The 57,671-nt window shown below is 63.3% G+C and carries 50 protein-coding genes (1 of these 50 running past the window's edge); 18 read left to right on the forward strand and 32 right to left on the reverse strand.

The window, feature by feature from the left end; all coding sequences use genetic code 11:
• Positions 1-1,041, forward strand: a 1,041-nt coding sequence (locus tag DT069_RS22360; RefSeq protein ID WP_425450474.1) for a dimethyl sulfoxide reductase anchor subunit family protein, incomplete at its 5' end; no start/stop codon positions are given.
• A gap of 269 nt (positions 1,042-1,310) precedes the next feature.
• Positions 1,311-2,471 (forward strand): extracellular solute-binding protein, encoded by a 1,161-nt coding sequence (locus tag DT069_RS22365; RefSeq protein ID WP_119462568.1) that lies wholly within the window; start codon positions 1,311-1,313, stop codon positions 2,469-2,471.
• A 187-nt stretch (positions 2,472-2,658) separates the two neighbouring features.
• On the opposite strand, the gene aptA is transcribed toward DT069_RS22365, so the two are convergent.
• The 4 genes from aptA to DT069_RS22385 all read right to left on the reverse strand — a co-directional run bounded on the left by aptA (position 2,659) and on the right by DT069_RS22385 (position 7,388).
• Complete coding sequence (aptA, locus tag DT069_RS22370; protein WP_119462569.1) at positions 2,659-3,969, reverse strand: omega-aminotransferase AptA; 1,311 nt, start codon at positions 3,967-3,969, stop codon at positions 2,659-2,661.
• Positions 3,970-4,371: 402 nt separating this feature from the next.
• Positions 4,372-5,271 carry an ABC transporter permease gene (locus DT069_RS22375; RefSeq protein WP_119462570.1) on the reverse strand — a complete coding sequence of 300 codons (900 nt, stop codon included), beginning with the start codon at positions 5,269-5,271 and terminating at the stop codon, positions 4,372-4,374.
• The gene (locus DT069_RS22380; protein ID WP_119462571.1) at positions 5,268-6,176 is read right to left on the reverse strand and encodes an ABC transporter permease; all 909 of its coding nucleotides are present in this window, start codon (positions 6,174-6,176) and stop codon (positions 5,268-5,270) included. Before DT069_RS22380 ends, DT069_RS22375 begins: the two co-directional genes overlap by 4 nt.
• Positions 6,177-6,293: 117 nt before the next feature.
• Entirely contained in the window at positions 6,294-7,388 is a 1,095-nt protein-coding gene (locus DT069_RS22385; RefSeq protein ID WP_119462572.1) for an ABC transporter ATP-binding protein, read from the reverse strand.
• Between the two features lie 230 nt (positions 7,389-7,618).
• Here DT069_RS22385 and pdxR point away from each other — a divergent pair, with 230 nt between their 5' ends.
• The 3 genes from pdxR to DT069_RS22400 all read left to right on the forward strand — a co-directional run bounded on the left by pdxR (position 7,619) and on the right by DT069_RS22400 (position 12,273).
• Entirely contained in the window at positions 7,619-9,088 is a 1,470-nt protein-coding gene (gene pdxR, locus DT069_RS22390) for a MocR-like pyridoxine biosynthesis transcription factor PdxR (protein ID WP_119462573.1), read from the forward strand.
• Positions 9,089-9,212: 124 nt separating this feature from the next.
• A complete protein-coding gene (gene xsc / locus DT069_RS22395; protein ID WP_119462574.1) occupies positions 9,213-10,931 on the forward strand; it encodes a sulfoacetaldehyde acetyltransferase in 1,719 nt (572 codons plus the stop codon).
• 160 nt (positions 10,932-11,091) lie between these two features.
• Entirely contained in the window at positions 11,092-12,273 is a 1,182-nt protein-coding gene (locus DT069_RS22400; RefSeq protein WP_119462575.1) for an acetate/propionate family kinase, read from the forward strand.
• Between the two features lie 24 nt (positions 12,274-12,297).
• On the opposite strand, the gene DT069_RS22405 is transcribed toward DT069_RS22400, so the two are convergent.
• A complete protein-coding gene (locus DT069_RS22405) occupies positions 12,298-12,543 on the reverse strand; it encodes a DUF3126 family protein (RefSeq protein ID WP_119462576.1) in 246 nt (81 codons plus the stop codon).
• A gap of 430 nt (positions 12,544-12,973) precedes the next feature.
• Here DT069_RS22405 and DT069_RS22410 point away from each other — a divergent pair, with 430 nt between their 5' ends.
• The 6 genes from DT069_RS22410 (at position 12,974) to DT069_RS22430 (ending at position 15,862) form a co-directional block, all read left to right on the forward strand.
• Entirely contained in the window at positions 12,974-13,297 is a 324-nt protein-coding gene (locus DT069_RS22410; protein ID WP_162913374.1) for a hypothetical protein, read from the forward strand.
• Between the two features lie 710 nt (positions 13,298-14,007).
• Positions 14,008-14,403, forward strand: a complete 396-nt coding sequence (locus DT069_RS22415; RefSeq protein WP_162913375.1) for a tetratricopeptide repeat protein — start codon at positions 14,008-14,010, stop codon at positions 14,401-14,403.
• 33 nt (positions 14,404-14,436) lie between these two features.
• Positions 14,437-14,640: a 30S ribosomal protein S21 gene (gene rpsU, locus DT069_RS22420; RefSeq protein ID WP_119462579.1), complete on the forward strand. Its 204-nt coding sequence runs from the start codon at positions 14,437-14,439 to the stop codon at positions 14,638-14,640.
• Between the two features lie 86 nt (positions 14,641-14,726).
• Positions 14,727-14,957 carry a hypothetical protein gene (locus tag DT069_RS22425; RefSeq protein WP_119462580.1) on the forward strand — a complete coding sequence of 77 codons (231 nt, stop codon included), beginning with the start codon at positions 14,727-14,729 and terminating at the stop codon, positions 14,955-14,957.
• 108 nt (positions 14,958-15,065) lie between these two features.
• The gene (locus tag DT069_RS24775; RefSeq protein WP_162913376.1) at positions 15,066-15,224 is read left to right on the forward strand and encodes a hypothetical protein; all 159 of its coding nucleotides are present in this window, start codon (positions 15,066-15,068) and stop codon (positions 15,222-15,224) included.
• Entirely contained in the window at positions 15,221-15,862 is a 642-nt protein-coding gene (locus DT069_RS22430) for a cold-shock protein (RefSeq protein WP_425450475.1), read from the forward strand. Before DT069_RS24775 ends, DT069_RS22430 begins: the two co-directional genes overlap by 4 nt.
• Positions 15,863-16,007: 145 nt before the next feature.
• Here the strand turns inward: DT069_RS22430 and DT069_RS22435 are convergent, their stop codons facing one another.
• From DT069_RS22435 to DT069_RS25095, 7 genes are all read right to left on the reverse strand, one after another.
• Entirely contained in the window at positions 16,008-16,997 is a 990-nt protein-coding gene (locus DT069_RS22435) for a fatty acid desaturase (RefSeq protein ID WP_425450476.1), read from the reverse strand.
• Between the two features lie 567 nt (positions 16,998-17,564).
• On the reverse strand, positions 17,565-18,866 hold the full coding sequence (locus tag DT069_RS22440) for an extracellular catalytic domain type 1 short-chain-length polyhydroxyalkanoate depolymerase (RefSeq protein ID WP_119462583.1): 1,302 nt from the start codon (positions 18,864-18,866) through the stop codon (positions 17,565-17,567).
• Positions 18,867-18,976: 110 nt separating this feature from the next.
• Positions 18,977-19,396 carry a CopG family transcriptional regulator gene (locus DT069_RS22445; protein WP_119462649.1) on the reverse strand — a complete coding sequence of 140 codons (420 nt, stop codon included), beginning with the start codon at positions 19,394-19,396 and terminating at the stop codon, positions 18,977-18,979.
• A 160-nt stretch (positions 19,397-19,556) separates the two neighbouring features.
• Positions 19,557-20,198: a DUF7689 domain-containing protein gene (locus tag DT069_RS22450; protein ID WP_162913377.1), complete on the reverse strand. Its 642-nt coding sequence runs from the start codon at positions 20,196-20,198 to the stop codon at positions 19,557-19,559.
• Positions 20,199-20,327: 129 nt separating this feature from the next.
• On the reverse strand, positions 20,328-20,585 hold the full coding sequence (locus tag DT069_RS22455; RefSeq protein ID WP_119462585.1) for a hypothetical protein: 258 nt from the start codon (positions 20,583-20,585) through the stop codon (positions 20,328-20,330).
• A gap of 64 nt (positions 20,586-20,649) precedes the next feature.
• Entirely contained in the window at positions 20,650-20,967 is a 318-nt protein-coding gene (locus DT069_RS22460) for a hypothetical protein (RefSeq protein ID WP_119462586.1), read from the reverse strand.
• 68 nt (positions 20,968-21,035) lie between these two features.
• Positions 21,036-21,170, reverse strand: coding sequence for a hypothetical protein (locus DT069_RS25095; protein WP_425450477.1), 135 nt, complete (start codon positions 21,168-21,170; stop codon positions 21,036-21,038).
• Positions 21,171-21,366: 196 nt separating this feature from the next.
• Here DT069_RS25095 and DT069_RS24780 point away from each other — a divergent pair, with 196 nt between their 5' ends.
• Positions 21,367-21,630, forward strand: coding sequence for a hypothetical protein (locus DT069_RS24780; RefSeq protein WP_162913378.1), 264 nt, complete (start codon positions 21,367-21,369; stop codon positions 21,628-21,630).
• Positions 21,631-21,694: 64 nt separating this feature from the next.
• Here DT069_RS24780 and DT069_RS24785 read toward each other — a convergent pair whose 3' ends face one another.
• Positions 21,695-21,952, reverse strand: coding sequence for a hypothetical protein (locus DT069_RS24785; protein ID WP_162913379.1), 258 nt, complete (start codon positions 21,950-21,952; stop codon positions 21,695-21,697).
• A 493-nt stretch (positions 21,953-22,445) separates the two neighbouring features.
• On the opposite strand from DT069_RS24785, the gene DT069_RS22470 reads away from it, so the two are divergent.
• A complete protein-coding gene (locus DT069_RS22470; protein WP_119462588.1) occupies positions 22,446-22,715 on the forward strand; it encodes a ParB N-terminal domain-containing protein in 270 nt (89 codons plus the stop codon).
• A gap of 424 nt (positions 22,716-23,139) precedes the next feature.
• On the opposite strand, the gene DT069_RS22475 is transcribed toward DT069_RS22470, so the two are convergent.
• Positions 23,140-23,319: a hypothetical protein gene (locus DT069_RS22475; protein WP_119462589.1), complete on the reverse strand. Its 180-nt coding sequence runs from the start codon at positions 23,317-23,319 to the stop codon at positions 23,140-23,142.
• A 36-nt stretch (positions 23,320-23,355) separates the two neighbouring features.
• Complete coding sequence (otsA, locus tag DT069_RS22480) at positions 23,356-24,741, reverse strand: alpha,alpha-trehalose-phosphate synthase (UDP-forming) (RefSeq protein ID WP_119462650.1); 1,386 nt, start codon at positions 24,739-24,741, stop codon at positions 23,356-23,358.
• Positions 24,742-24,979: 238 nt separating this feature from the next.
• On the opposite strand from otsA, the gene trhA reads away from it, so the two are divergent.
• Both trhA and DT069_RS22490 read left to right on the forward strand, forming a co-directional pair.
• The gene (trhA, locus tag DT069_RS22485; RefSeq protein WP_119462590.1) at positions 24,980-25,621 is read left to right on the forward strand and encodes a PAQR family membrane homeostasis protein TrhA; all 642 of its coding nucleotides are present in this window, start codon (positions 24,980-24,982) and stop codon (positions 25,619-25,621) included.
• Between the two features lie 281 nt (positions 25,622-25,902).
• Complete coding sequence (locus tag DT069_RS22490; protein ID WP_119462591.1) at positions 25,903-26,106, forward strand: cold-shock protein; 204 nt, start codon at positions 25,903-25,905, stop codon at positions 26,104-26,106.
• 417 nt (positions 26,107-26,523) lie between these two features.
• Here DT069_RS22490 and DT069_RS22495 read toward each other — a convergent pair whose 3' ends face one another.
• The 4 genes from DT069_RS22495 to DT069_RS22510 form a co-directional block, all read right to left on the reverse strand.
• Positions 26,524-27,906 carry an HlyD family type I secretion periplasmic adaptor subunit gene (locus DT069_RS22495; RefSeq protein WP_425450478.1) on the reverse strand — a complete coding sequence of 461 codons (1,383 nt, stop codon included), beginning with the start codon at positions 27,904-27,906 and terminating at the stop codon, positions 26,524-26,526.
• Between the two features lie 10 nt (positions 27,907-27,916).
• Positions 27,917-29,626, reverse strand: a complete 1,710-nt coding sequence (locus tag DT069_RS22500; RefSeq protein ID WP_119462593.1) for a type I secretion system permease/ATPase — start codon at positions 29,624-29,626, stop codon at positions 27,917-27,919.
• Positions 29,627-29,641: 15 nt separating this feature from the next.
• Positions 29,642-35,131: a metallophosphoesterase gene (locus tag DT069_RS22505; protein WP_119462594.1), complete on the reverse strand. Its 5,490-nt coding sequence runs from the start codon at positions 35,129-35,131 to the stop codon at positions 29,642-29,644.
• A 241-nt stretch (positions 35,132-35,372) separates the two neighbouring features.
• Positions 35,373-38,891 (reverse strand): calcium-binding protein, encoded by a 3,519-nt coding sequence (locus tag DT069_RS22510; protein WP_119462595.1) that lies wholly within the window; start codon positions 38,889-38,891, stop codon positions 35,373-35,375.
• A gap of 1,038 nt (positions 38,892-39,929) precedes the next feature.
• Here DT069_RS22510 and DT069_RS22515 point away from each other — a divergent pair.
• Positions 39,930-40,313 carry a transposase domain-containing protein gene (locus DT069_RS22515; protein WP_119462596.1) on the forward strand — a complete coding sequence of 128 codons (384 nt, stop codon included), beginning with the start codon at positions 39,930-39,932 and terminating at the stop codon, positions 40,311-40,313.
• A 243-nt stretch (positions 40,314-40,556) separates the two neighbouring features.
• Positions 40,557-41,387, forward strand: coding sequence for an alpha/beta fold hydrolase (locus DT069_RS22520; RefSeq protein ID WP_119462597.1), 831 nt, complete (start codon positions 40,557-40,559; stop codon positions 41,385-41,387).
• A 2-nt stretch (positions 41,388-41,389) separates the two neighbouring features.
• On the opposite strand, the gene DT069_RS22525 is transcribed toward DT069_RS22520, so the two are convergent.
• The 9 genes from DT069_RS22525 to DT069_RS22565 form a co-directional block, all read right to left on the reverse strand.
• Complete coding sequence (locus DT069_RS22525; protein ID WP_119462598.1) at positions 41,390-43,906, reverse strand: N,N-dimethylformamidase beta subunit family domain-containing protein; 2,517 nt, start codon at positions 43,904-43,906, stop codon at positions 41,390-41,392.
• A 30-nt stretch (positions 43,907-43,936) separates the two neighbouring features.
• Positions 43,937-44,971 (reverse strand): 2,5-dihydroxypyridine 5,6-dioxygenase NicX family protein, encoded by a 1,035-nt coding sequence (locus DT069_RS22530; RefSeq protein WP_162913380.1) that lies wholly within the window; start codon positions 44,969-44,971, stop codon positions 43,937-43,939.
• Positions 44,972-45,000: 29 nt separating this feature from the next.
• Positions 45,001-45,717: an ABC transporter ATP-binding protein gene (locus DT069_RS22535; protein WP_119462600.1), complete on the reverse strand. Its 717-nt coding sequence runs from the start codon at positions 45,715-45,717 to the stop codon at positions 45,001-45,003.
• Entirely contained in the window at positions 45,714-46,433 is a 720-nt protein-coding gene (locus DT069_RS22540; protein ID WP_119462651.1) for an ABC transporter ATP-binding protein, read from the reverse strand. The genes DT069_RS22535 and DT069_RS22540 overlap by 4 nt, the downstream gene beginning before the upstream one ends.
• Positions 46,430-47,422, reverse strand: a complete 993-nt coding sequence (locus tag DT069_RS22545) for a branched-chain amino acid ABC transporter permease (RefSeq protein ID WP_119462601.1) — start codon at positions 47,420-47,422, stop codon at positions 46,430-46,432. Before DT069_RS22545 ends, DT069_RS22540 begins: the two co-directional genes overlap by 4 nt.
• Positions 47,422-48,306, reverse strand: a complete 885-nt coding sequence (locus DT069_RS22550) for a branched-chain amino acid ABC transporter permease (protein ID WP_119462602.1) — start codon at positions 48,304-48,306, stop codon at positions 47,422-47,424. Before DT069_RS22550 ends, DT069_RS22545 begins: the two co-directional genes overlap by 1 nt.
• A 46-nt stretch (positions 48,307-48,352) precedes the next feature.
• Positions 48,353-49,546, reverse strand: coding sequence for an amino acid ABC transporter substrate-binding protein (locus DT069_RS22555; RefSeq protein WP_162913381.1), 1,194 nt, complete (start codon positions 49,544-49,546; stop codon positions 48,353-48,355).
• Between the two features lie 87 nt (positions 49,547-49,633).
• Positions 49,634-50,611 carry a PDR/VanB family oxidoreductase gene (locus tag DT069_RS22560; RefSeq protein ID WP_119462604.1) on the reverse strand — a complete coding sequence of 326 codons (978 nt, stop codon included), beginning with the start codon at positions 50,609-50,611 and terminating at the stop codon, positions 49,634-49,636.
• Positions 50,608-51,858, reverse strand: coding sequence for an aromatic ring-hydroxylating oxygenase subunit alpha (locus DT069_RS22565; RefSeq protein WP_162913382.1), 1,251 nt, complete (start codon positions 51,856-51,858; stop codon positions 50,608-50,610). The genes DT069_RS22560 and DT069_RS22565 overlap by 4 nt, the downstream gene beginning before the upstream one ends.
• 132 nt (positions 51,859-51,990) lie before the next feature.
• Here DT069_RS22565 and DT069_RS22570 point away from each other — a divergent pair, with 132 nt between their 5' ends.
• Positions 51,991-52,710: a TetR family transcriptional regulator C-terminal domain-containing protein gene (locus DT069_RS22570; protein ID WP_119462606.1), complete on the forward strand. Its 720-nt coding sequence runs from the start codon at positions 51,991-51,993 to the stop codon at positions 52,708-52,710.
• 41 nt (positions 52,711-52,751) lie between these two features.
• Here DT069_RS22570 and DT069_RS22575 read toward each other — a convergent pair whose 3' ends face one another.
• The 4 genes from DT069_RS22575 to DT069_RS22590 form a co-directional block, all read right to left on the reverse strand.
• Positions 52,752-53,987, reverse strand: a complete 1,236-nt coding sequence (locus DT069_RS22575) for a CaiB/BaiF CoA transferase family protein (protein ID WP_119462607.1) — start codon at positions 53,985-53,987, stop codon at positions 52,752-52,754.
• Between the two features lie 54 nt (positions 53,988-54,041).
• Positions 54,042-54,194, reverse strand: coding sequence for a hypothetical protein (locus tag DT069_RS24790; RefSeq protein WP_162913383.1), 153 nt, complete (start codon positions 54,192-54,194; stop codon positions 54,042-54,044).
• 271 nt (positions 54,195-54,465) lie between these two features.
• Positions 54,466-55,416 (reverse strand): hydroxymethylglutaryl-CoA lyase, encoded by a 951-nt coding sequence (locus DT069_RS22585; RefSeq protein ID WP_119462609.1) that lies wholly within the window; start codon positions 55,414-55,416, stop codon positions 54,466-54,468.
• Positions 55,417-55,597: 181 nt separating this feature from the next.
• A protein-coding gene (locus DT069_RS22590; RefSeq protein ID WP_119462610.1) for a transketolase-like TK C-terminal-containing protein crosses the window boundary here: on the reverse strand, positions 55,598-57,671 show its 3' portion. It continues 278 nt past the right edge of the window; only the last 2,074 of its 2,352 coding nucleotides appear in the window; its start codon lies beyond the right edge, outside the window; its stop codon occupies positions 55,598-55,600.

Genomic DNA, 57,671 nt, shown 5'->3' on the forward strand with positions numbered 1-57,671 from the left:
GGAGATCCCCGCCGCCGAGCTCGCCGCCGCCGGGCCGCTCTGGCGCTGGCTCGACCGCCTGCTGGCGCGCTAGGGAGCCCGCCGCCGCCGCCCATGCATCCCGCCGCCTCGGTCATCCTGTTCACCACCCTCTCGGGCGCCGGCGCCGGCCTGCTCGCGCTGCTCGGCCTGCTCGGCCCGCTCGGGCTGCTGCCGGCGGCGCGCGGCTTCGGCCTCGCCGCCTTCGGCCTGGCGCTCGGCGCGATCAGCGCCGGCCTGCTCGCCTCGACCTTCCATCTCGGCCATCCCGAGCGCGCCTGGCGGGCCTTTTCGCAGTGGCGCTCGTCCTGGCTCTCGCGCGAGGGGGTGGCGGCGCTCGCGACCTACCCGCCGGCCGGGCTCTACGCGCTCGGCTGGGTCGGGCTGGAGCGCAATTCGGGGCCGTGGGCGCTGCTCGGCCTGCTCACCGCGGCGCTGGCCGTCCTGACCGTCTACTGCACGGCGATGATCTATGTCTCGCTCAAGCCGATCCAGCGCTGGGCCAACCGCTGGGTCGCGCCGAACTACCTCGCGCTGGCGCTGATGACGGGGGCGCTCTGGCTCCACCTCCTGGTCCGGCTCTTCGCCCTGCCGCAGCCGGCCGTGCCCGGGCTCGCCGTCGCCGCGCTCCTGCTCGCCGCCCCGCTGAAGCTGGCCTACTGGCGGTTCATCGACCGGACGCGGAGCGCCGCCACGCCGGAGAGCGCGACCGGGCTCAAGGGGCTCGGCCCGGTGCGGCTGTTCGAGGCGCCGCACACGCAGGAGAACTACCTGCTGCGCGAGATGGGCTACCGGATCGCCCGCAAGCATGCCGCGCGGCTGCGCCGCATCGCCGCGCTTCTTGCCTTCGCCCTGCCGCTGGCGCTGACCCTGGCCACCCTGGCGCTGCCGCCCTGGGCCGCAAGCCTCGCCGCGCTCGCCGCCGCGCTCAGCGCCACCGCCGGCGTCCTGATCGAGCGCTGGCTGTTCTTCGCCGAGGCCAAGCACACCGTCACCCTCTATTACGGACAGAACGCCGCGTAGGCGCGCTTGGCCCTAACGAAAGCCGAGGATTGGGCCTAGTCTGTGGCGGGGGCGCCGCTTATGGTATTCTGGGGACGGCAGAAATAAACTCGTCTGCCTGATTGGCAGCGCGACAACAAAGGCAGCCGAACGGCGACCATGCCGAACAGGAAGCTGCCACGACCACATTCGATGACTGCCGACCCTCGGGATCAGGCCTGCTGCGGGTACCGGACGAAGCCCTGCCCGCCGCAGGCAGGAATGAGCTTTCATCGCTATGGGAGGCGTAGATGAGCAAGACAAAGATTAGCCGGCGGACGACACCGAAGCGGGCGGGATCAGTGTCCCGCCGGACCCTGCTGAAGACCGCCGCGGCGGCCGGCAGCGTCGCCGCGATCGGCCCATGGTTCATCAAGGATGCCCGATCGTCGTCCGGCAGCCTCGACATCATGATGTGGTCGGACTACCTGCCGCAAGCCTTCACCTCGAAGTTCAAGGAGGCGACCGGCATCACCATCAATCACACGCCCTACGGCTCGAACGAGGAACTGATCCAGAAGATGCGCGCCACGAAGGGCCGCGGCTTCGACCTGATCAGCCCGACGAACGACCGCACCGGCCAGTGGCAGGATCTCGACCTGCTGCAGACCTTCGACATGAACCGCGTTCCGACGGACGCCATCCTGCCGTCCATGCTGAAGATCTCCGAAGGGTTCGCCTGGGATGGCAAGCCGCGGCACCTGCCCTATGTCTGGGGCACCGAGGCGCTGGCCTGGCGGACCGACAAATGGGAGAGCGATTACCAGAACCTGAGCTATGGCGATTTGTGGTCGGATGAGATGAAAGGCCGGATCATGGGCCGCGCGCATTCGATGATGTCCGGCATCGGGCTCTATCTCGACGCGTCTGGCAAGCTGCCGACGAACCGCCTGCACGACGCCTATAAGGACGAGGAGAACATGCGGCGGATCTGGACGGAGATCACCAAGTTCGCCGTCGAGCACAAGCCGTGGGTCAAGCAGTTCTGGAACGACGCCGACGGTCAGATCAACGGTCTGATGCAGAACAACGTCGTCCTCGGCCAGACCTGGGACGGCCCGCCGCTCCGCCTCAAGGCCGACGGCGAGCCGGTGACTTTCATGGCCCCGCAGGAAGGCGCCTTCACTTGGCTCGACGGGCTCTCCATTCCCGTCGGGGCCAAGAACATCGATGAGATCTACGAATTCATCAAGTTCATCTACACGCCGGAGACGGGCGGCCTGCTGGCGAATGAAACCGGCTATAACGCCACCGCGAAGGGCGCCGACGAATATCTCACGGAGACAGCCAAGAAGAACTTTAAGGAGGCCTATCCGGGTGACGCGCTCGACCGTCTGTGGCCGTGGCCGCCGACGCCGTCCTGGTACGCGGAAATCCGCAACGAATATGTCGACAAGTTCGTCGCCGCGTAAGCGGTCCCTTCCCTCCCTCTAGCGCGGGTCCCTCCCCCAGCCCGGCTGGGGGAGGGCCGCGGCGGGAGCCCCCGCTAGAGCGCGATCCGATCAGGTTGGATCAACCTGTTCGGTGAATCGCCCTCTATTTCAAATAGCGAGAGACTGATTCACCGATCACATCGGTCCGATGTGATCGGATCAGGCTCTAATATTCGCTCAGCACCTGTCGCAGCGTCGCGCACATCTCGTCGATATGCTTCTTTTCGGCGATCATGGCGGGCGCGAAGATTCCGGCATCGCCGGTGAATTTGATGTGCAGCCCGGCGGCGAACAGCCGCTTCTGGGCATCATAGCCGCGCGCGCCGGGCTTGTCCGCAGGCGCGAGATCGAAGCCGGCGAGCAGGCCGTAGCCCCGGATATCGGTGATGACCGGCAGGTCGCTCAGCGCGAACACTGACTCCAGCATATAGGACGATAGTTCCTCGGCCCTCTCGAAGAGCCCTTCCCGCTGATAGATCTCCAGGGTCGCGAGGCCCGCGGCACAGGCCGCCGGATGGGCCGAATAGGTGTAGCCGTGGAAGAACTCGACGGCGTGCTCGGGCGCGCTGTCGACGATGGTGTTGTAGATCTTGTCGCTGACCGCCACCGCGCCCATCGGCTGCGCGCCGTTGGTCAGCGCCTTCGCCATGGTGATGATGTCCGGCGTGACGCCGAAGCTCTGCGCCGCGAACGCCTTCCCGGTTCGGCCGAAGCCTGAGATCACCTCGTCGAAGACGAGAAGGATGCCGTTCTGGTCGCAGATTTCCCGCAGTCGCTCGAGATAGCCTTTGGGCGGCACCAGGACGCCGGTCGAGCCGGCGATCGGCTCGACGAAGCAGGCGGCGATGGTGCTGGCGCCGTACAGATCGACGAAGCGCTGTAGGTCGTCGGCCAGCTCCGCACCGGCCGCGGGCTGTCCTTTCGTGAACCGATTCTCCGGCAGCCAGGTGTGGCGCATATGGGCGATGCCGGGCATCACCGCGCCGAAGGTCTCGCGGTTCCGCATCATGCCGCTGAGCGAGACGCCGCCGATATTGACGCCGTGATAGGCGCGCTCGCGCGAGACGAACCGGACCCGCTGGCCCTCGCCGCGAGCCCGGTGATACGCCAGCGCGATCTTGATCGCCGTGTCAACGGATTCGGAACCCGAATTGGTGAAGAAGATGTAGTTCAAATCGTCGGGCGTGATCGAAGCGACCCGGCGGGCGAGTTCGAACGAAGAGGGGTGCGCGACCTGGAAGTGCGGCGCGTAGTCGAGCTCCGTCAGCTGATTCGCAACAGCCTCCGCGATCTCGGGCCGTCCATGGCCCGCCGCGCAGCAGAACAGGCCGGAACTCGCATCGATGATCTGGTCTCCCCGCTCGTTCCAATAATAAAGGCCCTCTCCTTTGACGAGCAACCGGGGCGCCGACTTGAAATCGCGATTGCTCGTGAACGGCATCCAATGATGTTCGAGACTGTTCGCAGCATACCGCATGGGAAACCCTCCAAAGCCAAACGAACGGCGCGACACCGCGCGCTCCGGGCGACCGGCAGTATCGAGGCTATGCGGGAACCATCGGGTGACGTAGGGCCAGTTCGCGTTTTCTTACGGGCCAGGCGGCCGCTCCAAGAGTGTCTAACAGAACTTATTCACGGTCTGCGCCGTTCTCCGGTCGCCGTGGGCTAGGAGGGCGGTGCGACGCGATGCTGGTGCATCGCGAGCGCCGGCCGACACCGTCCCGCGGCGATCGGAGAACGGCCCGTCGGGTTGGCCTGGGCTTGACGCGGGGCCGCGTCGCCGGACCTTGCCGATGCGCCCGGCATCGCCGGCGGCCCGGCTCCTAACCCGCGTCAAGCCCAGGCCAACGCAGACTATGAATAAGTTCTGTTAGACACTCTAAGCCTGGGGCGCCTGCGCGGCGGCTTGCGGCTCGCGGAAGCGCTTCTTGAGCTTGACGGCATCGGCTCCCGGCGCCTGCCTCCTGCTCTCGCGGCGCCGCAGGAGTTCATAGGAGACAGCCCCGACAAGCGTGACGCCGATGATGATGACCGCAAGCGCGCTGAGCGCCGGCGTCGTGCCCATGCGGACCCGGCCGGCCAGCACGGTGGTCAGGGTGCTTTCCGCCTGAATCGTGAAGACCGTCGTGTTGTAGTTCTCGAACGAGGTCAGGAAGGCGAGGACGGCGGCGGAGAAGATCGCCGGCCGCAGGAAGGGAATCAGAATCTGCCAGAAGACCTGGACATTGGTTGCGCCCAGATCGAGCGCCGCCTCCTCCTGCGAGTAGTCGAAGCGCTGCAGCCGCGCCAGAAAGACCAGCATGCAATAGGCGGAGATGAAGGTGGATTGGCCGATGATCGTGAGAAAGATCCCGTCATAGAAGAGCGATTCGTAGTCTGCGTCGAAAGCCGTTCCCATCCTGTCCCAGAAGACCAGGGTCGAGATCCCGAGGATCACCCCCGGCGTCAGAACCGGCGAAACGATGATCGTGTAATAGATCGGGCGCGCACGGCGGTGAATCTGCGTCATGATGATCGCGCCGGCCAGCCCGATCGGCACCGACAGGCAGATTACGCCCAACCCGATCCACAGACTGTTGCCGATGCCCTCCAGCAGTTGGTCGTCCTTGGCCAGTTCGGCGAACCACTGCAGCGTGGTGCCCTCCCACGGGGTCACCTGCGGGTAGGAATTCGCGTTGAAGGCGGTGATTCCCATCAGCACCAGGGGGCCGAACAGATAGGCGAAGAACAGGAGGATGTAGAATCCGACCATCAGCCGGAGGACCGTCTGCGACGTCATCTGGCGATCTCTCCCAGCCCGACCTTGAACAGGCGCATCACGAGCAGGACGAAGAGGATGCAGGCGATGAGCAGGACGAACGCATAAGCCGACCCCTGAGGCCAGTTTCCACCCTGGTAGAACCAGTCATAGATGACCTGCGTGAACCAGAGGCTGCTCGGCCCCCCGAGGATCTGCGGGACGGCGAGCGCGCCCGCCGAGAGCATGAACACCATCGTGCAGCCGGCAGCGATGCCGGGCTTGGCGAACGGCATGACGACGAAGAGGTGAATGTGCCACCAGGGCGCGCCGAGATCGCGCGCGGCTTCGACCTGATTGTGATCGAGGCTCTCGACCGCGTTGTAGATTGGAAACATCATCAGAAGGATGTAGGCGTAGCTCAGGCCGGCATAGAGCGCGACGTCCGCCCGCAGAAAGTCGATCGGCTGTTCGATCAGGCCCAATCCCAAGAGCGCCGTGTTGATCATGCCGCCCGAGGCGAACAGAAGGCGGAAGGCGAAGGCCCGCAGAATCTCGTTGACCCAGAATGGCAGAATGAGCAGCAGCAGCAGAAGCCGCGTCCGGCCGCCACGCGCCACCTGCGCCATGTAGTAGGCCAGCGGATAGCAGAGGCAGAAGTCCAGCAGCGTCACGCAGATGCTGGCGATGATCGTCCGGAAGAAGACTTCGAGGTGAAGCCAGTTCAGCAGCGCCTCGTCGGTCGGCCGGCCGAAGACTAGGTAGCGATAGTTCTCGAGCGTGTATTTGTCGTCGGGACCGCCGATCTCGTTCAGCGGCAGATTCGGCCGAAAGGAGAAATCGACCATATAGAGCTGCGGCAGCACGATCATGAAGACGATCCAGACCGTGACGGCGACCAGCAGATAGCCGGAAAGAAAAAGGCCGTTGCGCCGAACGAACCGCATTCGCGTCAGCTCCCGTCGGTTGCGCCGCCGCGACCCGGGACAAAAGTGTCTAACAACACCCGGCCACGGTCTGCGTTGGCCTGGGTCTTGTTAGACACTCCAAGCGGGAGACGCCGACTACTCACCGGCGAGCGCCCCCTCCGGCAGAACGACGGCGCGTTGCGGGTCGAAGGAGACCACGGCTTCCTCCCCAATCGCGAGGGAGGGAGCACCACCGCTATGCGGCATGAGCAGCATCACCTCCCGGCCGCCCTCGACACGGAGATAGAGGTTGACCGTTGGCCCCTCGAACTCCGCGTTCGTCACCATGCCTCGTATGACGTTAGCCTGCCCGTTAGCCGCCCCGTTGCCGACGACCAGCGCCTCGGGCCGGACGAAGACGATGGCCTTCTCTCCCTCCCGAAGCCCCTGCGGGTTGCGCCCGACCAGGGCCCCCGAGGCGGTATCGGCCACGGCAAATCCCGTTTCGGTCCGACTGACCCGGCCGAAGAAGGGATTGTTTTCGCCCACGAAGGACGCCACGAAGCTGGTCGCCGGATTGTCGTAAACGGTGGCGCCCTGGTCGATCTGCTGCACGACGCCGTCGCTCATCACGGCGATCCGATCCGACATGGTCAGCGCCTCGCCCTGGTCGTGCGTGATATAGATGAAGGTGATGCCGACGCGCTGCTGTATGGTGCGCAGCTCGGTGCGCATATGCTGCCGCAGCTTCAGGTCCAGGGCCGACAGAGGCTCGTCGAGGAGGAGGACATCGGGTTCGACGGCCAAGGCCCGCGCGATCGCCACGCGCTGCCGCTGTCCGCCGGACAGCTCGCCGACTTTCTTGTCGCCCTGGCCGCGCAACGCGATCAACTCGAGAAGCTCGTCCGCCTTCCGCCGCCGCTCGGCGCCGGAGACGCCCCTGACCCTCAAGCCATAGGTGATGTTGTCGGCGACGGACATTAGGGGGAAAAGCGCCAGATTCTGGAAAATCAGCGCCGTTGGGCGCCTGTTCGGCCCGATTCCCCTCATGTCGCGGCCGCCAATCCGGACGCCGCCCTCCGACGGCTCCAGGAAACCGGAAATCGTCCGCAGAATGGTGGTTTTGCCGCATCCCGAGGGGCCTAGAAAGCTGAAGAACTCTCCGTCCTCGACCCGCAGATCCGCGTCGTCGACCGCAACATAGTCGCCGAATCGGACAGTGATGTGATCGAGCTCGACGTCGGCGCTCATCGCGACAAGATCCCCTCGCTTCCCTGTCGGCCCAGGTTCAAAGCCGGGCTCTTGCTTGGATGCTACGATAGAACGGTCGCCGTGGCACCCGCTTATGTCTATTGGATTTTACCATAAGACGAGGTGTCGTCGACTCGGGAACCCTCTATCGCCGCTCCATCCTTTCGATGCTAGACTTTCCTTTCCTACGAGATGTAGTGCCAGTTGAGGAGGTTTGAGCGGGCCAACGGATGCGCGACGAGCTCTTCCACCTTCGGCATGACGGTGAGTCCACGCTTCAGGCGCAGCTCCGCCAGATGCTGGTTTCGGCGATCCTTCAGGGCCAGATCCCAAAGGGCGAGCCGCTGCCGTCCTGTCGGCGGCTGGCGCAGATCCTGTCGGTCGCACGTAATACGGTGACGCTTGCCTATCAGGATCTGGCCGCCGACGGGTTTCTGATCGCGCGGGAGCGGCGCGGCTATTTCGTCAATGAGGAGATCCTGGAAGGTCGCGCCAGCGGCATAACAGCGGCGCCGGCCCATGATACCGGCGCGCCGGACTGGGACTCCCGGTTCCAGGTCACGCCGTCGCGGCAGCGCAACATCGTCAAGCCACAGAATTGGCAGAGCTACCCCTATCCCTTCATCTACGGCCAATTCGATCCCGCATTGTTCCCGATCGCGGATTGGCGGCAATGCTCGCGGCAGGCGCTGAGCGTGGAAGCCGTGCGGGATTGGGCGAGCGACAGTTTCACCGAAGACGATCCTCTCCTGGTCGAACAGATTCGGACTCGGCTTCTGCCGCGCCGAGGCATCCGCGTTTCCCCGGACGAGATCCTCGTGACCGTAGGCGCGCAGCACGCCCTGTATCTGCTGGCGAGTCTGCTGATGGGCGCCGAGACGACGATCGGTTTCGAGGATCCGGGCTATGTCGATGCGCGGAACATCTTCGCGCTCAAGACCGACCGCATTCGCCCGTTGCCCGTCGACGCGCAGGGTATGGTCGCCGACGATGCGCTCGATGGCTGCGATTACGTCTATGTGACGCCGAGCCACCAGTTTCCGACGACAGCGACTATGACGCTCGAACGCCGCATGGCCTTGCTTGATCGCGCGCGACGCGCGGACTTCATCGTGATCGAGGACGATTACGACAGCGAGATCAATCATGTCGGATCCCCGACCGCCGCGCTCAAGTCGATCGATGCGAGCGGCCGCGTCATCTTCCTGGCGAGCCTGTCGAAGACCTTGGCGCCAGGCCTGCGCCTCGGCTACATGGTCGGCCCCAAGGCGCTGATCGCCGAGATGCGGGCACTCCGCCGCCTGATGCTGCGGCACCCGCCGACGAACAACCAGCGGACGCTCGCGACATTTCTGGCCCTCGGACATCACGACTCGCTGATACGCCGCCTCAGCCATGCCTATCGGGATCGTTGGGAGGTGATGCGGACGGCGTTGGAACGCCACCTGCCGACCTGCTCGTTCCATCGGGTCACCGGCGGCACGGCCTATTGGGTCGCCGGACCGCCGGGGCTCGATACCGCGCTCGTTGCCCAGGAGGCGGCGAAACGGGGCGTGCTGATCGAACCCGGTGCGGTCCACTTCATGTCCAAGGCCCCGTCGCACTATTTTCGGCTCGGCTTCTCCTCGATCCCGGTGAACCGGATCGAATCCGGTCTGAGCATCCTCGGCGAGATCATCGACGCCTGCTCCAAACCCTGACCGCGCGCCCTGGCATAGGCGAAAATCGCGAACTGGCCCTACAAGGCGGACCCTCGCCGCAGTGTCATAGGAAGAGCACTGGTCGATGGGAAAGTGCGATTCGGTTTAAGGAAAGGGAACGGTCATGACCCGCATGACGCCGAGCGAAGCATTCGTCGAGACGCTGGTCGCGCATAACGTCAAACATATCTTCGGCATCGTCGGCTCGGCTTATATGGATGCGCTCGACCTATTCGAGCCCGCCGGCATCCGCTTCATTTCCGTTGCCCATGAACAGGGTGCCGGCCATATGGCCGACGGCTATTCGCGGGTCAGCAATCAGCCGGGCGTCTGCATCGCCCAGAACGGCCCCGGCATCACCAACTTCGTCACCGCGGTCGCCGCCGCCTACTGGGCGCATTCGCCGGTCGTGGTGATCACGCCGGAGACCGGGACCAGCACCATTGGGCTCGGCGGCTTCCAGGAAACGGAGCAGCTGCCGATCTTCTCCAAGATCACGAAGTACCAGGCCCATGTCAGCCGCCAGGATCGTCTGGCCGAGCTGACGAGCCGCTGCTTCGACCTGGCGCTGACCGAGCGCGGGCCGACGCAGCTCAACATCCCGCGCGACCTGTTCTACGGCGACGTCGATGTCGAGATCCCGAAGCCGAACCGGGTCGAGCGCTCGGGCGGCGGGCCGAAGAGCCTCGACGAGGCGGCGCAGATGCTCGCCCAGGCCAAGTTCCCGGTGATCGTGGCCGGCGGCGGCATCATCATGTCGGATGGCCAGGACGAGGCGGTCGCGCTGGCCGAATATCTGTCCGCCCCGGTCGTTGCCAGCTATCTGCACAATGATTCGTTCCCCGCCAGCCATCCGCTGATGTGCGGCCCGCTGGGGTATCAGGGGTCGAAGGCGGCGATGAAGATCATCGCACAGGCCGACGTCGTGCTGGCGCTGGGCACCCGGCTTGGCCCGTTCGGCACACTGCCGCAGCACGACCTGGACTACTGGCCGAAGAATGCGAAGATCATTCAGGTCGATTCCGACCACCGCATGCTTGGCCTGGTGAAGCAGATCAGCGTCGGCGTCTGCGGCGACGCCAGGGCGGCGGCGGTCGAGATCCTGAACCGCCTGCAGACGATGAACGAGACGATCGCCGCCCGCGGCAACAAGGACGCCCGCATGGCGGAGATCACCAAGCAGAAATCGGCCTGGGAGACGGAACTCGACGCATGGTCGCTGAAGGACGGCGCGCCGATCGCGCCGCGCCGTGCCCTGCGCGAGCTCGAGAAGGCGATGCCGAAGACCGCCATGGTAACGACCGATATCGGCAACATCTGCTCGGTCGCCAACAGCTATCTCCGGTTCGAGACACCGCGGAGCTTCTTCGCCGCGATGAGCTTCGGCAATTGCGGCTATGCCTTCCCGACCGCGATCGGTGCCAAGGTCGCGGCGCCCGACCGGCCGGCGGTCGCCTATGTCGGCGACGGGGCTTGGGGTATGAGCCTGCAGGAGACGCTGACCTGCGTGCGCGAGAACATCCCCGTGACCGCGGTGGTGTTCAACAACGGCCAGTGGGGCGCCGAGAAGAAGAACCAGATCGACTTCTATGCCGACCGCTATGTCGGGACCAATCTCGAGAATCCGAGCTTCGCCGGCATCGCCCGATCCATGGGGGCCGACGGCATCAAGGTCGAGCATCCCGACCAGATCGGCGATGCGCTGCGCGAGGCGACCGCCTCGAACCGACCGACAATCGTCGAGATCATGGTGACGCAGGAGCTGGGCGACCCGTTCCGGCGCGACGCGCTGAAGAAGCCGAGGCGGATGCTCGACAAGTACAAGGGGTACACCGTCGCGTAGGCTGGCGTGTAGGTTCGGCGTCCGCATGACGGACGAGACGGGAACCGGAGGCCTTCATGCTTCGACAGGCTCAGCATGAGGGCCTCGTCCTGAGCTTGTCGAAGGACGAGGCTTGCAAAAACAGGCTGACCGGTCGCGCCGCAGAGTCGGAGCAGCGGCAATGACCGACCGTCTGCTGGTTCTGAATGCAGGCTCCTCCAGCCTGAAGTTCGCCCTTTACGAACCATCGCCGGGAAATGCCGATCCCGCTCTGACGCTTCGGGGGCAGATCGCCGGCATCGGCGTCTCGCCCCGCCTTCAGGCAGCCGACAGCAGCGGCCGTCCGCTGCCCTTCGAGACTGCCGAAGGGACGGTCCGCAATCATTGCGACGCCTTAGCGCTGCTGCTCGACTGGCTGGGACGGGATCGCGGTGGCGGGCTTGCCGGCGTGGGTCACCGGGTCGTCCATGGTGGCGCGCTCTTCTCGGCACCGATCCGGATCACCCCGGAGGTTGTCGAACAGCTCGCGGCGCTTGAGCCTCTGGCACCGCACCATCAGCCGCATAATGTCGCGGCCATCCGGGCGCTGGTCGAGCGTCTGCCGGATCTGCCGCAGGTCGCCTGCTTCGACACTGCGTTTCACGCGACGCAGCCGGCGGAGGCGAAGCATCTCGGCCTGCCGCGCGGCTATGCCGATCGCGGACTGCGGCGCTATGGGTTCCACGGACTCTCCTACGAATCCGTTGTATCCGGTCTGCCGCACGTCACCCGCGCACCGCTGCCGCGCCGTCTCGTCATCGCCCATCTCGGGAACGGCGCCAGCATGTGCGCCGTCGAGGACGGCCGCAGTGTCGCGACCACCATGGGGTTCTCCACGCTTGACGGGCTGGTCATGGGAACGCGCAGCGGCAGTCTCGATCCCGGCGCCCTCCTCCATTTGATGCGCACCGAGGGCATGAGCCTCGCTGAGGTCGAGGACCTGCTCTACAACCGCTCCGGCCTGCTCGGGCTCTCAGGGCTCAGTTCCGACATGAAGAGCCTGCTTGCCAGCGACGATCCGTCGGCGAGAGCGGCGGTCGCGCAATATTGCTATCAGATCCACCGCCATCTGGGCTCGCTGGCCGCTGCGCTGAACGGATTGGATGCGCTCGTCTTCACCGGCGGCATCGGCGAGAATGCGGCGCCGGTGCGGGCCGCCGTCTGCCGCGACGCGGACTGGCTCGGCATCATCCTCGACGAGGCCGCGAACCAAGCCGGCAGCCCGCTGATCACCGCTCCGGAGAGCCGCGTGCCCGTCTGGGTCATCGCGACGGACGAGGAAATGACCATCGCGCGTCACTGCCGCGCGGCGCTGAAGGGGTGACGGCCCGGAACCCGGTAGTTGTCACTACTTCCGCTTGGTTCCCGCCCGTACGGGGCTGGCGGGCGGCAGGTCCTCTTCGAGAATCGTGATGTGCAGCGCGTAAGAGACTTCGCCTTCCTCCTCGTCGCGATGTAGGACGCCGATGAATTCGTCGCCGACCCGAACTTCGACGGGCGCACCGCGCTTTATCGGCGGATCGATCGCGATACGGTCGTTGGCGAAGGTTCGGCGGAGGTAATCCTGAATTCTGGCAATCTCATTCGTCGTCATCTCGTCCTCTCCTGTGCATAGTCATTGAATCGGAGGACGACTCATCGATCCGGCTGAACCAACCCGATCGGATCGTGCTCTCGTAAACTCAATCTCGTCTGAGCGGCGAAGATAGCCCCACGGCTCCGAAGACGAAAGCCCAGCGGAGCCATTAACTTCCATCTCCGAACGAGGCGCAGCGGCCTGGCACAGATCCCTATCGCAATGGCTCCCGGCGCCGCATCCGACGCGTTGGCCACCTTCAATAGACCAGCCCTCCTTCATTCCATCGGAATCCGGCTGTACTCAACCAGCTCTCCAACGATCAGGTCGATGCGAACGCAAATACTTGGCACTGAAACCGAGTTAACTCATTTTCTTAGCAATGTTAACCAATACACCTGACCTCCTCTGTGCTATGCTTTCTAAAATATGAATGCAGGAGGCGCTGGTGACGGCCACGATCATTCCTCTGAACTTGTCTCGGTTCACTGCGGCCGACGAACGTCTGATGAGCCGCGTGGCGTCGCATCTCGAGCGTCTCGGCTTTGCCATGACGCGGGAGACGGCCGAGGCGTATGACAGTTTTCTGCTGTATTCGGCGTACAGCTGCTGCACGCCGCGGGACGGGTCGATGGTTCCGGCCTGGGTTCTCGTGCGCGACAAGCATGGGCGCTACCAGATTCAGGACGGTTTCGGCAGCGTGTTGTATCGCGGCGTGCGCCTCGACCAGGTCCTGCTTCCCGGCTGGCGGCCGCGGCGGCCTGCGGCGTAGGCAGCGGGCCGAACGGACCCGGCCCGCGGCGCATCCGGACACGCAGAAAGCCCACCCGATCAGCCGATCGGGTGGGCTTTTATCTCGGTTGCGGGCCCCCGATACCACCGACAATCGTCTCCGTTACGGCAATCTTGAATCGAAATGCTGTAGCCGTCCTTACCGCCGTGGCGTCCACCGGCCTCCAATCATTCAGGCTTGGCGGCGGTATTCACATAATGAGCGTTGCCGGGACGTGAGTTCGAGTGGAAGGCCAAATCCGAGCACTACATTGGTGCGTGTCCGATACGCACTCTCGCCGCGACCTCATCAAAGCTTATGCCAGGAGCGTCTTTCGTCCGTGGGTGACCTCAAATGGCCCTTTATGGCTACATATCGCCCTCCTCGGCGCCACGCCGGACCTCACCTTCATTCGATTTCCATTGGTTTCGGCCGCGGCACACCCCATTTATCCTTAATGCTTCCCGAGACATGGTCGCCAAGTCCCCGATCAGCGGCGTTGTCCGCCGACGTAGAGCGGAGCGAACCGGCTCGCTGGATGGATGTAATCCGTTCAGATCCCCACTTCGCCGGCTTGGGAGATGCGACCTGATCGCGCCCGGTCGGCATCTGCGCTGGCCCGGAACGGAGCCTCGGAATCGTGCGATGCCGACGGACAAGGTTCGCCTGGGCCGTAATGTTTCGAGCTTTTCAATTTCCGGAGAACCGTGGTGAAACAGATCACTCTCGCTGCCGAGCAGGGTAATGCCCATGCCCAAAACAATCTCGGCATAATCTTCAGAAACGGTCGCGGCACTCTCAATGCCACGCCGAACGATTACACCGAGGCGGTTAAGTGGTTCCAGAGAGCCGCTGAACAGGGCCATCCCGACGCACAGCACAGCCTCGGTGTCATGTGCAGTACCGGCGAGGGTACCCGCCAGAGCGTGGTGCAGGCTCATATGTGGCTGAGTCTTGCAATGACAGGTCGCCAGGGCGCCAATCGAGAGCTGTCGATCGAAGCACGTGAGCTCGTTGCCCTGAGCATGACGCCCGGGCAAATCACCAAAGCAAAGCGTTTGGCGCGAGCGTGGCAAGCAAAAGCCGAGATCACAGTAGAGGCCTAGGCGCCACTCTGCGAGGAAAGGTTGGCAACCCGCATGCAGGTCTTCGTTCGAGACAATGACGTCAATTCAGCCCTTCGCGTTCTCAAGAAGAAGATGCAGCGGGACGGTACGTTCCGTGAGATGAAGCGCAGGCGGGCCTATGAGAAGCCCTCAGAGCGCAGGGTGCGTGAGAAGACGCAAGCGGTGCGGCGTCACCGCAAGGCCATGCGGAAGCGATTGGAGCGCGAAGGGTACTGAGAACGGCGACGGACAGCGATACGCCCCCTTCGCGGGTGCGGGCAGCGATGTTCGTAAGCGTCCCGTTGAACTCGAGGAGAGTGAGGATGAGCAAGGCAGAGCAACGAAACGGAGACCTCCGACGCGCGGCGGAGGCACTCTGGAGCAAGAACAAGAAACGCAATGAGGAAGTCTTGACGGCGAAAGAGAACGAACGGCGAACGGACGCGCTGAAAACGGCACGGCTGCGCGAGCAGCGCCTGGAGAAGGAAGCCGCGGACAAGAAAGCGGCCGTAAAGGGAATTGGCACCTCTCGACGGAAGCCAGCGACGCCATAACCGGCGAGAAACGCCCCCGCTCCTGTCGAAATCTTGCCTCAGGATATGCGACGGCGCGGGAAATATAGTCCCCGCGGTGCTACAGTGCGGCCGTCAGAAGGAGGATCGATGGCATTCAAACCGAATTACAATCAGCAACGGGCGGAGCGCAATCGCGCCAAACAAGCGAAGAAGGAAGAGAAACTGAAACAGCAACAAGAACGGACGGCTCAGCGCAAGACCGCGAGTGCAGAACCGTCGATCAGTGACGACGCCGAGCACGGATGATGGGCAGAGGCAAAGATTTCCGCAGGCCGCGGCGGCACGGATTCGACGACGACGCGTTTTCGCTGCACGATCTCCCTGAAGTCCGATCGCGGCGTCCGTTCAGCGGCTTTGCAAGCGAGCCCCTGCCGGCCGACGGCCCACCCGTCGCCGCGGTCGTGAAATGGTTCAACGCCGAGAAGGGCTTCGGCTTTGTCGAACTGGGTGACGGTTCCGGCGACGCCTTTCTGCACATCGCGGTGTTGCAGGCGGTAGGGCACCAATCGGTGCCGCCCGGGGCGACGTTGCGTGTCCATGCCGGCCAAGGCGCCAAGGGGCGGCAGGTCACTCAGGTGCTCGAAGTCGACGAAAGCGCCGCCGTTCCTGTTCCCCGCAGGACACCCGCCAGCGCCGAGGCCCGTGGGCGGGAGGCTCCAGACCTGTCGACCGCGATCGAGACGACCGGGACGGTGAAGTGGTTCAATGGCAGCAAGGGCTTTGGCTTCGTCGCTGCCGAGGATGGCGGCAAGGACGTTTTCGTTCATATTTCCGTTCTTGAGCGAGCCGGACTGACCGGCCTCGCTGAGGGCCAACGGGTTTCGATGCGTATCGTCGAAGCGCCGAAAGGACGTGAGGCCGTTTCGATTGCCACGGCCGAATGAGCGCGCGAGCCCTCATCGTCCGTAGCGGGGTCGTGGTGTTGCCTCCGCATCTGCTCACGGCGGTTCAACCAGATTTCCCGCAGTAGCGAGCCAGAGCGCTCCCGGCAGTCGAGCACATGGGCGCGTCCGCACAGGTCCAAGCCCGCTATGCCTGGCGGAGGCTGCGGAACGGCACCAGCTTGCGTCGCTCCTCGTCCCAGAGGGCCAGTCGCGGGCACTTCAGGCTGTCCCAGAGGGTCAGGCGCTTAGCCTCCTGGAACTCCGGGTTCTGCTCGAAGCACTCGCGCAGCCGGTAATTCGGGATCTTGCTGGACAGATGATGGATGTGGTGGAAGCCGATGTGGCCGGTTATCCAGTGCAGCGCCCGGGGCAGGTCATAGAACGAGCAGCCCTCAAGCGCCGCGGCCTGGAAATTCCAGCGGGGCCGGCTTTCCCAGTAGGCGTCCTCGAATTGATGTTGGACATAGAACAGCCACACGCCGATCGAAGCGGCGAGCAGGATCACCGGTAGATAGCCGAGCAGAAGCGGCTTCAGCCCGACGGTCACCGCCGCCAGGACCACAAGCGCGGCGATCGCGCCATTGGTGCCGAGAACGCTGGACCACTCCTGCCAGTGCCGAAGCGGATGGCCCGTCGGAACGCGGTGGCGGATCACGAACTGATAGGCCGGCCCGACACCGAACATGACGAGCGGGTGCCGATACAACCGGTAGAGGAGCCGCCGCCGAGCCGGAAAGGACAGGTACTCGCGCAGCGTGACCGTGGTGACGTCGCCAACACCGCGCTGGTCCAGATTGCCCGAGGTCGCATGGTGGACGGCATGCCTTCGGCGCCAGAATGCGTAAGGCGTCAGCGTGAAGACGCCGAGAACCCGGCCGAGCAGGTTGTTCGCCCAGCGCGAGGCAAAGAACGAGCCGTGCCCGCAATCATGTTGGATCGCGAACAATCGGACCAGCAGCGCCGCCGCGACGGGAGCCAGCAAGAGCGCCGCCTCAATGCCGCGATCAAGCCCATAGAGCATTACGCCCATAGTGGCCAGGAACGGCAGCCCGGTATTCAGGAGTTGGATGATGCCGCGCCTCGTGTCGGGTTTGGCGTAAGGGACGACGATCTGCCGCCAAGAGCGACCGGCCACCGGCGTATCGAAGTCGGAAGTAGTTGCGCGAGCATTCGCGCGGATATCCAGCATGTTTCAATAATCTCTGAGGGAGGTTGTACAAGGCGAAATGGAACCTGAACCGCCGGGGGAGCCGTGGGGAAGCCGCTGGGAAATCGTTCCGCAGTATCTCACGCTGCCCGCCCCACCACGGCGGGTCGAAAGTCGATGATGGATGGAGTCGAATTTGGCGCGCAACGGCGAAACAAACAAGCGGGCCAACCCGAAGCAGATTGACTTCACATAAATGAGAAGCCGGCGACCGTTCCGCAATAGCTGGTCGTCGTGAAGACCGGCTGGTCGCCGCTTCCATGTCACGGCATCTATCAGCGACCGAGAACCGCTTCAAATATCGGCGCCCCCCTTCTTGCGCATTCGGGCACTGCCAATAGGATTCGCTCCAATATCCTGCGTGGAAGACATTCAATCCTGTCAGGACAAACTGGACGGACGCTCCGCACACCTCAAAACTGACACTCACCGCAACCAGCGCCGCCTATCGAGCGCCCCCGATCAACCTGAGACAGCGTCGCCACCGGCGCGCTTTCATTCCTGATCGAGGAAGAAACGGAGCATCTCCCGCGCGGCGTCGGGTCCCCGTGGATCCGTATAGGAACCGATGGCGTTGCCGCCCGACCAGGCATGGCCGCCCCCGTGAATGAGCCAGTGCTCGAGAATCGCCCGCCCGCGCGTGTCGGCATGGAGAATCCGGCTGTAGGCGTGCCCGCCGGGCACCTGACCGCGCTCGACGCGTGTCTGCAGCTCCATGGCCGTGCCTGCCCTCGCCTGCGCGATGACTTGATCGCCGTTGCTGGGATGCACGGTCCTGTCCTGATCCCCGTGGAACACGATCGTTGGGACGATCCGCCGACGCCCCTCGGCGCTGAATGCGCTGCCGGATCGGCCCCCGACGGCCCCACCCTGTCGCATCGCAGCGAACGCAGAGGGAACGTCGGTGGCGGCGCCGGATGCGAGGCCCGAATGTACACCGACCGCAGCGTAAAGGTCGGGGTAGGTCATCCCCATGGTGACGGCGGCGGCCGCACCAGCCGAGAGCCCGGCGACATAGACGCGTTGCGGGTCAACCGCGTAGTCGTCCATGATCTGGCGTGTGATGCCTGCGACCAGCGAGGGCTCGCCCTCGTCGCGCCGCTGGTCGCCCGGCCTGAACCAGTTCCAGCACTTCGAAGAATTGGCGGATGCAGCCTGTGCGGGATAGGCGACAAGGCAGGTGCGCTCTTCGGCGAGCGCGTTCATGCACGTGCCGGCGGCGAAGTCGTCGGGCGACTGGGTGCAGCCGTGCAACATGACGATCAAAGGGACCGCCTGGCCGCGATAACCGCTGGGGATGTAGAGCTTGTAGGCGCGGCTTCCGGCTTGGTTGCTGTAGGACCCCGCAACGAACTGTCCGCCGGTCGGCGTAATGTCGCGCGCCGATGCCGGCGACGGCTGCGCCAGCCCGCCCGTTCCCGGCCCGGTGTCGATTCGCCCGGTACCGATTCGGTTGACCCGTTCGAGAAACCGGCGAAGCGCCCCGGGGACGTTCGGCCGGGCCGCTCCGTCGGTCCTATTGGGGAGACGGCTGTCGGTGCCGACCCCGAACGCAGGCCCGCCGGGTGAAGACGGCCGGTGCTCCGTTACTTCGACTGCCTCGGGCACCATGTCAATGATGTGCGCCGTGCGCTCTGCCGACGCGTCCCTGGCAATGCTGGACGTGGTGTCCGACGCCGGCTCGTCTCGAAGCCTGCCTCGAAGGATGCGTTGCAGGAGCGCCGTCGCTTCGGCAAGCCGGCCTGCGCGGGTGAGGCGCGTCGCCTCGATCATGTCGGGGTGCAGTTTGTGGTTCATGCCTGGAGCGTCCTGTGCTCGGAAACAGCTCGAGCCTCCCCGCGAGGAAGCCTGTTCGGTTTCCCGGTTTGAAATGTCGTTGGTGGAGTCTGGCGGCGCGCCGCGATCGGTCAGCGCATCCGGTCGGCAAGAACGGCCTTGACCGCCGGGCTGGCGTGTAGCGCGCCCAACACGAAGACCGAGTCGATCGTGGCGCGGGCAAGCTCGGGTGGGACATCCATGGCGATGCTGGCAAGGCCCAGTACATGAATCTGGAGCGTCTGCCCGGCCGCTTGCACCGCTTCGAGGTCTTCGCGGCTGTAGTGCCGCAGGCCGAGATCGACGCTTCGTCGAGCGATGGATTGCTTGACCACGTCTGCATGCCGTTCGAGCTGGTTGCGGATGGCGGTACGGATGAAGTCGGTGCGGTTCGAGTAGAACCCCTCCTGCACCATCAGATCGACATGGCCAAGGTCGACATAGCCGAGATTGATTGTGATCTTCTCGCTGTCTCCCGCCTTCGGTCGCAGCTCCTGTACGTTGCTGGCCATCTTTTCACCATCCATTTACCATCCATGTGGATGGTAAATAGGCTGATAGAGGTTCCTGTCAAGGCCATGCACTATGACGCAGCGTGAGCCGGGCGAGCACGTGACCAAGCGGCCGGACAGCGCGGCCGTGTCTCACACGACCCCGGCTTGCCGCAGGGCTCTAACCAACCTGCCGAATGGAAAGGCTCTCAAATGCCGCAGGGCCCGAAGAGCTCTGCAGGACCATGGCGAGTGCGGTGCTGCGGTGCAGGATTTCGACTTGGCCGTAACCCCTCGGTACATCGGTCGGATCATGCTCGTACAAGCCGGCCTTGCCCCATTTGCTCTGAATCCTGGTGGCCGTTCCGCCCTGGACCGCGCTAACGATACCCGAATGCGTGATCACGCCTCCTTTTCGGTAGATCGCGATGTCGCCTACTTGCTGATCGCCATCTGCTCTGAGGATCCATCCTTGCTCGGCCAAGATGCTTTCGACGCGATCCTGTTGGGTCCATCCCCTACCCGCCCCAAAGGTAAATCCGTGGCAGTCGTAACGCGGCGTCGGGTCACCCAAGATCGTAACGGAGGGGTGGCTCGCGACAATGGCGTCGTTGATTGCGTCCATCTCTTCACGCGAAAATGCAGCTTGAGTAGGAGAGGCACCGACCATGGCGGCAGGAGCGCGACTGTCGCGCGTCGAGCTTCCAATATCAGCTGTGAGCGGGACAGGCTTTGGCGCTTCGACATGAGCGGACGCCGCTTGAGCAAGAAGAACAAGAGCGAATGCGAAGAGCGACCGCCTTATCTCCTTTCGTCTGCGCATCGGCAACTCCTGCCTTAGAGTGCCTAATAGACCCTATCGTGAGATCTCAGCCTTGCGTGCCGGCTCGATCTGTCGATTGCAACGCCAGGGCCGGAACCTCTCTCGACCGATGCAAAATAGGGCAATCAGCTACCGGTGACCCACGGGAAGGAGCGAAAATGGGTGGGCTTCTTCACCGAGGCCCCAGCAGGGCCGGAAGATCCGATTCTGATTGCGCCGGAGAACCACGCTGTTGAACCCGGCCTGACCGGCCGCCTGGGCTTCCGCGACCGCCCCCGCCATGGCGGCATGCAATGTGGGATAGGGGCCATATCGTTGATCTTCGCACTGGACATTCCACCCTGAGATCGTCTCGTCGATGAAATAAAGAAGTTCGGGTCTTGCCATTGTGCGCGTCCTCTTGCCTCAAGGCTGCATGGAAAATCGCGGCAGGTTCGGGCGAGGTACACAGTCAATCGCCGGGATCCGCGATTGCGGCTCTCTCGGACAACCGGATAAAGTCGCCGAGGACGGCGGCAATGAGCATCTGGCGGCGTGGATCCCGCGCTTCCGATGTGGCGGCAAAGAGGGTAATTAGATACCGGGCCTTCTCCGCTGCCTCTCGCCAGTTCTGTGCCGGAGCTGCAACAAGAAATTTCTCGAGCTCCTCCTGTCGGACCCGCAGTGCCGCCTGATCGGCTTGGACCTCAGAAAGGCGTCGCCGGATCTCAGTGGCCTCCTGCGCGGCCATGCCGCGATGCGTATCGAGTGCAATCGGATCGTCTGTCATGGTCACGTACCTCCGCAGGTTTGTGCTCTTCGGCCAGGAACGGCCATGGCGGTGGTCACGCCATCGGCTTAGAAAAGCAGGCCGACGAGCAGAACGATGCCAATCATCAGGGCGATCCATGTCCATTCACTGGTGTTGAAAGCCAACCAATCGCTGGTCATCGATTTCATCCGGTCACCCATTCCGCCCTTGAGTCTCGCCATATCCGCCTTCCGAAGCCGGTTGTGGGCTGGTCCTTCGCGATCAGGCCCGGTCCCAGCGAAACCGAACGCAAGATGCCGGCGAAAGGAGAACAAGTCACTCAGGCCCCGGACCTCGCATCCGACTGCGGCGAACCGCGACATCACGCAACCGCTCCTTGAATTCACTCGGCGTGAGACCCGCACTGCGCGCCGCCTGTTGCAGGACATCGTCGATCTGCAAGTCATCGAGGGTCGGTTCCATGGCAAGGCTTCAAGTGATCATGCATCTCCTTCCAATCTCTCCAGAGCCGCGGTCCGCTCCAGCGGATCGAAATCGACGACCCAGCAAGGCCGCGCCGCCGAACTGCGCGGGCCGGAAGATCAAAGTTTCGATCCGGCGATAAGCAGGAGACGAAACGCCCACGAGCAGCTTCTGGTGTGGCTGCAGATGGCTGCGTCGCCGTCGGGGACAGCAATATGAGTCTCCTTCGACGACGCATCACCCTAGACGCAGGAGTCACGACTCCCGTAGCCGATCCTAGGGCCTACTTCTGAGGCGTGGCCTCTGGCTCGGCTTTGCTCGGCTGCAGCTGCGGCTGTTGTGCGGGCGGCGCAACCTTGGTCTTGTCGCCTTCCGGAGTATCGGACCGGGGCAGCGTCTGGTTCTGGTTCATTTGAAAGCCTTTCAACGACACGACAATGATTTGCCGTGGAATCTCAAATTGGGCGATATGCCTTCGGATACAATCATTAAATGAACTTTGCCGAATCAGGAAAACTCGAAATGACATAAAGGCGAGCATTATCAATCTCTTTGATTTTTTTATGATCGAATATTTAACTCAGAGAGCCGATTTTCAGGATCACTTCGCCACATCAGAGGGAAAACGTACCGGCAGTGAAGCGGCGTTTCGTTCGACGTAATGGAGGCGATCCGATAGACTCATTGCATGTGAACGATCTGGCTTGGACAAGATGGATGCTTCCGAATCGGACCAGCCGCGATCCCAAGCAAGCGCAGGCTTGTCACCCGCCCCGAAAGAATGATCCGATGCAGGCGCGTCTTTCCCTTCGACAATTTGCATCGACGTCCGATCGCTTCGCTGATGAGACTGAAGGAACAGCGGAACGCTATCCTACAGAGCGAAACCTGATGCTGGCGCAAGCTTGGCACGCCTGTCTGGAAGAACGGGACAGCCTTGGACCTACATCGGTCGGGTAGGCAGAAGAACTGCGGCCAGCACGCGACGCCCTAGGGGCGCGCGGCGAACCAGAGCGAAAGCAGATTGGCACGACATGCCCAGTAACCAGACTCCCACGCTCAAGAACACGACCTTTGCGATCAAGGACATCTATGTGCCGGCCAAACGTCGGGGGACGCTCGATCCCGCGACCGTGCACGCGCTCGCCGAGAGCATGTTGACGTCAGGTCAGCAGACGCCGATTCTTGTTCGCCGCGACGGCGAGCGTCTTGTCCTTGTGGAAGGACTTCATCGCTTAGAGGCATGCAAGGCACTCGGCGAAGAGACGATTGTCGGTCTCCTGGTCCAAGCCCGGCGGCATTAGGTCCATTCGAAGCGATCGGCGAACGGAGCTCGAGAAGGCCTTTCTCGGCACGGCCAGCGGGAATAAGAGGTGCGCCTGCGGCGAGTCTGTGCCAGGGTGGAGTGGGTTCCTTTAGAACAGCGAGGCCAGGATGGCAACGGTGCGTTGCGGCGCGTGCGGGGCGTCCGTCAAATGTATTCGGACGGCGTTGAACGTCTACCATGTGAGCTACGGCAACGACTTCTATCGGGGATGTCCGAAGGCGCAGGAGCGGGCACGCCAGAATGGTCATTGGTCCACGATCAGGGATAAATGCCCCGACATCGATGCGGCGATCGATCGAGCCGTCCATGATCCCCAACTGTGGTCGGCGCCTGCCGTATAGAGCGAACTCGGAGCCGGTCGACGGCGAACTCAGCACCGTTGGCGGTGCGGGCCGGGCACGCTATTTCTGCTTTTCGAACTCCTGCCGCGCTTCGCTCAGCCGAGCGGAGAAATGCGTGTAGTAGTCCCAGAGGTCGGCGGGAATATCGCGGCGACGGGTGTCGCCGGCGGCAGTCTTCTGCCGCGATGCCTCGGCCGCGAGGATAGCGGCGACGATCTTGTCGACTTGCTCAGTGTCCATGAATGGTTCCCTTGCCGGTGTAAGCGCAAAGAGCCTCTACGATAATTGGGACCGCGTCTCGCCCAAAGCGCGGAGAAAGTTCTCCCGCCACGCCGTAATGTTGTTGCGGCGCAAGATCATCATCATGGCGCGCCAGCGTTCGCATCTCTCATCGAGCGTCATCTGCGCCGCCATCTGCAAGGCTTCGGCGACGGCGTCGGGATCATAAGGATTGGCGATGATCGCGCCATCCAGCTCATATGCCGCCCCGGCGAAGGGCGAGAGAATCAGGACGCCGGGATCACCGGGGTCCTGGGCCGCCACATACTCCTTGGCAACCAGATTCATCCCGTCCCGCAACGGGGTGACGAGGGCGATACGGCTGATACGGAGAAAGCCGCAGAGCGAGCGATGGGAGAAGCTCCTGTTCAGATACTGCATCGGCGTCCAATCGAGCTCCGAGAAGCGACCGGCGATATCACCGGCAAGCGCACCCAGCCTCTGGCGCAAAGCACGATACTCGGGAACGTTGCTGCGCGTTGCGGTGGCGATCTGTAGAAAGCGAACCCGGCCACGGTTCTCGGGATAGCGTTCGAGAAAGCAGGCGAAGGCTTTGAACCGGTGCTCCAGTCCCTTGCTGTAGTCGAGGCGGTCTACCCCGATGATCAGTTGCCGATTTCGGATGCCTTCCTCGAACCGTCGCAAGGTGCGGGACTTTACGGCGGGAACAGCCATTTCGGCGATGGCGTCGGGGTCGACGCCGATCGGAAACACACCGGCGCGGAAGGTCCGGCCAAAGGCACGAATACGGCCGTCGGGTAACACCGCGCCGCTTGCGCCGCGACAGACGGCCTCGTGAAACGCGGTCAAGTCCTCGTTCGTCTGGAACCCGACGAGATCGTAGGCGCACAGCGATTCCAGCAGGCTGTCATAATGGGGAAGAGCAGCCAGCACGCCAAAGGACGGAAAAGGCGTGTGCAAAAAGAAGCCGATCCGCTGCTTGGCGCCAGCACGCCGTAAGTTCTCGGCCATGGGGATCAGGTGGTAATCATGCACCCAGACAAGATCGTCTGGGTGCAGCATCGAAATGAGCGCGTCGGCGAACAACGTATTCACCCGCTGATAGGCAGCAAAGTCCTCGCGGGTGAAGCTCATGAGATCGAGTCGGTAATGAAACAGCGGCCACAGGGCGGCATTGGAAAAGCCGTTATAGTAGCCTTCATAGTCCTTGCGGGGGAGGTCGACAGTGGCATATGTCAGCCCGTCGGCCTTGGTGACCTTTGGCTCCGCTGCTTGCTTTCCGGCGATCTCACCGCTCCAGCCGAACCATATTCCTCCAGTGTCGCGCAGAGCGTCGAAGATCCCGGTGGTCAATCCACCGCTGGCTTGCTTGCCTTTTGCTGGTAACGCGACACGATTCGAAACGACGACCAAACGGCTCAAGCGCATTCCTCCGAGACTTTCGTGTCGCATCCGAGCCAGTTTAAGAGGCTTCCTCCAACCGAGCAACGCTACGCCGGGATCGGGCTTCCGATAAGGCTACGCGCAGATTTCTGCTTCTCTGAAGTGATGGAAGCACCAACTTCTTCCTGCGGGCGCCGAACCGACGACCGGGAGAGGGAAAGTGGAACCGACCAGAGGCCTTCCCTGTCGGCGGATAACATCAGGGGTTGCGTTTTCAATGCATCGTCGCCGCGAGCAGATCGCCGACAGTTGCATCCACGTCATGGGTGTGACGGCCAGTGTCGTTGCATTTGCCGCACTCATGGCTGTTGCGTTGAAGCAAGGCGGTTTGCTTCTGGTCGCCAGTTTGATGATCTATGGTACCGGCATTGTCACCACGTTCGGCTGCTCGGCACTTTACAACCTGACAGCGGCCCCCGCCCGGAAGGAAGTTCTCCGCCGCTTCGACCATGCCGCCATCTTTTTTATGATTGCGGGCACGTACACGCCCTTCACCCTGATCAACGTCGACGCTGCTTGGGAGCTGACCCTCTTCGTCTTCATATGGCTCATCGCTGCGAGCGGAGCCGCCGTGAAGCTGTTGTATCCGCGGCGCTTCGAGCGCCTCTCCATCGCACTCTATCTTCTGCTTGGTTGGAGCGTATCGATGACGTTGGAGCCGCTCCTTTCGACAGTCTCACTGCCGGTGATTATCCTTTTGGCAGTCGGAGGCCTGCTTTACAGCTTCGGTGTCGTTTTCCATCTCTGGGATCGCCTACCCTATCAAAACGCCATTTGGCATGGTTTCGTTCTTGCTGGCGCCGCCTGCCACTATGCAGCGATCCTCGACTATGTCACCGTCCCGAGCGGGCGCGCTTGACCCCGCCGCCACTCCTTGGCGCCGTACTTCGCCGGGTTGTAGGGCTATCGCCGAGTTCTGCCGATGCGGGTGCACAGGTGGGTGACATCGTCAGAAGACGGCCAGGGATTGCACCTCACCGAGACGCGCCCCATATTTAGAGTCTGTAGATTTTTTGCTTCACCTCTTGCCGTTTCGCCTTTCTCAGGCGTTCCTTCAAGATATCCATGAGGCCGAAAACTGCATGGCGCCACGCGAATGGTCGCGCGGCAGCTATCCAACTTTTATTGACGGAGGCCATCATGGCCAGTGGTATCGTGAAGTTTTTCAACACCCAGAAGGGCTACGGATTCATCCAGCCGGACGACGGCGCGAAGGACGTGTTCGTCCATATCAGCGCCCTCGAGCGAGCTGGCATGCATAGCCTGAGCGAGGGGCAGAAAGTGACCTTCGATGTGGTGAGCGAGCGCGGCAAACTCGCGGCCGCAAACCTAGAAACGGTTTAGCCCTGCCACTGGGCGCCGCTTGCGCCCAATCGCAAGCTGTTCCGGAGCGGCGCCCCCCTGGGGCCGCCGTTCTTTTTTCTTCGACTGGCGCCGATGACCGGCCTGGGTTCTCGTGCGCTACCGGCACGGACACGCACACACGTAGAGCGGGGAACACCCCGCCGATCTCTCGGCGGGGTGTTCTGTGTCTGTGCTGTCGGGCGGATATGGTTGGTTGCGGGGGCCTGAAACCACCGATAGTTGACTTGCCCGCTTAGTGATATATGAGACTTGAGCGAGCCGATTCTGGGGGCCGTCGTAGGTTCCTGGCGATGCGCTTGCCGTGGCTTTGCGGGGTGGTGGTAGGGCGCTCGTCAGTATCCTGGAAGAGATCCGGGTGGGCTTGCGCATAGATGTCGGCGCCTGGCGGTCCGGCGCTTATTCCTCCCGCAGCGCCCGATCGACGTGGTCCCGCAGCGGCTGAATGATGTAGCTCAAAGGCGTGCGTTCCTCGGTCCGGATGAACGCTTCGACCGGCATGCCGGGTATGAGCATCAGGTCCCCCAGACGCTCCCGTTCCTCGGCGGACAGCTCGATGCGCGCGACGTAATACAATTCGCCGGTCGATTGGTCCTGTGTGAGATCGGGCGAGACATGCGCCACGGCACCTGTGATCTCCGGCGTCGTGCGCCGATTGAATGCGGACAACTGCAGCACGGCCTGCTGTCCGGGAGAGACCTGATCGACATCCGTTGGCGCGACCCTTGCCTCGACCACGAGGGTCTCGTCGTCCGGCACGATCATCATGATGGTTTCCGCCGGGCCGATGACGCCGCCTACGGTATGCACCGCGAGCTGATGGACGACGCCGTCACGCGGCGCGCGGATGTCGACTCGGGTCTGCCGGTCCAGCGCCGCTACCTTGCGCTCCCGAAGCTCGGCGAGCTTGGCCTCGACCTCACGCAACTCTTCGATGACCTCGGTCTGCATGTCCTGATCGATCTGGATGATCTGCAGCTTGATCTCGCTGACCCGGCCGCGCGTGCTTGCCAGGTTCGCCTGGAGCTGGCCGCGCTCGCCCTCCAGCCGCGCCTTCTCCCGGCGCAGGGCGGTCAGGCGTGTCGCCGGGACGAGCTTCTTTTCGTACAGGCCCGCCAAGTCTCGCAGCTCGCTCTCGATCAGCGTCAATTCCTGATCTTTCGCCCCAATCTGCGCGGCAAGCCCCTGGCTTTCCTCTTTGAGCTGCGCGATGCGTTCCCGAAGTTGGGCGATCTGGCCGGCGCGACCCGCCCGCCGCGTGCGAAGGAGAGTCTGTTCGCCGGCGAAGGCGCGCGCGACGGCTCCCTCGTTTCCGGGCGAAAGCGCGGGCAGGACCTCCAGGTCGGCTCGACCGTCACGCTCGGCCTCCAGCCGCGCGCGCCGCGCCGTCAGCTCGATGAGCTGTTGCTCGACAATCATCAGGTTGGCGGCGATCACAGTGTCATCCAGACGAGCCACGAGCTCGCCCGCCACCACATGGTCGCCGTCACGGACGAGAATCTGGCTGACCACACCGCCTTCGGGGTGCTGTACCCGCTTGCTGCTGCCTTCGACGACAATGGAGCCGAAGGCGATTACCGCACCGTGCAGCGACGCGAGCGCCGCCCAACTGCCGAGACCACCGACCAGGCAGACGATCACAACGATGCCCAGGGTCAGGTAGCGGCGAATACCGTCCCTACCATCCGGGTCCCCGCCGGAGGGCTGAGGAGCGGCTTGGGGCTCGGCCCGGGATCCGGCCTGGGAACCGGACGGCACCATGGTCAATGCAGACTCCGACACGGCTTGCTCCTCAAGCGGCTGCGACAGGATGCTTCAGGACGCGGCCAAGCACCTCTTCCTTTGGTCCGAAGCTCTGCTGGCGGCCATCGGCCAGAACCAGGACGCGATCGACTGCGACCAGGGCGCTTGGCCGGTGGGCGATCACTACCACGATCCTTCCCCGCTCCCGCGCGGCGCGGATGGCGCCGGTCAGCGCCGCGTCCCCCTCAGCATCAAGATTGGAGTTGGGCTCGTCCAGCACGATGAGGAAGGGATCGCCATAGAGCGCGCGAGACAGCGCGATCCGCTGCCGTTGCCCGGCGGAGAGCGCGATCCCACCATCGCCGAGCCGAGTGCCATATCCTTCAGGCAGGCGCACGATCAGGTCGTGGGCGCCAGCATAAGTGGCAGCGGCGACCACCTCCTCCGATGTCCAGTCCGGTCTGAAGCGGGCGATGTTCTCGGCAACAGTGCCGTCGAACAGTTCGATGTCCTGTGGCAGATACCCGATATGCCGGCCGAGTTCGTGCGGCGCCCACTGGTCGAGAGCGGCCCCGTCGAGCCGGACGCCGCCCTTGCTGCCCGGCCAGGCCCCCACCAGCGCACGCGCCAGCGTCGATTTGCCGGACCCGCTCGGACCGATAACGCCGACCGCCTCGCCCGCCGCCAGGGAGAAGATGACGCCCGTCAGCGTCGGCCTTTGTTGGCCCGGAGGCGCGACCGCGAGATTCTCGACCTCCAGCCGCGAGGTCGGTGGCGGGAGGACGAGCCGATCCTCGTCCCTGAGCAGGGCCGCAGCCAGATCGCCGAGCCGCCGATAGCTTTGGCGTGCCGAGACGAAACCCTTCCAGTTGGCGATCGCGAGCTCGATCGGCGCCAGCGCGCGCGACGAGATGATGGAGACCGCGATCATCGCCCCGGCGGAGATCTCCTGCTGGATCGCCAGATAGGCGCCGGCCGCAAGCGTCAACGATTGCAGCAGAAGACGGAAGGTCTTGGACGCGGCGGTCAGCCCCCCGGCCGCGTCGCTCGCCGAGCGGCCGCTATCCAGGAATGCCCCATGAGCCGCGACCCAACGCTGCTTCATCGCCGGCGTCATGCCCAAGGCGGTGACCACCTCGATGTTCCGCCGCGCCGCCTCCGTCAGCGCGTTCCGCGCCGCCCCCTTCTCGACCGCGATTTTCGTGGGTCCCCGCGTGGCGAACTCCGTCAGCAGCGCAAAGGTGCAGAGGACAAACACCCCGATCACCGACAGAATGCCAAGCCAGGTGTGGAACAGGAACACGATGACCAGATAGAGTGGCATCCAGGGCATGTCGAAGATGGCGACCGGGCCCTGGCCACCGAGAAACTGGCGAAGCTGATCCAGATCGCGGACCGGCTGCTGGCCGTCGCCGCCCTTCCGGCCGCGCAGGGCCATCGTTGTCGAGGCATCGAAGACGAGGTCGGACAGCCACCGGTCGAGCCGATTGCCGATACGCAGCAAGAGGCGCGATCGGATGAAATCGAGTGCGCCCTGGAATGCGTACAGCACCGCGACCAGCCCCAGCAGGACCACGAGTGTCGGGACGCTGCGGCTCGCCAGCACCCGATCGTAGACCTGCAGCATAAATAGTGGCCCGGTCAGCATCAGGATGTTGATCATGCCGCTGAACAGCCCGATGCCGAGAAAGGCCCCCCGGCAGGATCGCAGTGCCGCCGCGACCACGGATCGCGGCGGCACCGGGAATCGATTTTGCACGCTCGACCTCGGTTGTTAGACGAAGCGGAAGTCGTCCTGCTGCAGATGGCTCAGATGCGCCCGCGCCAGGGTGAGAACGTTGTCCGGATCGAGGGTAATCACCACATCCGACCCGATCTGCTCGGCACTATCGACGACAGCATCGAAGTCAGCGAATAGGCTTGCGTCGAACTCGATTACGTCCCGCCCGTTGTCGAAGTCGGCGACGACGTCTTGCCCGAACGACGGGACGAAGACGAAGGCATCGTCGCCCGATCCGCCGGCCAGCACATCATCGCCCAGTCCGCCCGCAAGCCGGTCGTTGCCGGACCCGCCCAGGAGCCGGTCGTCCCCGTCCCCACCCTCGAGATCATCGGCACCCGCACCGCCCTGTAGCTCGTCGTCGCCCGATCCGCCGCGCAGCATATCCTCGCCATGGCCACCGAGCAGCCGGTCATCCCCGTCGCCGCCCTCGAGCAGATCGTCGCCACCGTCAGCAGTCAACTCGTCGTCGCCGGCGCCAGCCCGCATCACGTCATGGCCTTCGCCGCCGTCCAGCAGGTCGTCACCGTCGCCGCTCTCCAGTACGTCATCGCCGGCACCGCCGAAGAGCCGGTTGTCGCCCGAGCCGGACTGCAGGAGGTCATCGCCAATGCCGCCGACGAGCTCGTCGTCGCCGGCACCGCTCTGCAGGGCGTCATCGCCATGGCCGCCCATCAGCCGGTCATCGCCATCGCCGCTCTCCAGCACATCGTCGCCGCCATCGCCGAAGAGCTGATTGTTCCCGCCGGTCGTCCGCACGATGTCGTCACCCTCGCCGGCGTCCAGCAGGTCGTCACCGTCGCCGCTCTCCAGCACGTCATCGCCGGCACCGCCGAAGAGCCGGTTGTTCCCGACCAAATCCGTCAAGACGTCGTTGCCGATACCGCCGTCCAGCAGGTCGTTGCCGGCACCGCCATTGAGGATGTCGTCACCCCACTTGCCATAGAGCCGATCGTTTCCAGTGCCTCCGGTGAGCGTGTCGTCGCCCGCGGTCCCGTTGAGCGTTTGGTCCGGATTCGGCTCGCTCGGCCCGTCGCCCTTCACTAACGAGATCACATTCAAATCGTCGAAGCTCACGCCCTGGCTGCCCCAGGAATAGAGGCCCACTGTGCCGCTTTCGATGTTCTTGTCGCCGATCCTGTAGGCAAAGACCGCTTCGCCATCCACAAAGGCCTGCATCATGCCGTCGAGGATATCGACCCGCAGATTGATCTGCTGTCCCGGAACATATTTGCCCGGAACCTGGCCCAACGTCTTCTCATAGCCATCGACCATGCTGCGCAGCTGCCAATAGCCGCCCTCGCTGTCGAGCTCCATTTTGTAGTAGTTGTTGGGGTCCTGATAGTGCAGCAGCACGCCAAGGCCATCGTCATCCGGCGTGTCAACGGTGACTTCGACCGAATAATCGGTCCAGCCCGCGGCTTCCGGCTTGTTATAGAGCGCATAGGTACCCTTGCGCAGGGCATTGTGTCCGTCGCCAAGCGGGCTCCAACCGCGCTGCCACGGATCGGGATGCGAGGAATTGCCGCCCCAGGTAAGCTGCTTGGAGTGAACGTCCGAGTGCTGAACCAGCGCCCCGTCCTGCAACTGCCAATCCGAGGCCCCGCCGATATCGCCTTCATCGATAATGGTCCAATCCGAGAGATCGCCACCATTGAAGTCAACCGACAGCAGAACCTTCTCCTTGGCCACGATGTCGACATTGACCACATCGGTAGAAACATTGCCGGCCGCGTCGGCCGCTTCGAGCAAGACCGATTTGGTGCCGACGGGAAGGTCCACATTGACCTCCTTGCCCTGGGCGATTTGCTCACCGTCGAGCAACCAGCGATAAGAGACAACCGCGTCAGGACCGAAAGTGCCGGCTGCCGTCAGGTTCACCTCAGCCGTTCCATCACCGTCCGTATCGATGCTGCGCATGTCGCAGGCGCCATGGGCGGTCAGGGCAACCTGATTGACCATGACATTATCGAAGATCGCGCTCTTCTGGTTGCTGGAATAGACGCCGATCGTGCCGCCGGCGATCGGCGTTTCATCCACGACCGGACCGCCAAAGACGTCCTTGTCTTCGAGGAAAACGCTGATCGCGCCGTCCACGACCGCGACCCGCAGGTCGATCTCGTCATTGAAGCGATAGCCGCTGCGCGTTTCGGCCAGAACGGTTTCCTCGCCATTCTCCACCTTGATCAGCGACCGATGGGCACCTTCGCTGTCCATCTCGAAACGATAGTAATTGCTGGCATCCTGGAAATAGAAAACCGTGCCGATCGTATCGTCGTCAGTCGACCGCAGCGTCACGTCATAGACGTAGTCGGTCCAGGAAAGGGCCTCTGCGTCGTTCCACACCAGGATCTTATTGGGATTGTCCTGCGAGTAATAGAGCTTGCCTTCCGCGGCATCCAGGCCTTCGTCGTCGGTGCGGGAATGGACCGTACCCTTCACCTGCCAGAAGCCGGTTTCGGATTCATCGAGATAGTTGAGGGTGGCATCCCCGAAGCTGGCCGAAAGATCGGTCGAAAAGTCGAACTGGGTTACGCCGCCGATCGGGGTACTGAAGATGCCGCCGGCCGAAGGTCCGCCGATGGTGGCGATATCTTCAGCGGAGAGCGGGTTTTCCGTGAAGGCGACGCTGTTCACATAAGCGTCGACCATCTCGCGGCTCTCGTCGGCGAACAGCAGGAAGCCGTTTTCGCCGTCGAGAGTGAAGCGCTCCGCGTCCACAACCCGGCTGCCGACGCTGCTGCCGTTGACATATTTATGCAGGGTCATCGTGCCGTCTTCGCCCTGCTCGACGACCAGTGCAATCCGCTGCCATTCGCCATAGACGAAGCCGGTATCGTAGCCGCCACCACCGACGCCAGCCGTACCGTCGCCATTGTCGCGGATGAAGATGTCGCCGTCATCGCTATTGGTCGTATCGGTCTGCAGCAGCGAGAGGTAACGGCCCTGTTCGGGCGGCACCAGGATGTCCATCACGATGCTGTATTGCGTGATCGCCGGATCGCCGCTGGCGGGCTGCACCACGAACCCCTGCCGCTCGGTCGGCGCCGGGAAAAACATTACCTGGCCTTCGCCGCCTGCCAATTCCGGCAAGGTGAAGTCATTCGTTGAACCGAACCGGGTCGATGCCTCGAGCGCATCGCCCTTCTTGTCGACGATATCGATCGTTCCGCTACCCAGATTGGCCGACAGGTCGCCGTCGAAGGTGAACTGGACGGTCCGGTCGTCGACTTCTGTCAGCATGGCGCCGGCGGCCGGGCCACCAAGGGTTGCGATTTCGGCGGCGGAGAACACCTTGTCGGAGAAGACGAGATTGTTCAGGTGGCCATAGCCGCTCTCGCCATTATCGTCGGCGAGCAGCAGGAAACCGTTCTGCCCGTCGATCTTGAGGCGATCCATCGCCACCACCTGGCTGCCGACCAGCGCGCCATCGATATATTTCGTCAGCGTGGCATTCTGGTCGTCGATCTTCTCGACGGTCAGCGCGATTCGGTGCCACTGCTCGTAATTGATCGTGCCATGGATGCCGCGCAGGATCTCGAGCGAGCCGGTTCCATTATAATTGTTCTCGATGAAGATGACGCCGTCATTCTCATTGTCGAGATCGTTCTGGTATAGCGAAAAATAGTCGCCCTGACCGTCATGGACCAGCAGATCCATGACGATTGTGTAGCTGTCGAAATCATCGCCCGATGACGGCGCGAAACCGGCCTTCACCTGATAGTACTGGCCAGCCTCAAGTGGCGGGAACGACATGATTTCCGCATCGCCGCCCGCGAGTTCCGGCAGCGTCGTATCAGAGACCGTGCTGAACTCCGTGGCGTTGCTGAGGATGGGCCGCACCGTGGTCCAGCCGGCAGCGTCGCCGTCGTTGAAGTTATCGGCAAGCAGCGTACGATCACCGCTGACCGTCACAAGGATCTGGTCGCGCGTCACTTGGCCTGTCAGGTCTTCCGCCTCGAGCGTCAGTTCATGGCGGCCGACGCCGAGGGTGACCGACGGCTTCTCGCCGGTTGCCAGCAGCTGGCCGTCCTTGTCGAGCCAGCGATATTCGACGATGCCGTCATTGGGGTTGCGCGAGGCGCTGCCATCGAGCTCGACGGTCAGTTCGTCAGCGCCTTGCGGAGCTGACAAGAACAGGTCGTCGCCGGCATTGGCCAGCGCCTGCGGCACGACTGGGCCGAGATCGAGCCCTTCGATGACCTGCTCGTGCTCCTTGTAATCGCCGGCCAGTTCTCCCTCGGTGCGACCGCCGGTGAGATAGCCGTCAAACTCGGTGAAATAGGTCTGGGTCGAGATGGTCCCGGCGTCCGGGTCCACGACCACGAGGCGGATTGCGCCATTGCCGCCATTCCCGCCGTTGATCTCATTCGCGACGCCGTTCTGATAGTTCACCAGCATCTGATGGACGGGTTGTCCATACTGATTGTAGCTGGTGACGGTCTCGGCGCCGTCGCCGAAGATATGCCCGGAGAAGGTCATGACGACATTTGGATATTTGGCGGCCAGTTCGCGCCAGATCATCTCGCCGTCATTCGGGTTCTCGAGGGTATTGCCCATGCCGTAGTCATAACCGGTACCTTCACCGAACAGGGGATCGCCGAGAGGGTCGTGGCGGCCGGCAAAATTGGTCATCGAGTGATTGGCAATGATGACGCGGTGGTCGGCATGAGCCTCGATCACGTCGCCAGCCCAGCGGATGACGTCGTCGCGCACGCCGAATTCCATCGACAACACGAGCCACTTGGTCCCGTCGGGCGCGGCAAAAGTGTGGTAATTATTGGAGCTGCGGGTCGGTTCCTGGTCATAGACGCCGCCGAAGGTGGGATTGGTCGCCGCCTGCTTCTCCGGAGAAAAGATGCTGTCGAGAAAGTCCGACGTGTGGTCGTTCGCCCGGCCATTCTCACTCTGGTCATGGTTGCCCGGCAGCAGGGAGTAAGGGATCTCGCCATCCAGCTTGCGCAGGGCTTCCTCAGCGATAGCCCAGTTCTCGGCCGTATTGCGCTGGGTGATGTCGCCCACATGCACGACGAACTGGATGTTCTGGCCGTCCTTGTTGTCGACCAGCCATTGCGTCATGTCGCCGAAGATATGGTTGAGCTGCGGGTTGGATGTATAATCCTGCGTGTCCGGCAGCACGGCGATCGTATAGGCGTTCTCGCCGGTCACGCGGACCCTGACATTATCCGTCGCGCTGTGGCCAGATCCGTCGGTCGCGGTGATGCGGATGTCGCTGTGGCCGATCGCGCCGAAGCCGAAGGTGAGGATGCCGTTGGCGTCGATCTGGGCATCGGTGGCGACGTCGCCGTTGGCGTTCTCGATGGTGAAGGTCAGATCGCTGGAGCCGAAGACCTCGGTGAGGTCGATCGCGCGCGCCGCTGTGCCGCGCTTGACCATAATGTCCATGATCGGCTCGGCGACGCTGAGCGTCGTCTGGGCGGAAAGGTCATTGTCCGTCGTCGAAGCGGTCTGGTCGAGTGGCATCCTGTCTGTCCTCTGTTCTTCCGTCCGGTATTCTTCCGTCCGGCTTGATTAACGCCCAGATTGATCAATGCGTCGGCATTGGAAAGACGAGGCGCCCCGGCATCCCCCTGCCCCGAGTAACCACAGATCTAGCAGCCGATCATTGCAAGGCCGTGGAACACAGATGACATCGAAGGACTTGGCGGTCGCCGTGTCGAATGAAGAGGCCGCCGCGACGCCAAGTCGCGGCGGCCCCCGTTGATCAGGCGACGAAGCGGAAGTCGTCCTCCTGCAGCTGGCCGAGCGCGAGGCCGGCGAGCGTCAGCGCGTTGCCGTCGTCGAGCGTGATGACCACGTCCGAGCCGACCTGCGCGGCACTGGCCAACACCGCGTCGAAGCCGGCGAACAGCCCGGCGTCGAACTCGATCACGTCCTGGCCGTAGCGGCCGAAGTCGCCGATCGTGTCCTGGCCGAAGCCGACCGCGAACACGAACACGTCCGAGCCCCGTCCGCCGACGAGCTGGTCGTCGCCATAGCCGCCGGCAAGCACGTCGTCGCCGTAGCCGCCGTCGAGGGTGTCCGCGCCCTCGCCGCCGTCCAGCCGGTCGTCGCCGTGGCTGCCCAGCAGCGTATCCGTGCCCGACCCGCCGGCGAGCTGGTCGTCGCCATAGCCGCCGTCGAGGCTGTCGTCGCCCGCGCCGCCGTCCAGCCGGTCGTCGCCATGCCCGCCCAGCAGCATGTCCGTTCCCGCTCCGCCGGCGAGCCCGTCATCGCCATGGCCGCCGTCCAGCCGGTCGTCGCCGCCATTGCCGATCAGCACATCGTCGCCATGCCGGCCGACCAGCGTGTCGTCCCCGGCCCCGCCGACGAGTTCGTCGGCGCCCGCGGTGCCCTCCAGATGCCGGTCCGGCGCCTCGCCGACGAAGCGGAACGCGTCGTCCGTCAGCTGATCGAGGCTCACGCCCTCCAGCGTCAGGCTGCTGCCATCATCCAGCGTGATCACCGCGTCCGACCCGACCTGCGCCGAATTGGCCAGCACTTCGTCGCGGTCGCCGAACAGGGCGCGGTCGAACTCCAGCATGTCGCCGGCGGCGAAGTCGGCGATCACGTCCTGGCCGAAGGCCTCGTGGAACAGGAAGACGTCGTTCCCGGCGCCGCCGACGAGCACATCATCGCCCGTGCCGCCGTCGAGGCTGTCGTCGCCGTCACCGCCCTCCAGCACGTCGTCGCCCGCGCCGCCCGCAAGCGCGTCCAGGCCGGCCTCGCCCATCAGAAGGTCGTCGCCGGCCGCGCCGCGGAGCCGGTCGTTGTCGGCCCCGCCCTCGAGGATGTCGTCGCAGGCCCCGCCGTCGATCTCGTCCGCGCCGGCCCCGCCGACGACAATGTCGTCGCCGCTCCCGGCCTGGATCACGTCGTCGCCGTCACCGCCGTCGATCTCCAGATCGCCCTCGACCGCTGTGAGCGTGTCGTTGCCGGCCCCGAGCAGGATCGTCCCGGCGACCTCGGCGCCCGCCTCCAGGGTCACGCTGTCGTCGCCGTCGCCCATGTCGATGGCCGAGCCGCCGGACGCCATCATCGTGCCGCTGGTGACGAGCACGTCATCGCCGCCGCCCATCGACACACCGCCGATGATCGTGCCGGTGTTGGTCAGGCTGTCGGCATAGTCACCGACCAGGTTGATCGCCTCGTTGCCGCGCAGGTCGAACTGCTCTTCGTTGAAGACAGTTCCTTCGGGCTGGTGACCATCGCCATGGATCAGCCCGGCATTGACGATGGTGGTCGCGCCCAGGGCGTTGCTGTTGCTGGAGTTGTCGACCTGGATGCCGCGGCCGTAGCCGTAGATCTCGCCGCCCTCATGGTTGCGGATCACCCCGCCGCCGATGGCGATGCCCTCCGACACGTTCGGCTCGCCGTCATGGCGGCCCTCATGCCCCATGCCGCCGACAAAGCCGTAATTGTCGAGCTCCAGCAGCCCGTCGACGTCGATCGCGTCGCCGTCGCTGTCGCTGAGCTCCGCCGAGCGGCCCTCCATCGTGCCATGGTTGGTGATGTGGACGGTCTCCTCGACCGTGCCGTCATTGTCGATGTTCACCGCCGAGCCGTTGCGGCCGATCATCGTCGCCCCCACCTCGTTGACGACCCGGACGCTCTTGTCGCCCGTCACCGCGTGGCGCGCCGCCTCGATCCGGGCTCCGGCATAATTGTTCACCACGCCGCCATCATTGTTCTGGTAGTCGATGGCGTCACCGCCGCTGCCCGAAGTGGGCTCCATCATGATGGTGCCCCAGTTGTTGACGGCCGTGCCCTCACCCGGGCGGATCATGTCGGTGCCGCTCTCGCCCGTCTGCTGGATCACGCCGCCGGCGAGGTTGTTGATGACGCCCGTTCCACCCTTGACGGCATCGTGAAAATCGACGACGCGCCCGCTCCCGGTGACCGTGCCGGCATTGTTCAGCGCGATGCTGCTGCCATCGATCATGCGCGAGGGGTTGATCTCGCCCTCCATCACCCCGCCCTCGAGGTTGTTGATCGTCAGCGAGCCCCCAGCCTGGTTGTACGCGAAGTAAATGAGGCGACCGCCGTCTTCCACCTTCATCAGCCCGGCATTGTCGATCACCACGTTGCTGTCGGTGCCCTGCCAGGTTACGCCATAGGTTCCGATGCCCCCTTGAACGATCAGTTCACCGCCGGCCTCGACCACGAAGTGGTCATCGCCGGTGAGCACGATCGGCGCCGTGACCGTCTGGCCGGCGAGGATGGTCCGGTAATCGTCGTCATTGACGATGGTGCCGGTCGCAACGGACTGCGGGGCGACGGCGACCGGCGCCTCGGCATTGGTCGCCGTCTCGATCTCGAGCGTCACGGTCTCGTCGATCTCGAACACCGTGTCACCGGCCACGGTGATCGTCACCGCCGCCGAGGACTGGCCGGCGGGGATCGTGCCGCTGAAGGTCAGCGGCAGCCCGCCGACGAGATCGTCGCCGTTCAGATCCTTGCCCGGCGTGATCAGGCCGGAGAACTCGACCGCGCCGGTCGTGCTGCCGACGCGCTCGACTGTGAAGGTCAGCGTCGTGCTGCCGCTGTTCCCCTCGGGCTGCGAGACTTCGATTGACTCGGCGGTGAACCTGACGAGTTGTGCGTTCGGATCGATTTCGAAGGTCGGCACATCGAACGGCACGTCGGGCGCCGTGCCGTCCTGGCCCTGATTCCCATTACCATCCTGCGCGATCCAGTTCGACGGATTGTTGATGGCGGCCAGGTAGTCCGAAAAGGCCGGGAAGCCTGACGTGGGGCCATCATAAGCGGCAATGTCGGGAGTCATGCTCGGATCTCGAGTGCCGACGGCAACGGCCGTGAGACCTTCGGTCAGCCCGGTGTTCGCCAGGGTTGCCGGGAAGGAGGGGAATGCCCAACTGTTCGTGATCGCCGCCAAGAACTCGGCCGGGGCGCCCGGCTCGCCGACATAGGCGTAGACGATCTCGTTGGCAACTTCGATGTTGCGTGCCGCCTCCTCGCTGAAGGCGATGGTTCCGAGATTGCTGGTGGCGGTCTGCCCGGCCGCGAGCCCGTCCATGGTGACGATCGTGCCGGCGGCGATATCGGCCCCTGCGGTCCAACTCCAGGTCGCCTCGCCGGTGCTGAAGCTCGTGCCGTTCCATGCATTGTCGGTGAATTGGATCACCGTGCCGGCCGAGATCGGCTCGAGCGCGACGAAGGCGAGATTGTCAGCGCCATCGGCATTATAGCCGACGAAGGCGATGGAGCCTGGACCAAAAGCCATGCGTTGGGTCTCCTTTATGTGCTTTGAATGTTTCCGAATGTGTTCAAGGTGGCAATCCGCACCGCTCCAGAATGCTCCGCACTCCTGTCATCAATTCCCGGTTCGAAGCGCCGCCTGCGACGCTCATTAGCGATGCGAGTCGTTACGCCCCTGTGACAGATCGCTCGCCTTTTCTTGAACTTTAAAATAAATGCGAGAACTCGGACCGTCCCAGGCACAAGATGTCGCCTCTCTACGTCGCAACTCGCTGTACAGGATCCGTAAAGGAATGCGCCATAGCCGCATTTTCTGAGAGTGTTCTATTCTCCACTGCGCAATTATCTGAGGTCGTGCTTCCGTGCTCGATGGAGAACGAAGTGTCAGGCGCGATGATGCCGATCGGGCGGTCGCGCGCGATCGATTACGGCATCCCATTCCACAGAGACGTATTGACGGTCAGCGAATGCGGATCATCACAGCCGCACGACGCCACGCGCGCCTGCACGGGATGATCGAGCGCGTGATCCTGCACCGGTCCAGCCGGGGTTCGAGCTCGAGCTAGTCAGTGAGATCGCGCGGATGGCCGAGGCGAGCCTGAGCGAAGGCGAGAAAAGTCGCCTCCGGGAAGACGGCTTCGTGTTCGGCAAGTCCGGTTGCAGGGCCCGATACCCCCTTTACCGAAAAACGCTCCGGCGGTGCCGAGGTCGGCTGATACGCGAGTAGAGGAACCTATTAGGCAGGTTCAAATCCCGGGAGTGCAACCATTTCAAATTGCTCTTCTGCACCGCTGCATGAGCAATGGTTGTGGGGGCCCGCAACCACCCAGAGTTGACTCTGTTACCCGACCCGCACTGACTTCATGATCGTAATGCGCTCGATCACCAGATTGGCGTTCGCGTCCACCGAACGCCCGGAAGCGGTCACCGTATCGCACAAAATGGCAGGAGCTTTGGCGCTTGGCTGCTGAACACGTTGGACGGCGAGTTCTAGTAGGTCCGCGTGACCAGCCTCCGCTATATCGTCCGATCATAGGGTTAGTGCATCATCGTTTCGGGCGACATGGCGGCCCGCGCCGTGCGAGTTCCACGGAGATGGCCGCATCAATTCGACAACAATCCTGTCGAGCGCGCCATCCGACCCGTGGCGCTGGGCGCAAGAGCCACCTGTTCGCCGGTTTCCCAACAGCCGACTCGTCGTTGGCCTATCATAGCGATCGGAGATGACGGCGGTGAGCGGTGGGCAACTGTCTGCTCGTTCATCGCCGCGGCAAGGCTCAACGATGGCGAGCCCGATTCCTACCTCGCCGATGTTTTCCAGCGTGTGGTCGGCGGCCACCCAATGAGCCGGATCGACGACCTTCTGCCCTGGAACTGGGCGCCCGAAACCCGTCTATCCCCAACCAAGCGTGCAACGCCCGAACGCATACGAAGAGGGAAGGGTTAGGCACCCAGAGTAAGCTTTCCGAGAAAGTATCTTGGCTTTGGGCGGCCCGCTCTCGAGGTACCAGCGCAATGGATCGGATTCCACGCCAACGGATGAAGTTCGAAGCGAAGATACACAAGACACCTTTGATCGGGTTGCTTTAACTTTATACAGGCGAATAAAATCACTCCCGTGTGACGAGCCCGGTACACCCGGCGCTTGACGTCTTTCGCATCCACCCAGGGGAGAGCTAGAAAATTGAGAATGCAGTTTATCGATGTCGCGGGGACCCCGACTCGCTGCGTCATGGCGGGGAATAGCGATGCCCCGGCGATCTTGCTCCTGCACGGACTGGCCCTGACGGCGGAGGTCTGGCTGCGCAACATCGAAGCTCTGGCCCGCTCGCACCGGGTCATCGCGCCGGACATGCTCGGCCACGGCTTCACCAAGCCGGCCGATAATGCCCCAATCGATGTTCCGGCAAAGCTGCGACATCTCAAGGGACTCGTCGATGCTCTCGGTCTCAAGCGGCTGTCTCTCTGCGGCAGTTCCTACGGTGCCTTGATGGCATCGCTCTTCTTTCTCGAGAATGAGGATCGCGTCAGTAAGCTCGTCATCAATGGCAGCGGCTCCTGCTTCAACACGGAGGAACAGCTTCAGGCCCAGGTCGGCAAGCTGCACGCGCTCTACGGGCCGGACCAGGTCACGCAGTCGACGAGGGAGATGTGGCGCGAGCGCATCGGCAACAACTTCCACGACGCCTCGAAGGTCCCGGAGGAACTCTTGTCGATCGCCCAGCTGTGCTACGCCCAGCTTTGGGCCCCGTCCTGTTTGGCAGAGACGATGGCGGCCATGCAGGATCCCGAGCGCTTCCGACCCTTCCGGATCCTAGAGCGCCTGGAAGAGGTGAGTTGCCCGGCCCTGGTGGTCTGGGGGCGCAACGACCGCGGCGGCTCCCTGGAAAGCGCCGAGGCCGCAGTTGCGCGCCTGCCGAAGGGCCGCTTGGTAGTCTTCGACGATTGTGGGCACTACCCCATGCTCGAGCATCCGGAAAAGTACAACAATCTCGTCGCGGAATTCCTCGCGGGCGCTTGAGACTAGTCGAACGGCGTCGGATCGAGGAAACGCCGCACCACGTTTTCCGTGATGCGCGAGACGTTGTTATCGTAGCCGGCGTGGGACAAGGCGCCCGCCCAGGCGATGGAACTGGTCGAAAAGACGGCCCCGCCACTCGGCGTTTCGTAGAAGACCATGTCGCAGCGCACCAAGGGACAGGTCTCACCATTATTGGCCGAGTGGGTGTGGGTCAGCTCCTCCTTCATCCAGTGATAGGAGGCGGTGAAGTCCGTCGCCGTCGCGACCACCAGAGCATGCGGCGGCGTACCGAGCCCCGCATCCGCGCGGTCGACTTCCCAGCCGGCGGCCCCGCCACCGATCAGGCCAAAATCGCCGATGCGTTCCTCCGCGCCGATTCCCTCGAACGCGAAGGCGGCACGGGGATCGAAACTTGCCGGCATGCGCTCGAAATAGGTGGAGAAATCGAACCCCTGGGCTGACATGCCGGTGCCGGCGACCGACTGGGGCGCGCGTCCCATACGCCGCCACATGCCGCCCAGTTCTCCAGAGAAGCTGTGGTAATACTCGCCACCTTCTGCGGCCCAGGTGCGGATACCGTCTTCCGCCCGGCGCATCTCGATGACGCCCGGAAGCTCCGGATGGTAAGTGGTGCGCCAGTAGAACCCGTTGCCACCGAGATAGATGAAGCGACCGCCCTTCTCCTGATAGGCGGCGAAGGCGTCCAGCATGCGCTTGGAGGGATACTCCGGGTGGGTTCCCGTCATGACGCAGCTGTAGGGCCGCAGGAGCGCTTCCCCCTCACACTCCACGTCATCCTCCGTCAGGAGATCGTAGGCGATACCCTTCGCCTCCAGCCAATCGAGAATATGCGTATCGGCGGGCAGCTGCCAGAGACGCTCTCCGGGGCGCATGTTCAGGATCGGGCGCAAGCGCGAGGCATAGCAAACGCCGCTGCCGTCGCTGTGATGATCGTAGAGGGAACAGCCGAACTCGGGGTGCTCGTGCAGGAAGAGCGTGGTCGCGTCTATCGTCGTGAAGACGCCGCGAACGTTCTCCCCCTCGCGCCATTCGAGGTGATGGTGCGTGTTGCTGTACGCCCAGTAGCTCGCGGACGGCATAATCAAGGCCAAGGGGGCCCTCGCAGTGCCGCGCGGCGGCCGTACGACGAAGGGGATCCACTCCTCGTCCTGCTCTCTGGTCAGGCGCGCGCAATAAAGCCCGCTCGCTAGGTCTTCGGGAACCTCGAGCTCGAAATCCGTGTCCCAGCCGCAGTCATAGAGGTCGTCGTCGTGGAAGTGAATGGCGCCGTAGTGCTCCGGCCGGTGCGTCCAGTTGTACTCGCTGCCGTCCCAGTTCCAGCCTTTCATCGCGCGGGTCGGCAGATTCACCGTCCGCCCATGCACCCCTCGCGGAGAAGAATCGAGGATGCGGGTCGTGGAGATCTCGCGGCTGAAATTCCAAGCCGCGACGAGGCCCTCGTCGAGCGCAGGGACCCTCGCCTCTTCGAGAAGCGCGGAGCGCTCGTCCCTTGAAAGCGGGCGGGCAAGGACCGCCGGACTGTCGATCTTGCCGTTGTAGTGCGCGGTAGCGGCGCCGTCCGCGGCGAAGCCCGCGGCGATGCGGAAGCCGCTTGCGCACTGCGTGGCAACAGCCAGTTGGGCCTCCGCTTCGGCGGTGGTGTCGCCGGCGGTGGCGTAGCGCTGGAGCGGGCGTTGCGCCAGCCAAGTCTCCCCGGTTTCGGCGTCGAAGCTCGCCGCGATGAGGTACCAGTGGCGCTCCAGGAGAGCTCGTCCGGAAGAGAGCCCTGCCTCCCCGAGGCATAGCGAGAGACGGCCGGACTCGTCCAAAGCCAGGGAATAGCCCCGCCCACCCAGCACGACCTGGTATCGACCCAGCAGCGGCGTCGTCGGCCAGACGTAGGCAAGCAGGGTAAAGCTCTTCAGAGCGAAGGGCGCCCCCTCTTCGATTTCGATGTAGGAACCGCAGGCCACGCCTTGGCGGCGCCCAGGACGCTCGCCATCGACAGGCGTCCGAAGCCTTTCCGTTTTCAATCCGATATTGGCGTCATCTCCACAGATCAGACGCTCAAAGGCCACGCGATAAGCCCCCTCAGCACTGACCTTGAAGGCGATGCGGTGTCCCGCCTCCACGCTGAAGCGATCCGCGTAGCCGATCACCGAGCGGTGGGTGAGGTCAGTCTTCAAGCTGGAGGTGCTCGGCAGAGGCTCATCGCCGTCGAGGTACAGCGGCTGGCCCGTATGACGCTCCCAGCGCGCTCGGAAGATCGCCCATTGCGCCTCGGCCGGGGTAGCGAAGCCCTCGCCGTCGAAAATTTCCAGCGGACTTCCCTTGCGGCCCGTGCTCCGTGCCAGCTGCCAAGGGCCGCTGCGGCGCGGCTGCACCGCGATGATACGATCCTCGAAAGGATCCCACCGCAGGATCTTCAGCACCTTCTGAAGCTCCTCGCTGTGCGGTCCGAAGGGCCGCTCCCGGAATTCACGCGCGAGATCGAGACGTGACGGATCTACCTTGCGCATCTGTGCTCCTCGCGGGCTGGCGAAGCTCCCTCAATCGAGCCGGCGCGACATAGCATCATAGAGAGTCCTCAAGTGCTCGGGGCCGACGAAGCTGCCGCCGTCGACGATCTGGCTGTCGCCGATCCACACCGACTGATCGAGCACGATTCCATCGGGATGGTTCTCTCCACCTCCGGGTTCCCACCATGGAAGCCCCATGCCGATGGCGTTGCTTCCCGGTACGCGAATGTCCTCGATGAACTGGCGCTGTGTCAGCATCGCCGCTGGGTGGAAGCCGAAGGTGAAGTGAATGAAGTTCCCATAGCCCCGGCCTCCGCCGGAACGCCTGAGGGCCCGCTCGAAGCTGATACGATCTTCGGTGGCGCCCCCGGTGAAGCCGCGGATACCGCCTTCGGCTTCGATCGTGATCGGCTCGCGTAGCGCGCGGTAGTACTCGTCGAAGAGAGCCTGAATCACGATGCGGCCAGTCACACTTTCCATCACCGGGTAGAAGCTCTGGGTTCCGGGCACGGTGTACATGCCGGGGTCCTTGCAGATACCCTTACGCGCCAGCTTCATCTTATCGAGCTTCAAGCTGACCTCCGTGCCGCGCGGACAGGTGAAACGGAGGGCCTCCCCTTTCGCCTGGTCGAAGTACTCGGCAAGAGCGATGTTGAACTCCAGCATGGCGGCAAAATCGACGCAGCCATAGAGCCTCTCGAAGGTCTCGGCGGAGGAAAGCGCGAGCAGGCAGTAGCGGGTGCGCCGCCGCTCCATGGCCGCAGCATGCACGCCCGAGCCGGCGTGATAAGGAAAGCAGAAGTCGAGCCATACGTCGGACTCGACCGCCGCGGCCTTGAGCGAGTCGCCGACATAAGGGTCGGAGAGTCCGCCCTGGTAAGGCAAGGTCGGGGCAAGCGCGACCAAAGGCATGCCGCCGGCGCGCGCCACGCTTCCCGCGACCGTGTCCAGAAGCCGCATTTCGGTGCTGTAGTCGCCGGTGATCAGGACGCTCTCGCCCGGGGCCACGGCAAAACTCTCTGCAACCAGATTATCCGCTGCGCGCAGGAGCCGCGGAGACGTCATCGAAGTCATCGCAATACCCTTGGTTCGCCTCAGTTCTCGGCGCCGAGATAGGCGTTTTGCACAAACTCGTCTTCCAGCAGGGCCCGACCTTCTCCCTCGAGGATGATGCGCCCCTTCTCAAGGACATAGGCACGGGATGCCACTTCCAGAGACGCGCGGGCGTTCTGCTCGATCAGCAGGACGGAAACGCCGGTGCCGGCGATCCGTCGAATCAGCCCAAAGATCTCCTGCACCAGCTTCGGCATGATGCCGAGCGACGGCTCGTCCATGATCAGGAGGCGTGGCTCGCTCATCAGCCCGCGGGCGATGGCGAGCATCTGTTGCTCGCCGCCGCTAAGCGAACCGGCGATCTGGCTCCGCCGCTCCCGCAATCGTGGGAAAGTCTCATAGCTCCGCTCGAGGAGTTCCTTGACGCGGGCACGGCGGCGCTCCTTGTAGGCGCCCATAAGCAGGTTTTCCTGAATGGTCATCTGAGCGAAGACCTGCCGGCCCTCGGGCACGAGAACGATTCCTCGCCGCATGACCCGGTGAGCAGGCAGGCCCGAGACCGCTTGGCCTTCGAAGGTAACACTGCCCACCGCCGGCGCCAGGGCGCCGGCGGTGACCTTTGCCGTCGTTGTCTTCCCGGCACCGTTGGAACCGAGCAGAGCAACGACTTCTCCCGGGGCCACTTGGAAAGACACGCCTTCCAAGGCGCGCGCGCCTCCATAAGCAAAATGAACGCTATCGACGACAAGTCCGTTCATGAGGCCGTCGTCCCTAGATAGGCGTCGATCACCGTCTGGTCGGCGAAGACGTCGGCGGCGGCGCCGTCGGCGATCTTTCGGCCGGCTTCGATGACGATGACCCGGTCGGAAACGCGGCGCACCGCCTTGATGTCGTGCTCGACCAGGAGCACGGTCACCTCGGCCTCGCGGATCTTCGAAAGGACGTCGGTCAGCTCGCGCGTTTCCTTCTCGTTCAAGCCCGCGCAGGGTTCGTCCGCCAACAGCAGGATGGGCCGCGCGGCAATGGCGCGCGCCAGTTCCAGACGACGCAGGTTTCCGATGCTGAGAGAGCCGGCGGGCTGGTTCGCCCAGGGTGTCAGATGGCAGATGTCGATCGCTTGCGTCGTCGTCGCCATGGGATCTCGCACGCCGAGGCGGCCAAAGGAGGCCGCGACAAGTACGTTCTCCCGCACGCTCAGCTCGGGAAAGGGCTTCGAGATCTGGAAGGCCCGTGCAATGCCCTGGCGGCAGACGCGGTAGGGCGCACTGCCGGTGATATCCCGTCCATCGAACAGGATCTTGCCCGCCGTAGGTTTCAGATAGCCGGAAATCATGTTGAAGAGGGTCGACTTCCCGGCCCCGTTCGGCCCGACGATGCTGGTGATGCTCTGCGGCTCCACCGTGAAGGAAACCTCCTCGATCGCGCGCAGGCCCTTGAACTGCTTCGTCAGGCTGTCGATGGTCAGCAGAGTCATGGCGTCGCTTCCACTGTCTCTGCAAGACGCCGCCGGGACCAGGCCCTGCGAAACAGGCCCAGAAGCCCCTTCGGAGCCAGGATCACCATGGCGATAAGCACAGCTCCCGTCAGCATCATGTGCAGGTCGAGGAGGTCGCCAAGCACGACCTGAGTGAGAAGGATCATGATCGTCGCACCGATCAGCGGCCCGGCGACCGTGCCGATGCCGCCCACCATGCTGAAGAGGATCAAGTTAAGGCTGATGTCGATCCGGAAGACAGTCTCGCTTGTCATAAAGCCCAGGCCGTAGACGTAGAGCACCCCACCCGCCGCGGTCAGCATCGCGCTCAGCACGAAAGCGACCAGCTTGTACCGCTCCGTGGGAACCCCGAGCATAGCGGCGGTATCCTCGTCCTGGCCGATGCAGGTAAGACCAACGCCAAGCCTCGATCGCTTCACCAGAACAAAGACGGCGACGCTCACCAGGCAGAACAGCAGGAACAAGAAGTAAAACAGCTGCACTTTTTCCAGACCGGGGAACTTCAGTAACGGCAAGGGGAACCCCATCGCTCCCTGGAACAGGTCGAAGGTCTTGCTGACCTCGCCCAGGATTTGCGCGAAGGCCAGCATCGCGATCGCGAAGTAGATGCCACGAAGCCGTAGGACAGGCAGCGCAACGGCGACCGCCGCAACGAGAGAGATCGCTACCGCAAAGGCGAGGCCGATGATCAGGCGCGCCGCGACGGAGAACTCGGCGCCGAGCTGCTGGCCTAATAGGCCGGCCGCAAAGGCCCCGAGACCAAAGAAGGCGGCGTGGCCGAAGCTCCAATAGGTCGTGAATCCTCCGAGGAGATTCCAAGCAACGGCCAAACCGCCGAAGAGCAGGATTTGCTGCGCGAGACGCAGATGGAAAGGCGAGGCAACGAAGGGCAGAACCACGGCCCCTGCCAGCAGCAGCGCGGCCAGCGCCCAAACCGTCGCCGGAACCGGTTTATGGAACCCACGCATCAAACCGATCCCTTGTAGGCGTTACCGAGGAGACCGTTCGGCCGCACTATGAGCATGAGCAGAAGCGCACTGAAGATGAAGACGTTGGAATAGAGCGAGCCAACGTACTGCGAGGAGAAGGTGCTGATCTCCCCCAACAGCAAGCCGCCCAGCAAGGCGCCCACGGGACTGCCGACCCCACCGAGCACGACGGTGACGAAGGCATTCAATGTCCAGTAGGTGTCGTCAAAGGGCGAAAAGGGATTGATGAGGCCGATAATGATTCCCGACGCCCCGGCGAAGGCTGCGGAAATCCCGAAGGTGACCGCATATATGCGCCGCGCATCGATGCCGCAAAGCCCTGCCGCGAAGTCTTGCTGTGCGGTGGCCCGCATCGCACGCCCCACCTTCAAGTGGTAGAGAGCCAGCGAGAGAAGACCAAGCAACAAGAGGCTCGCGATCAGCCCCGTCGCGCGCGCGCCATCGACGATGACGTCACCGATGTGAAACGTATCGACCAGCCACGCCGAGGAGAGGAACTGGACATCCGGACCGAAGACAAGAATCACCGCATCTCGAAGAATCAAGCTCGCGCCGAAGGTGATCAGTAGGCTGCTCATGAGCGAACTGCGGCGGACCGCGCCGGCCACCAGGGTAAGCTGCAACAGCGCCCCCAGCACAAAAAGTGCGGCGCAGACGATAGGGATCGCCGCCAAGGGATCGATCCCCATCGTCTGCTTGAGGGCAAGGCCTAGGTAGGCGCCCAACAACACGAAAATTCCGTGCGCGAGGTTGACGATGCCGAGCACGCCGAAGATGAGCGAGAATCCCACCGCCGAGAGCGAGAAGATTCCCCCCAGAATCAGCCCATCGACAAGGGTCTGAAAAAAGAGTGTTCCGTCCATTTTTTAGGCTGCTGCCAATCCTTCCAGCGAACGGGAGATGGCGGAGCTACCCCTTTTGCGCCCAGGTCGGCGTCGGGTAGACGAGTTCGCCCGTCTTAAAATCGGTCGGGAAGATGACCTTGATCTTGCCATCCTGCACCTGGCCGATCTTCGCGCCCATCAAGATGGGGTCGCCATCGCCGTCCTCGGTGAACTTGACCGGGCCGAAGGCCGTCGTGATGTCGATCGCATCCAGGGCATCCCTCACCGCCGCCGGATCTATGCTTCCTGCGGCACGCATCGCCTCCACATAGGTGGTGATGCAGGCGGAGGCCCCAACGGTATGATAGCTCAGCGGACGCTTGTTCGTCTCATTGTAGTAGGAGATATAGGACTCGGTGTCGCCGAACACCGGATCGCTGAAGTCGAGGCTGGCGTCCCAGGGCAGCTGCATGATGACTCCTGTCGCCTTCGCACCCAGGCTTTCGCGATAGGCGGGAAGCTGCGGCCCCAGGAACTGGTACAGCAGGGGCACGTTCGTCTCTGTCGCAATCATCTGTCGCACGATCACGAGCGAGTTCTGATCGACCGTGGTCGTGATCAGGATATCCGGAGTTCGCGAGCGGATCGTCGCCAGCGCGCTGGAGGCATCGGTCACCTGCTCAGGTAATTCGAGGACATCCAGGACCTCGATCCCGATTTCCTTGCAGCCCGCGGCGGCGGCCTCCGCGTTCAGCTTCGAGAAGGCGCCGTTGGTCGCGATGATCGAAACCGACTTGGGCTTCGGCTCGATGGTCTTGAACAACTCGATGCTGGTGACCCACGCACGGCTCGCCCGAGGGAAGAGCCCGAAGATGTAGTCATAGCCCTGCGTGAAGATCTGATCCGCCGAAGCACCGACCTGGACCATGATCTTGCCGGCTGCCTCGGTAATACCGGCGCAGGGCAGCACGACATTGCTGCCGTAGGATCCCAGGAAGAAATCCACGCCCTCGTCGACCTGACGCTGGATCAGGGTCGTCGCGCGGGCCGGGTCGCTCGCGTCATCGACGATCCCAAGCTCGAAACGGTACGCCTTTCCCCCGATCTCGACGCCGCCCATCTCCTCGTTCAGGTACTTGATCGCAGTCTCGTAGCCGTGCCGAATGTTGAGGCCCGTTTCTGCGTAACGCCCGGACATGCCAAGCGAACCGCCGAACCGGATCACGCCGCCGTCTTGCGCGCGTGCCGGAGCAAAACGCAATGCGGTAGAACCGACCACGGATGCTCCGAACAATCCAAGCGCGGTCCTGCGCGAAATTTTCGTCATCATCATACTCCCTGTTCTCACGTTTGATTGTGATTTCCGTTAGATATCCAAGACGAGCAGATCACCCTTGCACCCCGAAACGCACACCGTCATGAGATCTCCGGAGCGCCTTTCTTCGTCCGACAGCACCTCGTCACGATGCTCCGGCTCGCCTTCAAGGACGCGCGTGATGCACAGGCCACAGACCCCCTCCATGCAGGAGCAGTCGACCGCGACGCCGTTCTCCTGCAGGACCTGGAGGATGGTTTTGCCCGGATCGACCCGCAAAGTCTTCCCCGTTCGGGCCAAGCGAACTGCGAATCCGGAGGTGGCCTCAGCGGCGGGCCGAGAGCCCGGCTCCGCGGTGAAAGATTCCCAGTGAACAGCGGACAAGGCTTGGCACGAGGCTGCGACGGAACGCGCTCGATCGATGAAAGCGTTCGGCCCACAGACATAGAGTTGCGAGCCGGTCGGAGCCCCCCGCAGCAAGGCATCCATCCGCGCGCCGACCGCATCGGCTTCCACGCCGAAATGAAACTGGACATGGGATGCAAAGACGTGGCTGGCGAGAAAGTCGTGAAAGGCGGCATGCTGGGGCGTGCGCGCGAAATAGTGCAGCTCGAAAGACTGGCCTCGCCGCCGCGCGTCCTTAGCCATGCTGAGGAGCGGCGTTATGCCGATCCCACCAGCAAGGAGCACAAGGTGCCGCGCGGAGCGGTCGAGGGGAAACTTGTTGTCCGGCGGTGCCACTCGAACGATGTCGCCGACGCGCAACCGATGCACGGCCTCGGAACCACCCCGGGAGTCCGCCTCGCGCTTCACGGCGATGTGGTAGTGGCGCTTTTCGCCCGGCCCATTGTATAGTGAATACTGTCGGACGAGCTTCTCCGCCAACCGAAGCGTAATGTGCGCGCCAGGACCCGCCGGAGGAAGGGCGAGACCGTCAGGATCAGCGAGCGTCAGAGAGAGGATGTCAATTGCCTCCGGGTGGAGCGCTGTTACCTGCAGCCGCATCTCCTTGGCAGTAGGTGACGTCACCGCCCCGACCCGAACATGCGGTCGATATATCCGTTTAGAAAATGATGGATCGGCTTTTCCATCACCGACATCCGACCGGGAACATAGTTCGGAAGAGACATCGCCTTCTGCATCGATTCGATCATCGAGCGATCCTCTTCGTAGATCTTCATCTGATAGTCCTTGTAGACCTTGAGCTTCTCGTCGAAGTCAGGGTCGCTGAAGAACTCCTCCGGGAAGAGGACGTAGATAAGAACCTCGCACTTGTTTGGCCCGACCGGCCACGCGACCAGCATTTTCACGCAATCGATGCGGCCGAAGAGCGTCAGATTCGGCAACCGGAACCCGGTGCAAGCGAAGCTATTTTCCTCGGACTCCAGCCAAGGCGCCTTGCTGAACAAGGTTTGGCCGTCCGGCGTCGACGGCGCGGCATCGTAGCGGATCGTAATACCGCCTTCGTCCTTCAAGGAGACATTATCAGTGGTCCAGGAGAACCGCGCCCCGAAGGTGTTCACGTGCAGGACCCCTACGTGATAGAAGTCCATCAGGTTTTCGTGCAGAAACTTCCAGTTGCAGTTCAGCTTCAGCGTCGTGACATCCGCCAGGCGGCACCTTTCCGTGTGAAGCTGCGCGAAATCCTTCTCGAACTCCACCATGGCCTCGGTAAAAGGCTGCGGTTCCGATGCGAAGCTGATGAAGATGTTGCCCCGCCAGGTCTCGAGATGGATGCGCGGAAGGCGGCAGGTGCTGGGATCGAATCCCTCCGACTCCTTCATGTAGGCCGCACCTAGCAGCTTACCGGAGAGATCGTAGGTCCAACCGTGATAGGGGCACTTGAAGTGCCGCAGGTTGCCCTTACCTTCCGCAACCTCTACGCCGCGGTGCCGGCACATATTGTGGAATGCGCCGAGAGTGCCATCCTTGTCACGGGCGATGATAGTCGGGCGATCGATGATGCGGCGCGCTTCGTAGTCGCCGGGATTCTCGAACTGCTCCTCCCGGCCGACGAAAAGCCAATCCTTGTAAAAGTACTCTTCCAGCTCCCTGCGATAGATTTCTTCCGAAGCGTAGATTCCACCCGGAAGATGGCGGGCCCGGATCAGATCTTCGCGCGTTTCGGCGATACTTGCCTTTTCATCCACAGCAGCCTTCGTTTGCGCGATGTCTGTCGTCATGATCACTCCCTCGCCTTCACCGGCTTCCTTTTTAGATGCTATCGAAGCTCCACAACCTTCGTCGTGGCGTAGCAACAATTCTCGTTCGATCACCGTTCCAAGCGACTTGATACGAACGTATAAAGTGGAAAATACAGATGCGGCCGGGCGGAATCAACAGTCTTTCTTGACGCCCCCGAACTATGGTGGCAGCCAATCCACCCTCCCCGGGATGTGAGGCCTTTTATGAGCGAGACGAAGAATGGCCGGCGGGCCAAACGCAGCGCGACCAGCAGCTTTTCCAAGAAGGCCCCGGAGGTACGCCGCAAGGAATTGATCGACGCGACCTTTCGCTGCCTATGCCGCTATGGGACGGGAGAAGTCAGTGTTCGGCTTATCGCACAGGAAGCCGGTCTCTCGTTGGGAATGGTGCGGCACCATTTTCGCACCAAGGACGAACTTTTGGCGGCAACGCTAAGGCACCTCTCTGCGAAGGTGCAGGCACAGACCCGCGAAGCGTTAGCCGCTACGGACTTGTCTCCCGTCGAGCGGCTTCACGCCTTCATCACCGCCTGTCTTCATCCCGGCGCGTTGGATGCGGACTATGTCCGAGCGCGCTTTCTATTCTGGAGCTTGGCCCAGACCAATCCGACCGTGCGGGCGGTGCATGACGAGATCTACGCCCGCTTCGAGGGCGAGGTGCGCCGCCTCGTGTCTGACGTCGCGCAGGAAAAGGGGGTCGATCTCGATCTTGATGTCATCACATTGGCGATCCTGGCGCTGCTCAAGGGAATCTGGGTCGAGTGGAGCCTTGCCCCGAATCGCGCCGACCCGCTCAAGCTTGCCGAGCAGATCCTACCGGGCCTCGACGGAACGTTCGCGACCAAGGCCCGACGTTCGCCAGGTCTCGGTAGACTCGTCGCGGAAACGCCTGTGCCAAGGCCCGCTGGCGGACACGCGCGATAGGTGTTTTATCGGGATTCGGAATCGCTCTCGACTTCCATTAGTCACACGGCGCCGGCTTTCGCCAAGCGTCCGACCTCCGCTTCCGACATGCCCAAAAGGTCCACGAAGACTTTTTTGTTGTGCTCGCCGACCTCGGGACCGGTCCAGCGAATCGCCTTGGCTTGGTCGAAGCCCATAGCGGGCACGACACCAGGATGCAGAACCTCGCCTAGGCGAGGATCGGGCATCCGCTGAAGCATGCCGCGATGGTGAAACTGGGAATCCGCGGCGATATCCGCGATGGTGTATATGCGGCTCGCCGGAACATCCGCCTCGTCCATTGCAGCCTCCAGCTCCGCGATCAGTTTCGTGCGCGTCCAGGCCGCGATTTCCCCGTCGAGCGCCGCCGCATTGCTGACCCTCGCGGGATTGTCCGCGAATCGCGCATCGCTGAGGAGCTCCGCCCGGCCCATCGCCTTGCAAAGCCTGGCGAAGAGGGAATCGGAATTGGCCCCGATCAAGAACCACTTCCCGTCTTTCGAGGGATAGGCATTCGATGGCGCCGTCGTCGCCAGCGACGAGCCCTGGGGCTGCCGGATATCCCCGAAGAAGCCGTACTCCGGCAAACAGCCCTCAAGCAGGCTGAAGACGGACTCCGTCAACGCGACGTCGACATGCCTCTTCGAACTCTTCTTTCCCGCCTGCTTCTCGTAAATGGCCGCCAGAAGGCCGAGGGCTCCATACAGACCGGCGATGCTGTCCCCTATGGAGATGCCGGTTCGAACAGGTGGCGAGTCGGTCGCTCCGGGCGGATAGCCGGTCAAGTGCCGTAGGCCGCCGATCGCTTCGCCGATGAGTCCGAAAGCGGCCCTGTCGCGCTGCGGGCCGGACTGACCGAAGCCCGAAATCTGCACGACTACGGCCTCAGGATTGGCCTTCTCGATCTCCGGCAAGCCCAGCCCCCACTTGTCGAGTTGACCGGGTTTGAAGTTCTCCACCACGGCATCGACATGGGCGACCAGTTGTCGCGCCACCTTGATGCCTTCCGGATCCTTCAGATTGATGGTCACGGACTTTTTGTTCCTTCCGTGGACCGACCACCAGACGGAATCGCCCTGCCCGTCCGGCACCTTTCCCCAACGGCGCACGGGGTCGCCCCTGCCGGGTGGCTCGACCTTGATCACCTCCGCGCCCAAGTCCGCCAGCACGCGCGTACAGAAGGGGGCCGCGATGAAATGCCCGAGTTCCAGGATTCTCAATCCGGATAACGGGGACGCCTTGCTACTCTTTTCGTTCATCACCAATCAGAAAACATAGGGTTGTGTACCGGGATCACATGAAGCCGAGCTGGCTCAGCTTTCGCGCTGGCTCCAGCAAGGCTGGTCGGGCGATCGCCCCATCACGAAATAGTTGTTCCGGCCCGATCCAGAGTGACTGCTGCGTGACGCCCCCGTCGGGATGATGCTTTCCGCCGCCCCGAGATCACTCTGCGTGTCGGCGGTCATCAACACTGTTTCCGAGGGCTTTACGCCAAAATGATTTCTGACCAGGCGATCCGCTCCACGCGCCGCCGAGCGCCCCCCTAGGTTCGCGCTCAAGTTCTCTCCGCATTATCATCTGCCGCCACTTCCTCATTCAGGAACCGGAGGACTTGCTCGTTACAAATTTCGGGATTCTCGATCATCGGAAGATGACCGCAGTTGTCGATTGCGACCAGGCTCGCGTCGTGCCCCAAGCACACTGAAGGAACCAACGCGCACCGCTCCTCGCACCATGTCATTGCGCCCGCTGCTCCGCCGTACGCTCGGGGAGCACCTGGGCGATCCGCTCCCTGGGGACTTGCCGCAGGTGGCTTTCGGTTTGCCCTCCGGGCAGCCTCGCTATCCGATCGGCCGCGTTCAGCAACCGCTCCAGATCGATTCCGGAGTCAACGCCGCCCCTGGTAAAGGCAAAGACCAAGTCTTCCATCGCTGTGTTGCCCGAGGCCCCGGGAGCGAAGGGGCACCCGCCGAGACCGGCGGTGGCAGCGTCGATGATTCGAACGCCGGCACTGTAGGCAGCGAAGGAGTTGGCCACGCCCATGCCGAAAGTATCGTGACCATGAAAGGCCCAGGTCGCCTGCGGATCCTCCTTGATCAGCGCCGAAAATCGTGTCTCTACGGAAAGGGGGTCCGCGCACCCCGTCGTGTCGCAAAGCGCGAACTCGGCATCGGGTGCGATGGAGCGGGCCGCAAGATAGACCCGGCGCAGGTCATCCAAGGAAACGGTCCCGTCGAAGGGACAGTCGAAGGCCGTTGCGAGATCGATGCGCAGCGCGTAGTCGCCCGATCGCCCAATCGTTTCGACGATCGACCGCAACTGATCGAGGGACTCTGCGACGGATCGCCTGACGTTCTTTCGATTGTGCGTTTCCGAGACCGAGACTACGAAGACGAGGGCACGGTAGCCGCTCTCGAGGGCAATCTCCGCGCCCTTGGAGTTCGGCACCAGTATGCTGAGCCTTGCATCCTTCCGGTCTCGGAAAGCGACCGCGACTTCGGCCATGTCCGCCATCTGGGGAACCGCCTTCGGATTCACGAACGAACCGATCTCCATCCGGCGGAACCCGGCCTCCAGCAGACCGTCGATGATCGCGATCTTTTCCGCGGTCGGTATCGGCTCGCCGATGGACTGGAAGCCGTCTCGCGGGGCGACTTCGACGAACTCGACTCTTCGGCGGTCAGTCACAGGATTTCCACCTCTTCATGCAGGTTCGGAAGAGAGCCGATCGCTCTTCAGGCTTGCCTGCCTTTGGGCTTGCCCGGCGAAGGCAGTGATTGCGGGACGTCGCAAAGACCCACACGCTCCCTCCTCATGGCGCTTTTCGCTCGACACCGAAGCAAGCCGCTCCCTCGTTCATCCGACGGCTTCACCCGACAGCGCGAATGTGCTTGACCGGACGGCCGGGAACCATGGCGGCGACCGCCATCGCGATGGACTCCGCGTCGATGCCGTAATGGCGATAGAGGTCCTGAATCGCCCCCGTTTGGCCGAAGCGTTCCACGCCGAGATTGACGGTGCGATGACCGTAGATTCCGGAAAGCCAAGATAGCGTCGCCGAGTGACCGTCGATCACCGTGATCAGCGTGCAGTGGCGCGGCAGCCCGGCCAACAACCGCTCGACGTGACTCGGCGCGGTCCGTCCCTGGATATATTCCTGCTGGGACGTCTTCCATTCGGCGTAAAGTCTGTCCGCGGAGGTCACTGCCAGGACACCGACGTCGCGGCGATCCTCGCTGATCATGCCCGCCGCGGCGATGACCTCGGGCGCGATCGCGCCTTGATAGGCAATCACCGCTTCGCAGTTTGGCCCCGGCTCGCGCAGCCAGTACGCGCCCGCAATCACAGAGCGGCTGAAGTCCTCGGTGACCGGGCGGCGGATTTGCTCGACGGGCTTCGTCGAGAGACGAAGGTAGACCGAGCCCCCCTCCTCCTCGCGCTGCATATAGTCGAAGGCCCAGTCCATGATCACTGCGAGCTCGTCGACATAGGCCGGCTCATAGGATAGGAGCCCGTCCTGCGACATCCCGATCATGGGCGTGGCCACCGATTGATGCGCGCCGCCTTCCGGCGCCAGAGTCACGCCCGAGGGCGTGCCGACCAGGAGGAAGCGGGCATCCTGGTAACAGGCATAGTTGAGCGCATCGAGCCCGCGCGCGATGAAGGGGTCGTAGAGCGTCCCGATCGGCAGCAGCCGTTCTCCAAAGAGCGAATGGGACAAGCCCGCCGCGCCGAGCAGCAGGAAGAGGTTCATCTCGGCGATACCGAGCTCGATGTGCTGGCCCTCGGGCGAAAAGCCCCACTTTTGGGTGCTTGGGATCCGCTCGTCCCGGAAGAGATCCGCAATGGGCTGCGGCGAGAAGAGCGCGCGCCGGTTGACCCAGGGCCCGAGATTGGTCGAGACCGTCACATCCGGAGACGTCGTGACGATCCGCTCGGCCAGCTTACTGTCGCCCCGGGCAAGCGCGTCCAAGACCTTTCCGAAGGCGGCCTGGGTCGCGATGACCTTGTCTTCGAGCCGCACGGGGCCGACCGACGACACACGCTCTGCCTTGTGGCGCCGCCGACCCTTCGCCTTGAAGGGGACGGTTTGAAGGAAGGCCTCGATTTTCGACCTGGACAGGGAGAGCCCCTCATAAGGCTCCCACTCATAGCCCTCCCGCACTCCCATTTGCTGGCGGAAAGCCTCCATGTGCTGCGGCGTCATCAGGCCGGCATGGTTGTCTTTGTGCCCCGCCAAGGGCGTTCCCCAGCCCTTTACGGTGTAGGCGATGAAGACCGTGGGACGGTCGTGATCGATGCTCTCGAACGCCTCGATCACCGTCTCCAGACAGTGCCCGCCGAGATTGGCCATCAGTTCGGCAAGCTCCGCATCGCTGCGCCTGTTCAACAGCGCCGTCACCTGGACCTGGTCGCCGATCTCGTCCATCAGACGCTTACGCCACGCTTCGCCGCCCTGGAACATCAGCGCGGAGTAGAGAGAGTTGGGGCAGCTATCGATCCAGTCCTTGAGCTTTTCGCCGCCGGGCTCCCCAAAGGCCGCACGCTGCAGGGCACCGTACTTCATCGTCACGACGTCCCAGCCGAAGGCACGGAAGACGCTCTCCACGCGCTCGTAGAGTCCCTCGCGGACCACGCCGTCGAGGCTCTGGCGGTTGTAGTCGATGATCCACCAAGTGTTGCGCAACCCCTGCTTCCAGCCCTCCTGAAGACATTCGTAGACGTTCCCCTCGTCCAGCTCGGCATCGCCGACCAGGGCGATCATACGACCCTCGCACAGCTTCTTGCCCCAGGGCTTCGCGCGCACATAGTCCTGGATCAGGGAGGCAAAAGCGGTCATTGCCACGCCCAAACCGACCGAGCCCGTCGAGAAATCCACGTCGTCCGCGTCCTTGGTGCGGCTGGGATAGGACTGGGCGCCGCCGTAGCCGCGGAAGGCCGCC

Origin of the sequence: Virgifigura deserti, assembly GCA_003576685.1 — a bacterium.
GTDB classification, from domain to species: domain Bacteria; phylum Pseudomonadota; class Alphaproteobacteria; order Dongiales; family Dongiaceae; genus Virgifigura; species Virgifigura deserti.

What these genes read in the sequence shown, in the direction of transcription:
- DT069_RS22365 (WP_119462568.1), top strand. Translation starts at nt 1,311, where the DNA reads ATGAGCAAGACAAAGATTAGCCGGCGGACGACACCGAAGCGGGCGGGA.
- aptA (WP_119462569.1), bottom strand. Translation starts at nt 3,969, where the DNA reads ATGCGGTATGCTGCGAACAGTCTCGAACATCATTGGATGCCGTTCACG.
- DT069_RS22375 (WP_119462570.1), bottom strand. Translation starts at nt 5,271, where the DNA reads ATGACGTCGCAGACGGTCCTCCGGCTGATGGTCGGATTCTACATCCTC.
- DT069_RS22380 (WP_119462571.1), bottom strand. Translation starts at nt 6,176, where the DNA reads ATGCGGTTCGTTCGGCGCAACGGCCTTTTTCTTTCCGGCTATCTGCTG.
- DT069_RS22385 (WP_119462572.1), bottom strand. Translation starts at nt 7,388, where the DNA reads ATGAGCGCCGACGTCGAGCTCGATCACATCACTGTCCGATTCGGCGAC.
- pdxR (WP_119462573.1), top strand. Translation starts at nt 7,619, where the DNA reads ATGCGCGACGAGCTCTTCCACCTTCGGCATGACGGTGAGTCCACGCTT.
- xsc (WP_119462574.1), top strand. Translation starts at nt 9,213, where the DNA reads ATGACCCGCATGACGCCGAGCGAAGCATTCGTCGAGACGCTGGTCGCG.
- DT069_RS22400 (WP_119462575.1), top strand. Translation starts at nt 11,092, where the DNA reads ATGACCGACCGTCTGCTGGTTCTGAATGCAGGCTCCTCCAGCCTGAAG.
- DT069_RS22405 (WP_119462576.1), bottom strand. Translation starts at nt 12,543, where the DNA reads ATGACGACGAATGAGATTGCCAGAATTCAGGATTACCTCCGCCGAACC.
- rpsU (WP_119462579.1), top strand. Translation starts at nt 14,437, where the DNA reads ATGCAGGTCTTCGTTCGAGACAATGACGTCAATTCAGCCCTTCGCGTT.
- DT069_RS22425 (WP_119462580.1), top strand. Translation starts at nt 14,727, where the DNA reads ATGAGCAAGGCAGAGCAACGAAACGGAGACCTCCGACGCGCGGCGGAG.
- DT069_RS24775 (WP_162913376.1), top strand. Translation starts at nt 15,066, where the DNA reads ATGGCATTCAAACCGAATTACAATCAGCAACGGGCGGAGCGCAATCGC.
- DT069_RS22430 (WP_425450475.1), top strand. Translation starts at nt 15,221, where the DNA reads ATGATGGGCAGAGGCAAAGATTTCCGCAGGCCGCGGCGGCACGGATTC.
- DT069_RS22440 (WP_119462583.1), bottom strand. Translation starts at nt 18,866, where the DNA reads ATGAACCACAAACTGCACCCCGACATGATCGAGGCGACGCGCCTCACC.
- DT069_RS22445 (WP_119462649.1), bottom strand. Translation starts at nt 19,396, where the DNA reads ATGGCCAGCAACGTACAGGAGCTGCGACCGAAGGCGGGAGACAGCGAG.
- DT069_RS22450 (WP_162913377.1), bottom strand. Translation starts at nt 20,198, where the DNA reads ATGCGCAGACGAAAGGAGATAAGGCGGTCGCTCTTCGCATTCGCTCTT.
- DT069_RS22455 (WP_119462585.1), bottom strand. Translation starts at nt 20,585, where the DNA reads ATGGCAAGACCCGAACTTCTTTATTTCATCGACGAGACGATCTCAGGG.
- DT069_RS22460 (WP_119462586.1), bottom strand. Translation starts at nt 20,967, where the DNA reads ATGACAGACGATCCGATTGCACTCGATACGCATCGCGGCATGGCCGCG.
- DT069_RS25095 (WP_425450477.1), bottom strand. Translation starts at nt 21,170, where the DNA reads ATGGCGAGACTCAAGGGCGGAATGGGTGACCGGATGAAATCGATGACC.
- DT069_RS24785 (WP_162913379.1), bottom strand. Translation starts at nt 21,952, where the DNA reads ATGCTCGCCTTTATGTCATTTCGAGTTTTCCTGATTCGGCAAAGTTCA.
- DT069_RS22470 (WP_119462588.1), top strand. Translation starts at nt 22,446, where the DNA reads ATGCCCAGTAACCAGACTCCCACGCTCAAGAACACGACCTTTGCGATC.
- DT069_RS22475 (WP_119462589.1), bottom strand. Translation starts at nt 23,319, where the DNA reads ATGGACACTGAGCAAGTCGACAAGATCGTCGCCGCTATCCTCGCGGCC.
- trhA (WP_119462590.1), top strand. Translation starts at nt 24,980, where the DNA reads ATGCATCGTCGCCGCGAGCAGATCGCCGACAGTTGCATCCACGTCATG.
- DT069_RS22490 (WP_119462591.1), top strand. Translation starts at nt 25,903, where the DNA reads ATGGCCAGTGGTATCGTGAAGTTTTTCAACACCCAGAAGGGCTACGGA.
- DT069_RS22505 (WP_119462594.1), bottom strand. Translation starts at nt 35,131, where the DNA reads ATGCCACTCGACCAGACCGCTTCGACGACGGACAATGACCTTTCCGCC.
- DT069_RS22510 (WP_119462595.1), bottom strand. Translation starts at nt 38,891, where the DNA reads ATGGCTTTTGGTCCAGGCTCCATCGCCTTCGTCGGCTATAATGCCGAT.
- DT069_RS22515 (WP_119462596.1), top strand. Translation starts at nt 39,930, where the DNA reads ATGGCGGCCCGCGCCGTGCGAGTTCCACGGAGATGGCCGCATCAATTC.
- DT069_RS22520 (WP_119462597.1), top strand. Translation starts at nt 40,557, where the DNA reads ATGCAGTTTATCGATGTCGCGGGGACCCCGACTCGCTGCGTCATGGCG.
- DT069_RS22525 (WP_119462598.1), bottom strand. Translation starts at nt 43,906, where the DNA reads ATGCGCAAGGTAGATCCGTCACGTCTCGATCTCGCGCGTGAATTCCGG.
- DT069_RS22530 (WP_162913380.1), bottom strand. Translation starts at nt 44,971, where the DNA reads ATGACGTCTCCGCGGCTCCTGCGCGCAGCGGATAATCTGGTTGCAGAG.
- DT069_RS22535 (WP_119462600.1), bottom strand. Translation starts at nt 45,717, where the DNA reads ATGAACGGACTTGTCGTCGATAGCGTTCATTTTGCTTATGGAGGCGCG.
- DT069_RS22540 (WP_119462651.1), bottom strand. Translation starts at nt 46,433, where the DNA reads ATGACTCTGCTGACCATCGACAGCCTGACGAAGCAGTTCAAGGGCCTG.
- DT069_RS22545 (WP_119462601.1), bottom strand. Translation starts at nt 47,422, where the DNA reads ATGCGTGGGTTCCATAAACCGGTTCCGGCGACGGTTTGGGCGCTGGCC.
- DT069_RS22550 (WP_119462602.1), bottom strand. Translation starts at nt 48,306, where the DNA reads ATGGACGGAACACTCTTTTTTCAGACCCTTGTCGATGGGCTGATTCTG.
- DT069_RS22570 (WP_119462606.1), top strand. Translation starts at nt 51,991, where the DNA reads ATGAGCGAGACGAAGAATGGCCGGCGGGCCAAACGCAGCGCGACCAGC.
- DT069_RS22575 (WP_119462607.1), bottom strand. Translation starts at nt 53,987, where the DNA reads ATGAACGAAAAGAGTAGCAAGGCGTCCCCGTTATCCGGATTGAGAATC.
- DT069_RS24790 (WP_162913383.1), bottom strand. Translation starts at nt 54,194, where the DNA reads ATGACCGCCGACACGCAGAGTGATCTCGGGGCGGCGGAAAGCATCATC.